This window comes from Micromonospora sp. NPDC050417, from assembly GCF_044458865.1.
Lineage (GTDB): Bacteria > Actinomycetota > Actinomycetes > Mycobacteriales > Micromonosporaceae > Micromonospora_G.
Genome location: NZ_JBITIH010000010.1, coordinates 1 through 56,713 on the forward strand (window position 1 = coordinate 1; position 56,713 = coordinate 56,713).

Consider the following 56,713-nt stretch of genomic DNA (forward strand, 5'->3'; position numbering starts at 1 on the left):
ACATGCCCATCGCCCGCGACGTCACCCCCACCCTCACCACCGTCCGCCTCCCCCTCGCCGAAATGGGCGCCCGCGCCATGACCCTCGCCCTCCAGGAAGCCGACCCGGCCAACCATCACCAGGTCGAGCACGTGCCGGCGGAACTCATCCGCCGGGAGAGCACCGCGCCACCCGGGCGGTAGCCGGGAGAACCACCGGGGCGAATCGGCCCGGCGGACTTGCGCCGACAGTCGAACATGTGTTCGGATCAGGGTCATGCGCTGGGAAAACCTTTCCTTCGCCGCGGTCGGGGCCGGGGCGACCGAAGCGTCGGAGCCGGCGGCACCACCCTTGCCGCTGGCGCTGCCGGACGCGGTCGCCCGGACCTTCGACACCCCTGGCTTCGCCGGGATGACCTTCTACGAGGTGCGCGCAAAGTCGATCATCAATCGGGTCCCCGGCGCCTCCCGCGTTCCGTTCGAATGGACGATCAACCCGTACCGGGGCTGCTCACACAGTTGCGTCTACTGCTTCGCCCGGAACACCCACACCTACCTCGACCTCGACGCGGGGCAGGACTTCGACCGCAAGGTGGTCGTGAAGGTCAACGCCGGCGAACTGGTCCGACGCGAGTTGGCCGCACCGAAGTGGCGCGGCGACCACCTGGCCATGGGCACCAACGTCGACTGCTACCAGCGGGCCGAGGGCAAATACCGGCTGATGCCGCAGATCCTGGCCGCGCTGCGCGACTTCGCCAACCCGTTCTCGATCCTCACCAAAGGCACCCTGCTCCTGCGGGATCTGCCCCTGCTGCGGCAGGCCGCGGCGGTGACCCGGGTCGGCATCTCGTACTCGGTCGGGTTCGTCCACGAGGAGCTGTGGCGCTCGGTCGAGCCGGGAACCCCCAGTCCACGGCGCCGGCTCGACGCGATCAGACAACTGACCGACGCCGGTTTCCCGGTCGGGGTGCTGATGGCCCCGATCCTGCCCGGCCTCACCGACACCGACGACTCGATCGAGGCGACCGTCTCGGCGCTCGCCTCGGCCGGGGCGGCGAGCGTGACGCCAATCCCGCTGCACCTGCGTCCCGGCGCCCGGGAGTGGTACGCGAGCTGGCTGGGCCGGGAGCACCCGGCCCTGCTACCCCGCTACCGCGAGCTGTACGGCAACGGTTCCTACCTGCCGCAGAGTTATCAGCGGGAGATCGTCGCCCGGGTACGGATGGCGGCCCGCCGGCACGGCCTGCTCCGCTCCGAACCGGGTGACACCCGACAGGTGCCGACGGCGACGGTCCCGGCACCGACCCCGGTCGAGCAGCTCACCCTGCTCTGAACGGCTCCCGGCGGAGCTAGAGTCGGCGGGTGCGAGATGCCCGACAGATCCTGGTCGACGCCAAGGTGATCGCCGTGGTCGGCGCCGCCCGCGATCCACGGAAGGCGGCCCACCAGGTGCCACTCCAGATGCAGCGGTACGGCTGGCGGATCATCCCGGTCAACCCGGTCGCCGACGAACTCTTCGGCGAGAAGGTCTACCGGTCACTGGCCGACATCCCGCACCCGGTCGACCTGGTCGACATCTTCCGTCCGGCCCGGGACGCGGTCGAGGTGGTGCGGGCGGCGATCGCGATCGGCGCCCCGGCGGTCTGGCTACAGCTCGGCATCGTCTCGGCCGAGGCGCGGCAACTCGCCGAGGAGGCCGGCATCGACTACGTCGAGGACCGCTGCCTGGTGATCGAGCGAGCGATCGGCAACCTGAACCAGCTCTCCTGATCCCGTACTCCGCACCGACGGCGGTCCGGGTCTCGGACACGAGGACCAGGGTGGATGTGTACGTAGTAAACTTGCCCGATGGTTGGCACCCGGCGGGAGAGCACGACCCACCGTGGGCTCGACCCCGACAAGATCGTGGCGAGCGCACTGGCCGTCGCCGACGCCGACGGACTGGGCGCGGTGACCATCCGACGCCTGGCCCAGCAGCACGACGTCACCCCGATGGCCCTCTACCGGCACTTCCGCGACAAGGACGAGCTGCTCGACGCGATCGCCGACCGGTTGCTCTCCGCCGTCGCGCTCCCGGAACCGGACAACCGGCCGTGGCACGAGCAGACCCGGGACGTGCTCTCCGCTTTTCTCGCCGCCCTGCGCCCCCACCCGAACGTCGCCCAGCTCACCCTCGCCCGGATCCTCACCTCGGCACCCGGGCTCGCCCTGGCCGAACGGACCCTGGCGCTGCTGCACGAGGCCGGATACCAGACCGACCACGCGGCCCGGCTCGGCCGCCAGGTCATCTGCTCGTTGATCACCCTGGTCAGCACGGAGCCGGGCGTCGGGCAGCACGGTAACGCCGAGGACCGGGAGGACGCCGTACGCGCGGAGACGGCCAAGCTCGCCGCGCTACCGCCGCGTCGCTATCCGCACGTCGTCGCCGCCGCTGGCGCGCTCACCTCCGTCGACCGCCAGGAGGACTACTACCGGCTCGGTCTCGATCTCGCCGTCGCCGGCCTGCGCGGGGTGTCGCCGGCCCACTGAGACGACGACCCGTCCTCTTCACCGGCCGGTCAGTCGACTCATCCGCCGTCCACGGCTTCCCTGGTCAAGTAGCGTCCGGGACGAGGAGGGCGACAGGTATGAGCTATCCACCACCAGGCGAAGACCCCGATCCCCACCAGCCACCACCGCAGTACGGCCAGCAAGAGCAGTACGGCCCACCCGAGCAGTACGGCCAGTACGGCCAGCAGCCGGGCCAGTACGGGTACTACGGCCAGCCTGGTCAGTACGGGCAGCCGGGCCTATACGGGCAACCGCCGCCCGGCGGTTATCCGCCCGGCTACGGACGGCCGGCCGGGACCAACGTACTGGCGATCCTGTCGCTGGTCTTTGCGTTCGTCTTCGCGCCGGCCGGCATCGTCCTCGGGCACATCGCCCGCCGGCAGATCAGGCAGAGTGGTGAGCAGGGCAACAGCCTGGCCACTGCCGGACTGGTACTCAGCTACCTCTTCACCGCGCTCTACTTCGTCTTCTGCTGCGGCTGGTTGGCGCTGGGAATCTGGGGCGGTGACGACTTCGGCGGCGGCTCCTACTGATCGGCGCCGAACCGGGCCGACCAACCGGCGCGCCGCCTACCGGAACTGTGCCTCCCGCACGCTGTTGCCACCGTCGACGACGAGCATCTGCCCGGTGATGTACGAGGCCGCCGGCGAGCAGAGGAAGGTGATCGCCGCGGCGACCTCGTCCGGGGTGCCCGGGCGACCGACCGGCGTACCCAGGCCCTGCTTGATTTCAGCCATGGTGGATGCTGCGGTGTAGATCGTGCCCGGCGCCACCGCGTTGACCGTGACGCCGTCGGCGACCATCTCCATCGCGAGCGCCCGGGTCAGCCCCACCACACCGGCCTTCGCCGCGGCGTAGGCCGCCTCGGTCGGCAACGCGTTCACCGGCCCGGCGGTCGCGGCCAGGTTCACGATCCGGCCCCAGCCCCGCTCGGCCATGCCACCGATGAAGGCGCGGCTGCACAGGAAGGCGGTGGTCAGGTTGCGCTCGATCTCACCGTGCCACTCGTCGTAGCTGAGCTGGGCCACCGGACGCAGCACCTCCGGGCTCGCCCGGCTGGCCAGGCCGGCATTGTTGACCAGCACCTCGACCTCGCCGAGTTGCTCGGCGATGGCATCCGCGAGCGCCCCCACCTCGGCCTCGTCGGTCAGGTCGGCGACGAACCCGGTCGCCCCCAGTTCGGTAGCCCGCTCGTGGATCCGGCGGGTGGTCGACACGATCGCCACCCGCGCGCCCAGGTCGCGCAACCGGCGAGCGGTGGCGTACCCGATGCCGTCCGGACTGCCCGCACCGGTGACCAACGCGACCCGGCCGTCGAGCCGGAGCGTGATCGGTTCGGCATCGGGCAGGGAGGTCGGCTCGTCGGAGTCGTCGGCCGGGCCGGCGCCCGGCGGGAGAGTCCGGGAGCGGCGAGCCAGTGCGGAACGCGAGGCGTCCCGCCGAGGTCGGCTGCCGGCACGTTCACCGGCGCGCGCGTCGAATGCCATGCCGCGATCCTGCCCGGTCCCGTCAATCCGGGCAACGCGGCACCCCCTGCGACACGGGGCGGATGTCAGTGGCGATCTCCGACTACCCTGGCGGCGCATCCCTGCGTAGACGGAGAGACCTGATGAGCGACCCCCAGCAGCCCGGCGGCTGGAACGCCCCACCCGGGAGCGGCCCCCAACCGGAGAGCCCCCAGACCCCGGCCCCCCAACCCCCGGCCGGCACGTCGGAGCCGACGGCGTACGTGCACCCGCCGGCGTACCCGGACCCGACCGCCTACCAGAATCCCGCCGTCTACCAGAACCCGACGGCGTACCAGGCTCCGACTGCGTACCAGGATCCGGCGAACCCGGGGGCGGTGGCGTACCAGTATCCGGCCGGCACGCCGGACCCGAACGCCTACCAGTACCCGACCGGTGCCACCGATCCGGCGGCCCAGCAGTACCAGCCGGGATACCCCGCACCGGGATACCCCGTCCCGGGCTACCCGCCGGGGTACGGCTACCCGGCGCAGCAGCAGCAGCAGAACGGGCTGGCGGTCGCGTCGCTGGTCGTCTCCATCGTCGGTGTGCTCGGGCTCTGCGGCTACGGCCTCGGCGGTTACCTGGGCATCGTCGGCGCGATCCTCGGCCACGTGGCCAAGCGGCAGATCCGCGAGCGGGGCGAGAGCGGTGGCGGTTTGGCGACCGCCGGCATCATCACCGGTTGGATCGCGGCCGGGATCGCCGTACTCGCCACCGCGGCGATCATCATCTTCTTCGCCGTCCTCGCGAACAACCCGGACGCCTTCGACTCCTCGTACACGTACTGAGCGGGACTGGCCGCGCGCCGATCCGACCGGCCGGTGGGAGCACCACCGGGCCGGCCGGTCGAGCGGTCAGCTCACTCCGGTCGCTCGAACACCGAGGTACGGCGCAGCCCGGCGGCCCGCCCCTTCGCGGCGACCACCAGCGCGAGCTTGCGTGACGCCTCGTCGATCATCTCGTTTCCGAGCATCACGGCACCGCGCTGTCCGCCCTCCGCCGAGGTGTAGTACTCGTACGCGTCGAGGATCAGCTCGGCGTGGTCGTAGTCCTGCTGCGAGGGTGCGTAGATCTCGTTCGCGGCCTCGATCTGGCCGGGATGCAGCACCCATTTGCCGTCGAAGCCGAGGACGGCCGAACGCCGGGCCGACTCGCGGAAGCCGTCGACGTCACGGATCTGCAGGAACGGCCCGTCGATCGCCTGCTTGTCGTAGGTACGCGCGGCCATCAGTAGTCGCATCAGGATGTAGTGGTACGGGTCACCGGGGTAACCCGGGATGAGCGCGCCGACCACCATCGACCTCATGTTGATCGAGGCCATGAAGTCCGCCGGCCCGAAGATGATCGTCTCGACCCGGGGCGAGGCAGCGGCGATGGCGTCGACGTTCACCAGCCCGGCGGCGTTCTCGATCTGCGCTTCGATGCCGATGCCGCCGACCGGCAGCCCGAGGGCACGTTCGATCTGGGTGAGCGTGAGGTCCAACCACTCCACGTGGCTGGCGCTCTGCACCTTCGGCAACATCAGGCAGTCCAGGTTGGCGCCCGCCCCCTCCACCACGTCGACCACGTCGCGGTACGTCCACGGCGTGGTCAGGTCGTTCACCCGTACGGCACGGATCTTGCCGGCCCAGTCCCCCTCGTTGAGGACGGCGACGACGTTCTTGCGCGCCGCCGGCTTGGCCAGTGGCGCGACCGCGTCCTCCAGGTCCAGGAACACCTGGTCGGCCGGGAGCCCCTGGGCCTTGCCGAGCATCTTGACGCTCGATCCGGGCACTGCGAGGCAGGACCGACGGGGACGGCCCGCTGTGCTCATCGAGTGGCTCCTTTTCCGCATCCGGCCCAGCTCTGGCCGGCTCAAACGATCACGACGGTCTTTGTGACCACACGGTAACCTCGCGCCATGACTGGCGATAACCGACCTGCGGAAGATGTTCCGGGTGTGACATCGCCCGCGCCGGCCACCTCCGGTCGCCGGTCCGGGCTCCGAGTGGTGGTCACCGGCGCCACCTCGGGCATCGGTCTGGCCGCCGCCACGGAGCTTGCCCTGCGGGGAGACGAGGTGGTCCTGGTCGGACGCGACCCGGCGCGCCTGGCCGCCGCCACCGACCAGGTGTACGACGCGAGCGGGCTGCGGCCGGCCAGTTTCCGGGCCGACTTCGCCGTACTCGACGACGTCCGGCGGCTCGCCGGTGAACTGCGGACGGCGTACGACCGGATCGACGTGTTGGCGAACAACGCTGGCGCGGCCAGTCTGCACCCGGTGACCACGGTGGACGGCTTCGAGCTGACCATGCAGGCGAACCACCTGGCGCCGTTCCTGCTGAACGTGCTGCTGCGGGACCGGCTGGACCGGATCGTGACCACCGCCTCCGGCGCGCACCGGTGGGGCGTACTCGATCCGGACGACCTCTCCGCCGCCCTGCGCGACTACCGCCCGGCCCGGGCGTACGGCACCAGCAAGCAGGCGAACATTCTGACGACCGCCGAGGCTGCCCGGCGGTGGCCGGCGCCGCACGCGGTCTCGTACCACCCGGGCATGGTGCGTACCCGGTTCGCCAACGACAGTCCGCTGGTGGCGTTCTGGATGAAACGGGCGTGGTTCATGCGTACGCCGGCCAAGGGCGCGGAGACCCTGGTGTGGCTCACCCACCTGGCTTCCGAAGCGTTGACGAACGGGGGCTACTACGTGGACCGCGAACTGCGCGAGCCCTTGCCGCGCGCCGCCGACCCGGTGTTGGCAGCCCGGCTGTGGCAGGCGAGCGAACGGGCGGTCGGACTGGGCTGAGCCGGCTCGACGCACGCACAACTGTCGCAAATTGACGGATTCAACTGTTTTGTCGGCAGTCACGGTGATGAATGCCGTTTTCTGTCCATAATCCGTCAGATTGGATATAGTGACCGGCACACTACGAAGAGTAGTATTCACGTAGAAGCAGCTAGCAGCTTCCGGGGCGGCAGGGCCCTCGATCATCGACCTTGTGGACCGACTCGAATCGTTGACTCGGCATTGTCGCCAGCAACCTGGGTGGGCTACTTAGTCAGGACGGGCAGCGCAGCCGCGCCGTGCGCCGCCCACCCCAAGGGCGAAGCTATGAACAACACCGATCTGCACCCATCGGGCGACCCCCACACACCACACGACTCCACCACCCGTGGCACCAGTCGTACCCGACTCATCGCCGCCACCAGCGCAGTCGGACTCGCCGCGATCGCCGGCACCGGGTACGCGATCATCGCAAACTCGACCGCGGATCCGCTGGTACTCCGGACGCCGAACACGGTCATCGCCGGCCAGACGTTCGACCGCCCGATCGAGATCGCCGCAGACAACGTCACCCTGCAACGGGTCACCATCCGCACCGGCGGCGCGGCGGCCATCCGAATCCGGTCCGGCGTATCCGGTGCCACCATCACCGACACCGACATCCACTGCACCGACGACAAGACCGACGGCATCGTCCCCGGTGACTACTCGGCGACCCGGGTGACCATCCACGGCTGCCGCCGAGCGTTCGTGCAGAACACCACCGCGCGGGCGACCATCGTGGACTCCGAGCAGAACGGCGAAGCGTACTCGCCCGACGTACCCGGCGGGGTGCTCGTCGCACCGACCCCACCCGACCTCGGCCCGGAAGGCCCGCTGCCGAGCCCGGCGCGCACACCGGCCGCGGCCCCACCCACCCCGATCACCTACTGGCCCGGCCCGACCAACACCGGCGTACCGGCCGGCACGGTCCTCACCAACTCGGGCTCGCTCGACCTGCGCAAGGCCGGCCAGGTGATCACCAACCTGAACATCGTCGGCTGCGTCACGGTTCGGGCCAGCAACGTCGTCATCCGCAAGTCGCGGATCACCTGCAACAGTCCGACCTACTCGATCCGGATCTACGACACGGCAACCAACCTGCTGGTCGAGGATGTCGAGATCAACGGCGGCGGACGGAACTCGGCCTCGGTCTGCTGCGGCAACTACACCCTGCGCCGGGCGAACATCTGGAACATGGTCGACGGCCCCCGGCTCAGCACCAAGAGCACCGTCGTCGACTCCTGGATCCACGACCTCGCCCGGGTACCGAACTCACACAACGACGCCCTACAGACCACCGGCGGCAGCAACATCATCGTCCGGCACAACCGGCTGGAGCCGTACAAGGCGAGCACCAACGACCCACACAACGCCTGCATCATGATCGGCTCGACCACCGCGGACGCGGTCCGCAACCTCACCTTCGAGGACAACTACTGCAACGGTGGCAACTACTCCATCGGCGTGCGGGACGATCTGGTCGCCTCGAACATCGTCTTCAAGAACAACAAGTTCGGCCGCAACTACCGGTACGGCATCATCGCCCGCCCCAACCAGACGGGCATCCTCTGGGACCGGGCGACAAACGTCTGGTTCGACAACGGTCTCCCGGTGGTCCGGTAACCGTCACCCGACCGGTCTGCCCCCACGACACCGCCCGGGACAGACCGATCAGGCTGTCCTGGCTGCGGCCCGGACATGCCGGGACTCGCTCGGGAAACGCCGCTCGTCGAAGAGCACCCACTCGGAGACCACCACCTCGTAGAGGCGACTCGGGGTCTCGTGCCGGGTGAGCCGGTCCGGATCGATCGCGACCTCGGCGCCCGGCCAGCGCTCCAGGAAGGCCCGCGCGGCAGCGGGTACACCGGCCGAGGGCACTGCGCGTACCGTGCCGGTGAAGGTCACCCCGCGCACCATACCGGCTCGCACGTCCGGCGGCACGGCGATGATGCTGCCACCGACCCGGCCATCATCCGGCCCCTCCGCGCCATGGCCACCGACCTGGTGCCCGTCACCACCACGCCAATGATCGTGCCGGGCGACGAAGCGGAGCAGGTCCGGGGCGAAGCACGGGTCGTACCAGACGTTGCCCACCATCGGCGAGCCGTCGGCCCGGACGGTCGCCAACTGCATCAACCGCCCGGCACGGACGTACTCCTCCAGCAACTCCCGGTCACCCGGCATCGCAGCGGCCCCCTTCGCCGGCCCGATCGGCAACGACCCGCAGGTACGCCACCGCCAGCACAACGTAACCGTGCCGGCCGCCACCGGCAGGAAAACGGTGGCCTGAACGGCGGCGCGCCGACTCACCGGCTCAGGTGCACCGGCACGCTGGTGATCACCACGCCGGGCACACCCCGCAGGGCCCGGCGCAGCCGCTGGTCGATCGGAGTGTGCAGCGGACGGTGCCAGAGGCGCCGGACCATCAGCTCCGGCACCACCACGGTGAGCACCACGTCCGGCCGGAGCGTGTGCAGCGCGTCGAGATACTGCACCAGCGGCGCGGTCACCGCCCGGTACGGCGAGATGATGGTCTCCAGCCGGAGATGGTCACCCCAGGTCCGCCACTCCTCCCGGAACCGTTCCGCCTCCTCCTGCTCCGGACTGAGGTGCACGGCGAAAACCGGTGGACCGAGCGACGCGGCGTACGCCAGCGCCCGCAGGGCGGCCAGGTTCAACCGGGCCACCGGCACCACCACCAGGTGCCGTACGTCCTGCGGGCTCTCCTCGCTCTCCTGGTCGTCGCCGCCGACCGCCCGGTCCCGGGGGCCGCCGGCCAGCGCCGGCCGATCCGCCTCCGGGGCCGGCACCGACGGCTGGCGCAACGCCAGTGCCTGGTGCATCCGGTCGTAGTGCCGGCGGACCCGCATCGCCAGCAGCACCAGCGACGGGATGGCGAGCACGGTCACCCAGGCACCCTCGCCGAACTTGGTGACCGCGGCGGTGACCAGCACGATCGCGCAGAGCACCGAACCGAGCCCGTTGAGCGCCGCCCGCCAGTGCCAGTGCCGGCCCCGGTGCCGCCGCCAGTGCACCACCATCCCTGCCTGGGAGAGGGTGAAGGCGAGGAAGACCCCAACCGCGTAGAGCGGGATCAGTGACTGGGTCAGCCCACCGAAGGCGAGGAAAATGATCGCCGCCGCCACCGAGAGCACGATGATGCCGTTGCTGAACGCGAGCCGGTCACCCATGTGCAGGAACCGCCGGGGTGCGTAGTCGTCCCGGGCCAGGAAGAAGAGCAACCGGGGAAAGTCCTGGTACGCCGTGTTCGCCGCCAACAGCAGGATCATCGCGGTCGCCGCCTGGATGATGCCGTACCACGGACCGGTGCGGAAGGTGTGGCGGGCGACCTGGGAGATCAGTGTCTCGTCGGCGCGTGGCACCACACCGGTGAGGTGGATCAGCAGGGTCAGCCCGGCGAAGAGCACCACCAGCAGGCTGACCATCCAGGTCAGCGTCGTACGGGCGTTGCGCCACTCGACCGGTCTGAAGACCGGCACCGCGTTCGAGACCGCCTCGATGCCGGTCATCGAGGTTGCCCCGGAGGCGAACGCCCGCAGCACGACCAGCAGGGTGAGCCCCTCGACCGCGGTCACCGGGGGCGGCGGCAGGGCCTCGAAGCCCCGCATCCCGGCCTGGGCGAAGCCCGCGACGAGGAGCAGCACCACGGCGACGATGAAGACGTACGTCGGCGCGGCGAAGATGTTGCCGGCGACCCGTACCCCGCGCAGGTTTCCGGCGAGCAGGACGGCGATCGCGAGCAGGCCGAAGGGTACGGCGAACGGCTCCAGTCCGGGCAGCGCGGAGGTGATCGCGCTGACCCCGGCCGCCACCGACACCGAGACAGTGAGCACGTAGTCGAGGATCAGGCCGGCTGCGGCGGCCAGCCCGAACCGGGGGCCGAGACTGTCGCTGGCCACCAGGTAGGACCCGGCGCCGTGCGGATAGGCCCGGACGGTCTGCCGGTACGACGTACCGACGACGATCATCAGGAGCACCAGCGCGCCGGCCAACGGCAGTGAGAGGCCGAGCGCGCCGCTGCCGGCCAGCACCAGGACGGCGAGCAGCGCCTCCGGCCCGTACGCCACCGAGGAGAGCAGGTCGGAGGAGAGGACCGGCAGGGCGATCAGCTTGCGCATCCGTTCCTGGAGCACGGCGGTGCTGGCCAGTGGCGGCCCGAGGATGGCGCGGCGTACGCGGGCGAGGCGCTGCCCGGCCCGGGTCTGCGGGACGGTCGCCGACTCGGTGGCGAGAAGTTGGCCGGGTTCGTCGGCCTTGAACATCTCGATCCGGGCCAGGCGCCCGAACCGGCTCGGGGTGGGCGGGTGCCGATACCGGTCCAGGGTGGGGTCCAACGGCAGATCGTCCCAGTCGGCCGGCCGGTCCCGCATCGCCGCCGACCAGCGCTGCCCCACCTCGCGCAGGACGGCCAGTTCGTCCTGGCCCAGTCCGGGGAATTCGGCCGACGGGCTGAGCGTGACGGTCGGCGGATCCGGCGAGGGTTCCCCCTCGTCCCGCTCCCCGCGCCGCGCCATCTCCACCGGCCCCTTCTCCGTACTGCCCTGTTCCGCACTTTCATCGAAAACGGGGCCGACGGCGGGCAAATCGCCACACTTGCTGAAAAAGTGCGCGTGATCCGTGGGTGGAGGTGGGAGTCAGTCCGCCAGCGGGGCGACTTCCGGCGGCACACCGAGGGGTTCGGCACGGCGGCTCGCCCGGGCCCCGCCGACCACCACGATCATCACCCCGACCAGGAGCAGGGCCAGGCCGGGCAGGGCGGCCATCCGGGGCAACTGCCCCAGCCAGACCCAGGCGATCAACGCCGCACCAGGGGCTTCGAGCAGGATCAGGACACTGATCGTGGTCGCCGAGAAGCGCTGCAACGCGTAGTTGAACATCGAGTGGCCGAGCAACTGGGCGCCGGCCACCAAGCCGAGTACGGCCAGCCAGGTCGTACCGGCGAAACCGGTCAGTTCGACCCCGCCGACCAGGCAGACGACAAGCAGCAACGCGGCGCAGACGCCGTAGCAGATCGTCGTGTACGTGGTGGTGCTGATCGTCGCGCGCGCCCGCTCCCCGAAGGCGGTGTAGATCGCCGCCGCGATGCCACCGACGACCGCGAGCAGGTCGCCCAGCACCGCCCGCGGGGAGTGCCCGAAGTCGGCACCGGTCGCCAGCACCGCCCCGACGACCGCCACGCCGATCCCGACCCAGGCGAGGGTGGGCAGTCGCCGGCCCTGCCCGAGCGCGATCAGCCCCTGCCAGACCGGCTGGGTGGCGCCGAGGGCGGTCGCCGCCGCCACCGTGGTCAGTTTGGCGCTCGGCATCCAGGTGGCGAAGTGCGCGGCCAGCGCCACCCCGGAGAGCACACAGAACCAGCCCTCGCGCCGACCGGCACCCCGGGTCAACGTACGGAGTTCGGCCCGCCGCCGGAGTAGCGTGACCGGGCTGAGCAGTCCGACCGAGATGGCGTTCCGCCAGAACGCGACCGCCAGCGCCGGCGCGGCGGCGTACGCGATCAGTGGTGCCGAGGAGGAGACGGCGGCGACCGCGAGTGCCAGCGCCCCGACGCTCGCCGGATGGACCGGACGGCGTCCGGGGGTCGGGACTGGCGGAGACGGCACGGAATGATCATCACACGCCCGCCGGATGCCGCTCGAAAGTTCCACAGTTCGCTCACTGGGGGCCACGAATCGATCAACCGTTCGTTACCATCAGCCCGGTCCGCGTTCGCTGATCCCCTCCCCCCGGAAGCTGGTCCACCATGCCCGCATACCGGGCGGTGCTCTTCGATTTCTTCAACACCCTGACCCGCCCGGCGAACCGGGGGCGTCGGCACACCCTCGTCGCCGACCAGCTCGGTTGCACCGCGCAGGAACTGCTCGACGTACTCGACCAGTCGTTCTACCTGCGGGCCAGTGGCGTGCTCGGCGACGCCGAGGAAACCCTGCGCTGGGTGTGCGAACGGATCGGCGTACGGCCGTCCGACTCGCGGATCCAGGCGGCGCTGACCGCCCGGTTGGAGGCGGTCCGGGCCGACATCCGGCTGCGCCCCGAGGCGGTCCCGACCCTGCGGGAGCTACGCCGGCTCGGAATAGCCACCGCCCTGGTCAGCGACTGCACCCACGAACTCCCGGTCCTCCTCGCCGAGCTACCGGTCGCACCGCTGCTCGACACGCAGGTCTACTCGGTCCAGGTCGGCTGCTGCAAGCCCGACCCGGCGATCTACCTGACCGCCTGCCAACGGCTCGGGGTGGACCCGGGCGACTGCCTCTACGTCGGCGACGGGGGCAGCCGGGAACTCACCGGCGCCGTCGGGACCGGGCTCGCCGCGGTCCGGCTGGTCGCCCCCGACCTCGGCAACCACCTGGTCTTCGACCCCGACACCGGGTTCACCGGGCCTGCCCTGACCTCGCTCCGCGAAGTGATCGGCCTGGTCGAACCGGCACTTGTCGGGACCGGCGGCCCGGTCGCGGGCCTGGGTCGACCAGCCCAGGGACGGCGGCGCCCCGCGCTGCGCACCCGCTGACCGGGAACCCGTACGGCGCCACCCGGTACGACGCGGGGCGCCCGGCCGAATGCCGGACGCCCCGCTCGAACCACAAACTGTCAGTACGACCCCTCGGTCAACACGACCGAACGGTCACAGACCGACGCACTGCCCCGCGACCGGACCACGCACCGTGTTGGCCAGGCCGTTGCCGACCGGAGCCGGTGTGTTGCCGGTGCAGGCGAGCGGCCCGCCGACCTCGGTCGCCGCGACGAGCGGACCCGAGTTGGCGGTGAGGGTCACCGGGCCGCCGATGGTGGCGCGCTCGATGCTCGCCTCGCCGGTGGTGCCGGTCAACGCGACCGGACCGCCGACCGTGACGCCGCGCAACACCACTGCCGACGCCCCGCTCGCCGCCACCGGGCCGTTGATCGCCCCGCCGTCGACGTAGAGCGCGGCACCGGCCTTCACCGTGACCGGGCCCTTGATCGTCGCCCCGCTCAGGCAGGTGACGCCGGAGGAGACGGTGAGGGGGCCGTTCCGGGTGCCGGTCACCGTCGAGGTGCACTCTGGCGACGGGTTCGCCAGCAGTTCGACCTCGGCGAGCGCCGCCGGAGCGGAGCCGGTCGTGGTCAGTCGGTAGTGGGCGTACCGGCCGGGACGCTCGATCGTGAACGCCCGGGTCTGCGCCCGCCACGGAAACTTCTCCCCCGCCCGGGTGTCGACGACCGTCCACCGCTGGCCGTCGTACGAGCCCTCCAGCTTCCAGCCCTGCGGGTCGGCCGGGTTCGCACTGGAGGTGAGGGTGTACTGGGTGACGCGTTCCGGCGTACCGGTGACCGCCCAGGTGACCGGGGCGGTGAGGGTGGCCTCGGTGCCGGAGGTGTTGTCACGCAACGCCGCCGGTCCTCCGCCGACGGTGATGTCGGTCAACGGCCGGGCCGGTGCACCGGGTGCGGTCAACGAGGTCGGCAGGTTCGCCGCGCCCGTACCCCACGCCGACGGCGAGGAGCCCATCCGGAAGTCCAGCACCGCACCGTCGGCAAGCACGCTGTGCGGGATCGAGTTCTTCCCGTACGACACACCGTCGACCTTCAGGCCCTGCACGTACACGTTGGTGGAGCTGTTCTCCGGGGCGTTGACGACGATGTTCCGGCCGTTCTCCAGGTGCACCGTCGCCTTGCGGAACAGCGGCGAACCGATCGCGTAATCCGCGCTACCCACCTGGAGCGGGTAGAGGCCCAGGGCACTGAAGAGGTACCAGGCCGACGTCTCGCCGTTGTCCTCGTCGCCCGCGTAACCCTGGCCGATGTCGCTGCCGAGGTACATCCGGGACAGCACCTCACGGACCTTGGCCTGCGTCTTCGCCGGCTGACCGGTGTAGTTGTACATCCACGGGATGTGGTGGGACACCTGGTTGCTGAAACCCCACATGCCCATCCGTACGTCGCGCGCCTCGATCATCTCGTGGATCGTGCCGTTGTACGAGCCGGGGAACTTGGCCGTCTCCTGGGTGGCGAAGAACTCGTCGAGCTTGTCGGCGAGGGCGTCGCGCCCGCCGTACAGGTTGGCCAGTCCCTGTCCGTCCTGCGGCACGTGGAACGCGAAGTTCCAGGCGTTGGTTTCGGTGTAGTCGTGCTCGTGGCCCCAGACCCTCGGGTCGAACTCCTCCGGGCTGGACTTCCAGTTGCCGGCCGCGTCACGACCCTGGAAGAACTCCACTCCCGGGTCGAACATGTGCACGTAGTTCTGCGCCCGGTTACGGAAGTAGACCGCGTCCGACCGGTAACCGGCCCGCTCGGCTTCGGGCGTCGCCGGATCCTCGGCGAGAACGGCGGCCATGTTCGCGATGCCGAAGTCGTTGATGTACCCCTCCAGGGCCCAGGAGACCCCTTCGGAGACCGCCGACGCCGTGTAGCCGTTGAAGATGGAGGTCTGGAGACCCTTCCGACCGACGCTGGTGTTGTTCGGGTTGCTACCCGGCGGCGCCACCGTCGCGTTCTTCACCGCCGCCTCGTACGCGGACTTCACGTCGAAGTTGCGTACGCCCTTGACGTACGCGTCGGCGAACGCGACGTCGGAACTGGTGCCGGTCATCAGGTTCGAGTAACCCGGCGACGACCAGCGCGACACCCAGCCGCCGTCCTTGTACTGCTGCACGAACCCGTCGACCAGTTCACCGGCCATGCCGGGGCTGAACAGCGTGTACGCCGACCAGGCGGTGCGGTACGTGTCCCAGAACCCGTTGTTGACGTACACCTTGCCGTCGACCACGTCGGCGCCGGTCTGCGTCGGCGTGGTGCCGGGCGGGTTGGTGGAGGAGGTGGAGGACTGCACCGCGTGCTTCCAGTGCGGTGCGGCGTTGGTGCCGACGTTCTCGTGCCCCGAGTTGGGGTAGAGGAAAAGCCGGTAGAGGTTGGAGTAGAGGGTGGTGAGCTGGTCCTCGCTGGCCCCCTCGACCTCGATCACGTCGAGGCTGTCGTCCCATTGGCGCTGGGCGCGCTCGCGGACGGTGTCGAAGGTGTCACCGGAGCTGATCTCGTTGGTCAGGTTCCGGCGGGCCTGCTCGACCGAGATCAGCGAGGTGGCGATCCGCAGGTGCACCTGCTTCGAGGCGCTGGTGTCGAAGGCCAGGTAGCCGGTGACGTTGGCGCCACCGCCGCCGGAGAGCCGGCCGCTGCCGACCACCGGCTTGTCCACCACGCCGTAGACGAACATCCGGGTGGCGCCGTTGGAGAGCCCGCTGCGTACGTCGGAGTAGCCGCTGATCTCGCCGCTGGTGTCGAGGGTGAGGCCACCGTTGTTGTTCACGTTGTCGAAGATCAGATTGCCCCGGTCTCCGGGGAAGGTGAACCGGAACATCGCCGCGTGGTCCGTGGGGGCGATCTCGGTGACGAGGCCGCTGTCGAACGTCACGCCGTAGTAGTGCGCGCGGGCGATCTCGTTCTCGTGCTGGAACGACAACGCCCGGCTGCCCCGGTTGGCGTTCGGCACCCCGGTCGCCGCCGACGGCATCACCTGGAACGTCTGCCGGTCACCCATCCAGGGGCTCGGCTGGTGGCTGACCGTGAACGCCTGCAACGTGGGCCGGTTGTCGGCGTTGTTGGCGCTCTGGTAGCTGTAGGGCCAGTCGAGCGCGCCGGCGTCGGTCATCGGGGTCCAGAAGTTGAACCCGTGCGGGACCGCCGTCGCCGGGAGGTTGTTGCCCCGGGAGAAGCCGCCGCTGGAGTTGGTGCCCCGGGTGGTCAGCACGTGGTCGGAGAGCCGATCGTGTGCCGGACGGGTCGGGTTCGGAGTGATCCGGATGTCGTCCAGCCAGCCGTTGAAGACGCCGGTGCCGGTGCCGCTGTCGTAACCGACGAGGACCCGTACGGCCCGCTTGCCGGCGGCGACCGCACCGATCCGGGACCGCTTCAGGTTCCACTGGTCGGCGTAGAGCGACTTCGAGACGCCCTGCCCCTTGGGGCTGAGGCCGAAGCCGTACTGGTCGAGGGCACCGAGGTCACTGAGGTAGGTGCCGTCGTCGAAGGCAAGGTCCACCGCGACGTACGTGCTCGGGTAGTCCAGATCCTGCGCGCTCAACTCCGGGAAGATCGCGTACGAGAGTTCGGTCTGCGCCGTGATCGGTACGTTCACGTCGAAGACCTTGTTGTACGCGTACCCCCGGCCGTCGACGGTCTGCCCGCCGGAGTACTGCAGGGCGTTGCGCCCGGTCCAGCCGACGTTCGGCTTCATCGTGGGTCCGTTGACCGGCCCGCCGCTGATGAAGCTGCGCATGTCGGTCGGGGGCGGCGGGGTGGTGTCCCCGTCGGAGAGCTGCAACTCGGCGAGCTGGACGATGTTGCCACTGCCCACCGCACTGATGTTCAGCCGGTAGTACGGGTACGCGGTGGCGTTCTCGATCCGGTATTCCTTGGTCTGGAACCGCTCGGTGAACGTCTGCCCGGTACGGGTGTCGAGGGTGGTCCAGTTCTGACCGTCGGTGGAGCCTTCGAGGGTCCAGTTCTTCGGGTCACGCTCGGGTGCGTCGTTCGCCGAGGTGAGCGCGTAGTGCACGATCGCGACCGGGGCGTCGAGGCGTACGCGTACCCAGCCGGTCGGCGCGAAGACCAGCCACTTGGTGCTGACGTTGTGGTCGACGACCCGCTGCGCGATCTCGTTCGGCGGGTTCTCGCCGCTGCCGGTCACCTCGATGGCCCGGTCGGTGACGTTGCCCGGGATTCCGGTCACCGGGCTGCCGGTGACCCCGGACATCTTCTTCCGCCCGGAGGAGTCGAGTTCGGCGGTGTTGGTCCAGGTCGGCTGCGGGTCGCCGGGCTCCAGGGAGGACTGGAACCCGGTCGGGTCCGCCGGTGCCGCTTGAGCCGGGAGCGGGACGGCGGGTATCGCCAGCCCCACTGCGGCTATCAGCGCCACCGGAAGGGCGCGTTTGGACAGAATCATGTGGATCTCCTATTGGGGGTTGGTCGGGCGTGGGGGCCACACCCGACGGAGATCACGCCAGCGTTTCGATCTTGAGACGACCCTGTCAAGAGTCTGGTCTTTTCAGGTGTCCGAACCGTGACCGCCGAGCGCCGGGCGTCTGCGGTGGTTACCTCCCTCACTCCCGCGCCTGTCGCGCCGGTTACCACCGGGTGTCGGCAGGGGGTGTTCGGCGACGCGCGGGCGGGGACTGGGGCAGGATGCAGGGGTGACTGAGTCAGATGGTGCGTCGACTCCCGCGACGGCGGAGGTCAGGACATCGCCACTCGTCGACGAGGCGATGAAGAAAGCCTCGATCGCCTGGGTGTCGGTCGACGGCGGGCCGGGCCTGGCGCTGTGGTGTTTACCACTGGAGGGCGGGCTCTACCTGGTGAGTGGTCCGGGCGAGCAGTCTGCCCCCGGGCTCGCTGACGCGGCCACCGCTGCCGTGACGCTCCGTGGTGACCACGGTGGGCGGATCGTCACCTGGCCGGCCGAGGTGACCCGACTCCTCCCCGGCAGCGAGCAGTGGGAGACAAACGCACCGCTGGTGGCCGCGAAACGGCTGAACGCCCCGGGCACGGCCACGGAGCTTGTCGAGCGCTGGGCTTCGGAGGGGTGCGCGCTCAACAGGCTGGCCCCGGCGGGTGTGCCGTTGGCCGAGGGTGGTTCGCTGCCGGATGCCTCGGATGCGGCGGTGCCGAGAGAGTCGCCGGCCGTACGCCAGACCCGCAAGCCGTTCCGCCTGCACCGGGTCCGCCGCCGCTGACCTGGCGCCCTCCCTCGCCTGCCCGACCCGTTCCCTGGCGTGTCCGTGCGCTGGCTCGGGCGGGTTCCCGGCGCGACTCCAAGGCGTATAGAACGCAGATCTCCTACACGGGAGAACGTGTAGCTACACGTTCTCCCGTGTAGGAACTCGACGGATTATGTGGTCGGTTTGGTTCAGTGCTGTTTGGCCAGGCCGACGAACGCGCGCCACGCGTCCGGGCTGAAGGTCAGGGTGCCGCCGTCGCGGTCCTTGGTGTCACGGACGAACACCCGGCCGGTGAGGTTGTCGGCGACCTCGACACAGTTGCCGCCGTTGGGGGTGCTCCGGGTGCTCTTGCGCCACTGGGCGCCGGTCAGATCCATGTCTCTGCCACTTCCCTGATCAACTCGACGGTCTGCTGGTGTGGCAACGCCTCGCTCCGGACGGACTCCCAGATCCGCTGGAGGGTTTCCAGGTCGCCGGCCTTCTCGATCACCTGGCCCTCCAGGTGGTCGTCCAGGTAACTGAGGCCCTGCCCGCCCGGCAGCGTGGCGAGGACAAGCGGGCCGGCGAGGCCAGGATACGCGCCGACCGCCCACGGCACGACGTGCAATCTGACCCGGGGCGACTCGGCCATCGCGAGCAGGTGCAGGAGTTGCTCCCGCATCACCGCCCGGCCGCCGACCGGGCGTCGGAGCACGGACTCGTCGAACACGGCGGTGAACATCGGCGGGTTCTCCCCGGCGAGCAGCGCCTGCCGCTCCAACCGGAGTTCGACCCGCTCCTCGACCTCGTCGTCGGTGAGCAAGGCTCCGCCCCGGAAGAGCGCGGTGGCGTAGGCCCTGGTCTGTAGCAGGCCCGGCACGATGTTCATCTCGAACGAACGGAGCGAGGTCGCCTCCCGTTCGTTCTCGACCCACGGCCGGAACCAGATCGGCCCCCGCCGCATCAGGGTCTCGGGCCAGAGTTCGCCCACCTCGCGGCCGAGGATCTGGGCGACGGCGGCCCGGGTGCCCGGGTGCGGAACCGACCCACGCGAGACCCATCTGGCGGCGGACTTGGGATCGACTCCCACCTTCGCCGCCAGCGAGTCGGCGGTTTCTCCGACCTGCACCATTGCCACCCGCAGGACGTCATTCACGCGTTACTCCTTTTCCAAAACGTTCAGGGACGTTCTTGGGTCGTTGCCATTGACATGGATGGAGTTGTTGATGAATGGAAAGCGTATCGATGACGGGGTTCGAGGTCGACCTGTTGGGCAGTCCATTGTGGCGGAAAGTTCAAGCGGGAACCGTTTCTAACGGACAGGAAAGGAGACGGGTCGATCAATAACGCAGGCTGGACCTGGACGGCAGCAGAGAGCGCAGCACCAGAAACCGTGAAACTCGACCACGGGCCGTCGTGGCCGTATCCCCGTCACCGGGCGCGGACAGCGAAGTTTCGGTCGATCTTCTCCATCAACACGACCCCTCGGCGCCCCAGCCCCATTCGCCGAGTCCACCGGTCGAGGATGCCGAGAAAGGCGACCAGGTCGTGACGTACACCTGCCAACAGGACAGGCAGCAGAGGTCGAGGAATATCGACAAAGGATGCTGCCCGACGGCCGTGCTGTGGATTCGGCCGGCCGTCCTGCCACACCCGAAACCCGTCGTCGAGAAATCCGACCTCAGAGCCCGAGACGGAACCTCGACGACCGCCTGAAGACTGACCATCGCCTACATGGAGACCGGTCAGCCGAGGAAGGGTGGGACGGCGATCTGGCCGGTGGCGATCGGCACCACCTGACCGGCGACCGTGGCGCCAAGCGCCACCCCGCCAGCCGCGGTGACCGTGCATTCGAGCAGACACGGCCGCGCGATCTCCGCGCCCTGCCGCACGGTGTACGACGACTTCCCGTCCCCGGGCAGCAGCCCACTGGTGACCAACCACACACCGAGACCCAGCGCGGCCGAACCGGTGCCCGGATCCTCCGGCACCCCGACACCGGGCGCGAAAACCCGGGCGTACGCGGTCCGCTCCTCCGGATGCCAGGCGAAGACACTGAGGTGCTCGACCCCGGCCCGTACCGCCGCCGGCGCGTTGAGCACCACCCGGGCCAGCGCATCCGGCCGGACCGAGAGGTAGGGGAACTCCAGCCCGCAGCCGGCCACTCGGGGCGCCGGGCCGACGAAATCGGTGGCGGTCAACCCGACCATCGCGAGCAGCGGCTCCACGTCCAACTCGGGGCCAAGGGTTGGTGCCGCACCGGTCACCATGGCCCGGTCACCGCTCACCTCGATCGGCAGCAGTCCCGCCCCGCACTCCTGGATCACCTGACCGGAGGCGTACCAGCCCCGCCGACCGGCGGTCACCGCGGCGCCGATACTCGGGTGCCCGGCGAAGGGCAGTTCCCGCTCGGTGGTGAAGATCCGTGCCCGGTACGTCGCCGTGGCCGCGCTCGACGGCAGCACGAAGACCGTCTCGGAAAGGTTGAACTCCCTGGCGATGAGCTGCATCTGCTCGGTCGCGAGGTGCTGCGCGTCGAAGACGACCGCGAGCGGGTTGCCGGCGAACGGACGGTCGGTGAAGACGTCCACGATCTCGTAGGCCAAGGTCGACATGTTGATAAACCCTAGGCGCATAGGCTGGATCACGTGACCACGCCGACCCGGGTGTACATCGCCCGTCTTGCCGGACTGGCTGTCTATGACCCTAACGGAGATCAGGTCGGCCGGATTCGGGATGCGGTCGCCCGACTTCGGACCACCACCCGGAACCCTCAGGTCGTCGGGCTGGTGGCGGAGCTGGCGATGCGTCGGCGCATCTTCCTCTCGATCAACTGGATCACCACGATCGACGCCGAGTCGGTGCTGTTGGCCAGCGGCACGCTCAACCTGCGCCGATTCGAGAAACGCCCGAACGAGCTGCTGGTGCTGGAAGACCTGCTTGACCGGCGGGTGACGATCGAACCGTCCAGCCGGCCCGGCATCGTGGTCGACGTGGCGATGGAGTCCAACCGCCAGGGCGAGTGGTCACTGACCCGAGTCGCGGTACGAGAGCAGACCAGCCGGCTCAGCCGTCGCGGGCACCTGCACCAGCTCGACTGGGAACGGGCGGGCGGCCTGCTCGGGCTGCCCGAGACCCGGGGTACCGCCAACCTGCTCTCGGTGCTGGAGAACATGCGCCCGGCCGACCTCGCCAACGCGTTGCAGGACCTGCCGGACGCCCGCCGCAACGAGGTGGCTGCCGCACTCGACGACGCGCGCCTGGCCGACGTACTCGGCGAACTGCCCGAACACGACCAGGTGGAGATCCTGGCAGGGCTGGACCGGGAGCGGGCCGCCGACGTGCTGGAGGAGATGGATCCGGACGACGCCGCCGACCTGCTCAACGAGCTGCCACCGCCGGAGCAGGACATGCTGCTGGACATGATGGAGCCGGACGAGGCCGACCCGGTCCGTCAGCTCCTGAAATACCAACCCGGTACGGCCGGCAGCCTGATGACCTCCGAACCGGTGATCATGCCGCCGGACGCCACCGTCGCCGAGGCACTGGCCCGCATCCGCGATCCGCACCTCTCTCCGGCGATCGCCGCCCAGATCTTCGTCGTACGCCCGCCGATGGCGACGCCGACCGGCCGCTACCTCGGTATGGTGCACTTCCAACGACTGCTCCGTGAACCCCCGGCGGCGCTGGTCGGCAACATGCTGATCAACGACATCGACCCCTTGCAGCCGACCACTCCGATGCCCGAGGTCACCCGCCGGATGGCCACCTACGACCTGGTCGCCTTTCCCGTGATCGACGCGGCGAGTCGGCTGGTCGGGGCGGTCACCGTGGACGACGTACTCGATCATTCGCTGCCGACCGACTGGCGCGAGCGGGAGCCGACGGCGAGTACGGCCGGCCCGACCGGACGGGCCGCCGGCGGCGGCAACGGAAGCAGGGACACGAACAGGATCGGCGGGGGCGCAGGCGGGGGCGGCGGCAACGGCGGCGGGGCGGGTCACGGCCGAGCCAACGGGCGCGGATCGGGCGGCGACGATGAGTGAACCCCGCCGGATGGAGCGGCTCGACCAGCCGCGCGAGCCCCGTCGGCTGCGCCTGCCCCGATTCGACCCGGAGGCGTTCGGCCGCTGGTCCGAGGGGATCGCGCGGTACATGGGTACGGCGAACTTCATCGTCTACATGACCGTGGTGATCGCGATCTGGCTCGCCTGGAACACGCTCGCCCCCCGGGAACTGCGCTTCGACCCGTACACCTTCACGTTCCTGACCCTGCTGTTGTCGTTGCAGGCGTCGTACGCCGCGCCGTTGATCCTGCTGGCGCAGAACCGGCAGGCGGCCCGGGACCGGCTCGCCGCCGAGGAGGACCGGCGGCGCGCGGCTCTACAGAAGGCGGACACCGAGTATCTGGCACGGGAGATCGCCGCCCTGCGGATCGCCCTGGGCGAGGTGGCGACCCGCGACTTCCTCCGCTCGGAGCTGAGCCGGTTGGCCGAGGAGCTGGACGAACACGCGCACCGCCGGCAGCGGTTGGAGCAGCGGCAGTACCGCAAGGACCGGCAGCAGGTCTCGGGTCGGCCGATGCCGGCAGAACGGATCGAGGAGCCGCTCGACGAACTCGACGCGGAATAAACCCGGAACGGCGACGCGTACGGGACCGGAACGGCGACCGTGAACAGGCCGGAAAAGGGGCCGCGCGCCTCAAGGGGCTAGGCGCGCGGCGTACCTCGTCGATGGTTACACCCGGACCGCCAGGTCGTCCACCCTCAAATCCGCGCACCCGTGTCCCTCGGCCGGACCGGCCCGCCCTGTCTGCCCGTTAGGAAGGGCCCCCTCCTATACAAAAAGCGATAACAAGGGACCCTTCCTTACACCTCGTCGGGGCGGACGCTGCGCGACGTACCATGGCGGTCATGTCAGCACCAGTCAGCACCGTCGAGGAAGCGGTTCAGGCCGCCCTGGCCACCGTCGACGACCCGGAGATCCGCCGGCCCATCACGGAGCTCGGCATGGTGCGCTCCGCCGTGGTCGGCCCGGACGGTCTCGTACGCGTCGAGCTTCTGCTCACCGTGGCCGGCTGTCCGCTGAGGGACAAGCTTCGTACGGACATCACCGCCGCCGTCGGCGCGGTTCCCGGCGTGACCGGGGTGGAGATCGACTTCGGGGTGATGACCCCGGAACAGCGGCAGTCGCTCCAGCAGCGACTGCGTGGCGGCGGTCCCGCCGCCGAGGAGCCGGTGATCCCGTTCGCCCAGGCCGGGAGCCGGACCCGGGTGTACGCGGTGGCGAGCGGCAAGGGTGGGGTGGGCAAGTCGAGCGTCACGGTGAACCTGGCCGCCGCGCTCGCCGCCAAGGGTCTGAACGTGGGTGTGGTCGACGCCGACATCTACGGCCACTCGGTGCCCCGGATGCTCGGTACGGAGGCCCGCCCGACCCGGGTCGAAGACATGATCATGCCGCCCCAGTCGCACGGGGTGAAGATCATCTCGATCGGCATGTTCACCGACGGCAACGCCGCAGTGGTCTGGCGGGGGCCGATGCTGCACCGGGCGTTGCAGCAGTTCCTGGTCGACGTCTACTGGGGCGACCTGGACGTGCTCCTGCTCGACCTGCCGCCGGGCACCGGCGATGTGGCCATCTCCCTGGCCCAGTTGCTGCCCAATGCCGAGATCCTGGTGGTCACCACGCCGCAGACCGCCGCCGCCGAGGTGGCGGAGCGGGCCGGGGCGATCGCCCTCCAGACGCATCAGCGCCTGGTCGGCGTGGTCGAGAACATGTCCTGGCTGGAACTGCCCGACGGGTCGCGGATGGAGGTCTTCGGCGCCGGCGGTGGCACCGCCGTGGCCGAGTCCCTGACCCGGGTGGTCGGCGCGCAGGTGCCGCTGCTGGGTCAGATCCCGCTCGACACCCGGGTCCGCGAGGCCGGTGACCGGGGTACGCCGATCGTGCTCGCCGAGCCGACCGCACCCGCCGCGGTGGCCCTGAACGCGGTCGCCGACCGGCTTGCGGTCCGCCGGGAGTCCCTGCTCGGCAAGCCGCTGGGCCTGCGTCCCGCCGGTCGCTGAGCGGCTCCGCGATGGTCTAGGGGGCTCGGTGCCGCGCGCCACCAGCGGGCCTACCGGCGAGTCCCACCGATACGAGAAGGTCCCGTCCACCGGCATCCGGTGGGCGGGACCTTTGTGTGCCGGGGCGGAAGTCCGGGTCAGGTGGCGTCGTCGTACGAGCGCGCCTGCGGGGCGGCGGCCGTGGTGGTGCCGTTGACCGCCGAGGGGGCGGTGTCGGCGCCGTTCACGCCCGAGGCGCGGGAGCCGGAGCGCAGGTCCGTGGCGGCGGCCACGTCCTTCAGATCGTCGTGTACGCCGCTGATGTCGGACTTGACCGAGTCGTAGAGCCCCTGTAGCGGCTTGCGGAGCGCCGCCTCGTCGTCCTCGCTGAGCAGGTGCTTACGGATGAACGCCTTCGGGTGCAGATCCTCAAGCTGGATGTCGGTGCCCAGCTCACGGCTCAGGTCACCGGTGGCGTTGCTCGCCATCTGGCGCAGGTTGCGCAGCATCCGCAGGCCATCGTTGATCACGTTGGGCAGCTTGTCACCGAAGATCAGCAGCGCCAGGAGCAACAGCGCGCCGATCTCCCACCAGTTCAGGTTGTCGAACACCCCGCCGCCTCCTCGTACCGGTCCAGGGCAAGACTACGCACGCGAGGGGCGGATCCGGCAGGGGGTGCGGAAGACCTACTTGGCATCTGCGGCGAGAGTCACTGAGGCCTTCTGCCGATCGGTGCCGCGCCGGTACTCGACGGTCACCACCGCTCCCGGTGGGTATTTGCGCACCAAAGCGATCAAATCAGTTGGTTCTTCCAGCACCCGCCCGTCCAACCGGAACAGCACGTCACCGGTTCGCAGACCAGCCCCGGCCGCCGGCCCCGCCGGGTCGACCATGGCGATGCGTACGCCGCCCTCCTGACCGACCCCCACCCCACTGACCTGGGCACCGATCACCGTACGGCGCGCCTTGCCGGTGTCGATCAACTCCTGGGCAACCCGCTTCGCCTGGTTGATCGGGATGGCGAAGGCGAGCCCGATGTTGCCGGCCGCCGACTCGTCCACCGCCAACGACTTGATCACCGAGTTCACGCCGATCACCCGCCCCGCGCCGTCCACCAGTGGCCCACCGGAATTGCCCTGGTTGACCGCCGCGTCGGTCTGGATCGCCGCGTAGTACCGCACCTGCCCACCCGGCTCACCCGCGCTGATCGTACGGTCGAGGGCGCTCACGATCCCCGCCGTCACGGTGTTGGCGAGCGCCAGCGGCGTGCCGAACGCCAACACCGGGTCGCCGACCGCAATCGACTCCGAGTCACCGAACTCGACCGGCGTCAGCCCCGACCGGGACACCTTGATCACCGCGAGGTCCGACTCCGGATCCTTGCCCACCAGCGTCGCGGACTCGGTCGACCCGTCGTTGAAGACCACCGTCGCCCGGCCGGTGCTCGCCTCGACCACATGATCGTTGGTGATCACGTAACCGTCGGCGGTCACCACGAAACCCGAGCCGACGCTCGAACCACCACCACCGTTCACCCGTACCGTGACCACGCTCGGCGCCAGCCGCTGGGCGACCCCGGCCAACGTGTCCGGCCTACGCTGCACCACGGCCGGCGCCTCACCGCCCTGGCTGCCGAGCACCGTGCTGCTGCCGCCAGCCCCGTTCCGGGCCGCGAAGGCGAACCCGAGCGCGCCCCCGAGCGCCCCGGCGAGCAGCGCGGTGACGAGGGTGACCACGAAGACCGGAGCCGTCGCCCGGCGGCGCGGGGCGTCCGGGTCGGTGACCGGCTCAGGCAGCATCGCCACGCCGAGAGGTGGCGCCTGGACCACGACCGCGGTCGGCGTCTGCGGATTCCGCCACGGATCGTGCAGGGCGTCGGACCACCAGGCGGAGGGCGCCGGGCCTCCGACACCACCAGGTCCCGCTGACGAGCCCGCCGACGGACCCGCGTGCGGCGGCACATTCGCCGTCGTCGGGGTCCCGTCGGGCTGGCGCCAGTTCCAGCCGTCGGTCACGTTCGGTGCCCTCCCAGTCCGTCCCGGAAATCGGGTGGCCGACATGACGGCGTGGGCCGTCCTCCGGTCGGGCGCGCGGATTTCCGCCTCCAGGATTGCACGGATAGCCGGGGTGCAGTCAGTGGTTGGGTCCGTCGTGGACTCCGAACCGGTGGGACGCTGTCGGTCGGGGACCGCCGCCCTTAGGCTCATACCGCAACCGCCCCTGTCCACCCTCGCCGCTTCGCGGAGGTGCCCCATCGCCATGGTCGATCGGTCAGTCACCACGATGACCGCCCAGGCACTCGGATTCACCGAGGCGTACGTGGCCGAGGACCTCGTCCTCCAAACCGCCCGCAGTCTGGCCCGAGAGGTCGGTCTGCCCGCGATCACACCCGGCGCGGGCGCCGCTCTCCGGCTCCTGGCCGCCGCCGGCAGCGCCCGTTCGGTGGTGGAGATAGGCACCGGCACCGGGGTCAGCGGGCTCTGGCTGCTGCGCGGGATGCGCCCTGACGGCGTACTCACCACGATCGACGTCGAGGTCGAACACCAGCGCATCGCCCGACGCATCTTCCAGGAGGCGGGTTTTCCGGCCGGGCGTACCCGGATCATCACCGGCCGGGCACTCGACGTGCTGCCGCGGCTGGCCGACGGCGTATACGACCTGATCTTCGCCGACACCGACGCGACCGAGTACAGCGCCTGTGTCGAAGCGGCGCTGCGGCTGCTCCGCCCCGGCGGCGCGCTGGTGCTGCACGGTGCGCTGGCCGGTGGTCGAATCAGCGATCCGGCCGCCCGTGACCTGACCACCGTCACCGTCCGCGAGATCGTCAAGGCCGTACGTGAGTCCGAGGACTGGATTCCCGCCCTGCTTCCCGCCGGGGAGGGTCTGCTCGCCGCGATCAAGCGAGGATGACCGGCCAGGGCTACTCCTTCACCGCCCTGGCGGAATCCCAGAGAACACCCTTGTTCACCCGGTCGGGATAACGCGCCAGCATCGCCTCGTACAGGTCGAGGGCGCTGTTCGTCCGCGCCACCTCGGCCTCGAAATCCTGGATGTAGGTCCGGGTCTCCTCGATGATCTCGGGTCCGTCTCCGGCACCGTCCCGCTTGTGCCCGGCGACCACGTTGACCGGGTGGAGCGACTCGACGGTGTCCAGCGCGTCGAGCCAGGCCCGGCCGCGACCGCCCCCGGATTCACCGAGATGAAGGTGTACGTCGTTGTAGACGGCGTCACCGGCGACGACGAGCCCGATGGTGGGGACATAGAGGGCGGTGGTGTCGTCGGTGTCGCTGTGGCCCAGCTCGACCGCGACCAGCCGCTCACCCTCCAGCAGGAGCGCGTGGTCCGACATCGGCTCGGCCATCACCAGCCGCTCGGGAAGCTGGCCCGGGAAGCGGCTCCGCCAGTAGTCGATCTGCTGCTGGCCGCAGAGCCGCCGCAACCGCTCGACCACCCGGACGGTGGCGACCAACCTCGCCTCCGGAAAACGGTCCAGCAGCACCGACGCGCCGAAGAAGTGGTCCCCGTGGCCGTGCGTGATGTAGATCGTGGTGAGGTTCCTGCCCGTGGCCGCCACAAAGTCGGCGAGGTGCCGCCCCTCCTCGGCCGTCATCAGCGCATCCACCAGGACCGCGTCCCGGTCGCCATAGATCAACGTGGCAGTGGTGGGAGACCATTTCCGCTCCGTCTCGCCCGGCGGTGGGCTGTCGGAGACGACCGGTTTGGGCGGCGCGATGAAGGTGGAGTATTCGAGCGAAGCCATCTTGTCCCCCGGGTTGTCCCGCCACTGCGGCGCCGAAGCCGACCCACCACCCCCACATAACCACCCGGGGGACGTTCCTCGTGGGGCAACCCGATCACACCGCCCGATCGATCGGTACGGCGGCGGGACAACAGGGGACTACTCCAGCCCGCCCAACCAGCGCAGCAGCGTACGCACGCCGTAGCCGGTGGCGCCCTTGGCGAGCACACCGTCGTTGCCCTCGGCCCAGGAGGGCGCGGACATGTCGACGTGCACCCAGCGGTCCCGCAGTGGGCCGGTGAACTCGCGCAGGAAGAGCGCGGCGGTCACCGAGCCGGCGCCGGCGGCCGGGGCGCTGTAGAGGTCGGCGATGTCGCTGCCGAGGTACTCGACGTAGTCGTTCGGCAGCGGCATCCGCCAGGCCAGCTCACCGGCCTCGCGGCCCGCGTCGATCAGCGCCTGCGCCAGCTCGTCGTTCTCGCTGTAGAGCGCGCTGTGCCGCTTGCCGAGCGCGACCGCGTTGGCACCGGTGAGGGTGGCGATGTCGACGAGCAGGTCCGGGGCGAGCTGGTCGACCGCGTACGCGAGCGCGTCGGCGAGCACCAGCCGCCCCTCCGCGTCGGAGTTGGTCGTCTCGCTGGTGAGGCCGCCGTAGTGGCGGACCACGTCGCCGGGGCGGAACGCCGAACCGCTGACCATGTTCTCGGCGAGCGGGGCGAGGGCGGTGATCCGTACCGGCAGCCGGAGCGCGGCGGCGCCGATGGTGGCCGCGAGGATGGCGGCGGCACCGGCCATGTCCTTGCGCATCAGCTTCATCGCGTCCCGGGGCTTGATCGAGATGCCGCCGGTGTCGAAGGTGATGCCCTTGCCGACCAGGACCACGTGGGTCCGGGCATCCGCCGGCTGCCAGCCGAGTTCCACCATCCGGGGGCCGGTGGCGGAGCCGCCGCCGACGGCCAGGATGCCGCCGAAACCCTCCTCAGCGAGCTGCTCCGGGTCGCGGACCCGGACGCGCAGTTCGGGATACTCGGCAGCGGCGGCGACGATCTGGTCGGCGAGCCACTCGGGGGACTTCACCGAGGACGGGGTGTTGGTCAGGTCGCGGGCCAGCCGGGTGGTCCGGGCGGTCACCCGAGCCAGGTGCAGAGCCGCCTGGTGGGCGTCCGGATCGGCGACCGCGACCAGCACCTCGTCGAGTTCTGCGCCGCGGTCGGCGGCCTCCTCCCGCTCCGGCAGACGGAACCGGTACGAGGCGAGCCAGAGCCCTTCGGCGAGACCGCGTACGGCTTCCGTCCCGGCATCGGACGGCATCGCTATAGTGATCGAAGTCTCACGCCCGGCGGTACGCGCGATCGCCGCCCCGGCCGCCCGCCAACCGGCCTCGTCCCCGGCGCCGACCCCGACGAGCAGGAGCCGGCCGGGTTCACGCAACGCCCGGACCGTCAGGTGGCTCGCACCGGCGGCGCCGGTCAGCTCGACCAGTGGCAGCAACGCGTTCGCTTCGGCCAACAGGTCGGCCGGCACGGCGAGCGAGGTCGGTGGCACCTCCGCGACCGGGGTGGCCCCGGAGCCCGACTCGGGAGTGTCCGGATTCGCACTGTCGGGCCGGGAGTCGTCAACGGGCCGGGGGTCGTCGACGGACGGGGTGACCGGTCGTACCGGCAGGACAAGGACGTCGAACCCGGTGGGATCGGCGACGAGACGGATGCTGAGCACGCCGACCGTACCTCCAGTAGATCTTCGATTGGTGCGGCCGGCGCGCTGCTGGGAGCGCGCTGAGGCCGGTGTAACGGGTCGGGCCACCGGCGCCGCCGGTGGCCCAGATGGAAGGAGGCCCGGGCACGCGGCGCGCCCGGGCCTCCTTCATCACTCAGCCCGCGGCGGCCTTCAGCGCGTCACCGAGCGCGTTGGCCTCGTCTGGAGTCATCTCGACGACGAGCCGGCCACCACCCTCCAGCGGAACCCGCATGACGATGCCCCGGCCCTCCTTGGTGACTTCCAGCGGACCGTCGCCCGTCCGCGGCTTCATCGCCGCCATGTTGTCTCCCCTCAGACCTTCACCAGGGTCGGTGGGTTGCCCCACATCCACTTCGTCGACATCACCGCGCTCACGGCCCGCGGTGCCGACCTACGATTTTCCCTGATGAACACCGCCGGACCCAAACTGAACCAGCAAGGCTGTAACAGCGTCTAGCATATCTTGCGAGAGGCTGTCACAATGTGCGGTCATGCAGGCACGGTCGGCACTCTTCGACCTGTACGGCGACTATCTGCGCGCCCGAGGTGGCCGCGCACCGGTCGCCGCCCTGGTCAAGCTTCTCGCACCGCTCGGGATCGCGCCACCGGCGGTACGGACGGCAGTCTCCCGCATGGTCCGTCAGGGCTGGCTCTATCCGGCCCGGCTGAACTCCGGCCCCGGTTATCTGCTGAGCCCCAAGGCCAACCGGCGGTTGGACGAGGCCGCCAGTCGAATCTACCGCACCGGCAAGATCGGCTGGGACGGACGGTTCGATCTGATCGTCCTGCGACCGCCACCGGCCCGCCGGGACCGCCAGCGGCTCGACACCAGCCTGGCCTTTCTCGGCTACGGCATGCTCGACGAGCAGACCTGGGTCGCCCCCCGTCCCGGCGAGGAGGTGGACACGATGCTCACCGAGGCCGGTGTCCACTACGAGCGCTTCTCCGCCGCCCACGCCGCCGGTACGCCGGGCGCGATGGGGCTGGTCCGCCGCGCCTGGGACCTTGACGAGATCGGCCGGGCGTACGAGGGATTCATTGCCGAACAGCGGGCGTCGCTCGGCGCGGTGACCGTACGCAGCGACGACGAGGCCGCGTACGCTGCCCGCTTCCGCCTCGTGCACGCCTGGCGTACCTTCCTCTTTCGGGACCCGCAGCTACCCCCGGCGCTCCTGCCGGAACGGTGGCCCGGCACCAGCGCGGCCGTCTTCTTCGACCGGCACGCCGCCCGCCTGCGTCCCGCCGCCGACCGCTACGTCGAGCACTGCCTCGACGCCAGCGGCAAGGTTCTCCGACAGAAGGGCCCGTAGAAATCGTGACCGAGCCGTTGCTCATCGAGCGCGCCGACGCCGTCGTCACCCTGACCCTCAACCGCCCCGAGGCGATGAACGCGCTCAACAACCCTCTCAAGGAGGCGTTGCGCGACACGCTGGCGATGCTGGAGACCGACCGCAGCTGTCGCGCGGTGGTGCTGGCGGGCGCGGGGCGTGCCTTCTGCGCCGGTCAGGACCTGCGGGAACACGTCGAGACGCTGCGTACCGGCCGGACTGACCCGCTGAGCACCGTACGGGCCCACTACAACCCGATCGCCGCCCGGCTGGGCAACCTGCCCAAACCGGTGGTGGCCGCCGTACGCGGCAATGCCGCCGGCGCGGGTGCCTCGCTTGCCTTCCTCGCCGACTTCCGGGTCGGTGGCCCCAGCACCAGCTTCCTGATGGCCTTCGCCAAGGTCGGGCTCGCCGCCGACACCGGCGCCTCCTGGTCACTGCCCCGCCTCGTCGGGCACGCCAAGGCGGTCGAGCTGCTGATGCTCGCCGAACCGGTGACGGCGGCCGAGGCGGACCGACTGGGCCTGCTCACCAAGCTGGTCGACGACGACGAGAACGTGCTGCCCGCCGCTCAGGAACTCGCCGCCCGGCTGGCCGCCGGACCGACCGTGGCGTACGGGGCGATCAAGCGGCAGCTCTCCGTCGGCGACGCCGGCACACTCTCCGAGGCGCTCGCCGCCGAGGCCCAGGCGCAGTCGATCTGCGGCGCGACCGAGGACCACCGCTCGGCCACGGACGCCTTCGTCAACAAGCAGCGACCGGTCTTCGTCGGTCGCTGAACCCGTCCGCGCGGCGGGCCGGTCGTCTCGCCCGCCCGCCGCCGGTCGTCGCCGACTGCCCCGTGGACCGGATCAGTCGTCGTCCTCTTCCGGATCCTGGTTCGCCTCGGCACCGAGCACGAACGCCTGCATGGCCAGTTCGTTGCCGGCGGGTGAGACGAACGCGGGCAGTTCCTGTGGTCCCAGCTCCCGCACGTACGACCAGAAGAGCGCGACCGCCTCGGCGGGCGTGGCCGCCTCGATCGGCAGGTCCAGGCTGACCAGCCAGGTACTGCGGGCGGGCGCCGGCCCCATCCGGTCGGCCAGCGTCCGGTAGGTCTCCTGGTCGACCGGGGTCAGCGGTCCGGCGAGGCTGAGCCCGTCGACCTCAGCCGGGCTGTCGAAGACCCGCCGGGTGTACGTCACCGTGAGCGACCCGGCATCGTCCGCCGCCAACGGATCGTCCGGGTCCTGTGCCGGGCCGCCCCCGGACGGACCGATCCGCCCCAGCGCCACCAGAAGCGGGTCGTCACCGTCCCGCAGCACCAGCACCGGGTCGCCGCTGAGTGGTCGGTGTCGCCCGTCGAGTCCGCTGAACTCCAGCGTGTCGTGGTGGAAGAGCCGCTCGGACTCGTACCGCTCGTCGCTGATGACCACCGCCCAGGCGCTCATGCCCTCGCCTCGTTCCACTGCCCCATGGCTCCTATCCCATCACGGTCTGTCCGGCGGCTCGGAACGACCGGGCATGGCAACCGACGAGGTGGTCGTCGACCATGCCGGTGGCCTGCATCAACGCGTACGCCGTGGTCGGTCCGACGAACCGGAAGCCGCGCTTCTTGAGCGCCTTCGCCAGGGCGGTGGACTCGGGGGTGTGCGCCGGCACCTCGACGAAGGAGCGTGGGCCGGCCGGGCGGACCGGACCGGCAAAGCTCCAGAGCAGCGCGCTGAGCCCGTCGGGGAGGTCGAGCGCGGCACGGGCGTTGTTGACGGCCGCCTCGATCTTGCTGCGATTACGGACAATTCCGGCGTCTCCCAGTAGCCGTAGGACGTCCGACTCGTCGTAACCAGCCACGGTTTCCAGGTGGAACCGGTCGAACGCGGCCCGGAACGCCTCCCGCTTGCGGAGAATGGTCAGCCAGGAGAGCCCGGACTGGAACGCCTCCAGGGTGAGCCGCTCGAACAGGGCGTCGTCGCCGCGCAGCGGGCGTCCCCACTCCCGGTCGTGGTACGTCGCGTAGTCGGGCGTGCTCGCGCCCCAGCCGCACCGGGCCAGCCCGTCCGCACCGATCACCAGATCCGTCACGGTCACTACCGTAGGGCAGCGCGACAGCTTGGCGCCAACGCCGTGATCAGGGCAACTGCCCGCTCTCGACCAGCCGGGCGAACCGCTTCAGAGCCTGGCCGAGACTGAACTTCGAGCCGGGCCAGAGCAGCGGCCAGGCCCACCGGCCCGCCGTACCGCCGGGAAGGTGGAACCACTCGTGCCAGACCACCTGGGTCCGGTTGCGCTCCATCGGAGTGCAGCGCAACACGCCGGGGCCACGAAGCAGAAGCCCACAGTGGACCACTCGCAGCTCGTACGGGGCATCGACCCGGACCACCCGCATCTCGTCGCGCAGCACCGCCGGACCGACGGTGGTCACCGCCTCGACGAGACTTCCTTCGCCCCCGTCGCCCCGCACTACCCGGACCCGGGTGAACGGAATCCAGTCGGACTGCCGCTCCCAGGCGATGAAACCGGCAAAAACCGTCGCCGCCGGGGCCCGTACGATCACCGTAGCGGTGACCTCGCCGGCACCCGGTTGCGCGACATCCTCGCAGCCGTCCGGTGTCTCCGGCCCGGTCACCCGCGCTCCGTCCGCAGCGCCGGGCCGCCGCTGTCGGCCGGTACCGAAGCCGGCGCCTCCTCCGTGTCGGTCTCCCCGGCCAGGTCGGCCTCCCCGGTCTTCGCGGTCTCCCCGGTCTTCGCGGTCTCCCCGGTCTTCGCGGCCGGCTCCGATGACGTCTTCAGGTCTCGGCCCGTGGACGCGGGTGCGGGAGGTGTCGGGTCCGACGCCGGTACGGGAGGTGTCGGGTCCGACGCCGGTGTGGCCGGGCCGGAGGCCGTCGGCGACACCGAGGCGGCGGCGACACCGGCATCGCCGGTTGCGGGCGGCTCGGATGCGTCGCCGGCGGTGCCGACAGTGGCCGGAGCGAGCGCGGCCACCCGGGCCTGACGCAGGGCGTCGGCGTCCGCGTTACGACCCTCGCGCAACGCCTCCACCTCCGCCTCCAGTACGCCGATCAGCTCGTCCTTGTAGCCGATGTCGTAGGCCGCCCGCTGGAACGCCTGGTCGACCTGGCTCATCCGGTACCCGCGCAGCGCGGTGTCGAACCGCAGCTCACTCACATCGGACTCCGCCAATGGACGACTGGTCGGCAGAGGCACCGCGCGGCCGTCCGGTTCGGCCTGCACCATGCCGGGATCGCCCCCGGTGAGCAGCACGGTTACCCCGAAAACGACCGCTGCGGCGGTCAACGCCACCACCAGGAGGAGGAGAAACTGGCCCATAGTAAGGATCGTGTCACGACCGGACCGGGCGGGCGACCCCGCCACCCCGCCCTACTCCCGTCGCACCCCGGTCCGCCACATCCGGCTAGCGTCGTGGCGATCGGCGACCGGACGAGAGGGAGGTTCTGCGATGGAGCGGACGCTACGGCTGGGCGGGCAGGTCTTCCCCCCGGGTGACCTGGTCGTCATGGCGATCGTGAACCGTACGCCCGACTCGTTCTTCGACCGGGGGGCGACCTTCGCCGCGGACGCCGCACTGCGGGCGGTCGAGCAGGCGGTGTCCGAGGGGGCAAGGATCATCGACATCGGCGGGGTGAAGGCGGGCCCCGGGGCGGAGGTCGGGGTCGCCGAGGAGATCCGCCGTACGGTGGCCACCATCGCCGCCGTACGGGCCGCCTTCCCCGACGTGGTGATCTCGATCGACACCTGGCGGGCGGAGGTGGCGATCGAGGCCGTCGCCGCCGGCGCGGACCTGCTCAACGACACCTGGTCCGGGGCCGACCCGACGCTCGCCCAGGTCGCCGCCGACACCGGTACGGGACTGGTCTGCTCGCACGCCGGTGGGCTCAGCCCTCGTACCCGGCCGCACCGGGCGGCCTTCGACGACGTGGTGGACGACGTCGTCTCGACTGTCACCCGGCTCGCCGACCGCGCAGTCGCCCTCGGCGTGCGCCCGGACGGGATCCTGATCGACCCGGCGCACGACTTCGGCAAGAACACCCGTCATTCGCTGGAGGTGACCCGGCGGCTCGGGGAGATGACCGCGACCGGCTGGCCGGTGCTGGTAGCCCTGTCGAACAAGGATTTCATCGGCGAGACCCTGGACCTGCCGGTCGACGAACGGCTGGAGGGGACGCTCGCGGCGACCGCCGTCTCGGCCTGGCTCGGGGCCCGGGTGTTCCGGGCCCATCAGGTACGTCAGACCCGTCGGGCCCTCGACATGGTCGCCTCGATCCGAGGCGACCGTCCGCCGACCGTCTCCCGCCGCGGCCTCGCCTGACACCTCGCCCACCCCGCACTCGCCCCGCGCCGCCGCGCTGCGCCCCGCACTCGCCCCGCCCCGCCGCGCCGCGTCGCGTCGCGCCGCGTCGCGTCGCGCGCCCGTCGAGGATGTTAGGAGGGGGCCCTTCCTCTACCGAAAGCGATAACAAGGGGCCCTTCCTTACCCCTCAGTCGCTCCAGCGGAGGATGTTCTTGCGCCAGGCGTAGAGGATGCCGAGCGCCAGCACCGCGACGAAGATCGCCATTTCGACCACCGTCACCAGGCCGAAACCGGGCCGGTCGAAGACGACCGCCCAGGGGAAGAGGAAGACCGCCTCCACTGCGAAGAGCACGTAGAGGTAGGCGTAGACGTAGTAACGGATCTGGACCTGGGCCCAGCCGCTGCCGACCGGGTCGACACCGCTCTCGTAGGTCGTCCGCTTTCCGGGCGGGTCCGCGGGGTGCGCGGGTCGGAGCAGCCGGTTTGCCGAGAACGCGCCGACGAAGACCAGGACGCTGGCGAGCAACAGGAGCCCGAGCGTCGCGTACGACCCGAGGTAGCCGCTCATGGGCGGGAGCCTACCCGTACCACCGGGCTGGCGCGGTTCGCCCGCGTCTCATGCGCCGGCACGCAGCAGCCGGCGCCGGGTGCCGTACCTGCGTCGCACCTCCCGGGTGCTGACGCCGAGGGCCGTCGCGATCTGTGCCCACTCCAGGCCGGCGTTGCGGGCCCGTCGCACCTGGAGGGCCTCGGCCCGCTCGGCGTCCCGGCGAAGGTCTCCGGCGGCACGCAACGCGCGCCTCGGGTCGTCGGCGGAGTCCTGTGCGACCACAGCCATATGGATCACCTTTCCATCGTCGTCAACATACGTTGACGATATCCCCGAGCGTCAACACACGCTGACGCGCGCCACACGCTCGTTACGCATTTGTTCCGCGTTGGGAGTGGCGTACCGGGACCAGAGACGTCGAATAATGAATCCACCAGGGGCTGAGCACCGGAGGATCGATGGCTCGTGTCGAGTTCGGACGGCCTACTCGCACGCTCTGGACCGGCCGCCGCCGCGCCGCTGGCCGCCACCGGGCGCACGGAGCACTGGCCGCCGTCGCACTCACCCTGCTCACCGCCACCGGAATCATCGTGATCGCGGTGGCCGGCGCCGACCGCTCCGCCGCCTCGGCGGCGACGCTGGTGGCCACGACGGAGGTGCCCGGCAGCGGCGGGACGGACCCGGACCGGACGAACCCCGACCCGGACCCGGACCCCGAACCGAGCACACCGCCGGCGACCGAACCGCCGACGAACACGCCCGAGCCGACCACGCCGACGGAAAGCCCGACACCGAGTACGGAGCCGAGCGACGAGCCCAGCCACAGCCCGTCCCCGCCGGTCGACCCGCCGCCGACGACCAGCCCTGGTCAGTCGAGCCCACCGCCCACCACCATCCCGAGGCCACCGGATCCCGGCCAACCCCGTCTCGGCGTACTGGTCAGCACCGGTGACATCAGCCTGACCAGCGCCTACTGGGGCGCCCGGAGCACCACGACCGAGCTACAGGTGACGATCCGCAACACCGGCGAGACGACGCAGCTCGTACGGCTGCGCTACGCACTGCCGCCCGGGTTGACCGACGCCGGCACACCCGGCTGCGCGCCGGTGACGGGCGGGACGTACCGGTGCGGCGCCTGGCGGACGGCCGCGGGTGCCCAGTTCAGCACGCGGATCAGGGTGGTCGTCGACCCGAGTGCCTGGCTACACATGCCGTTGGCCGGATCCGTGCAGGTCACCGCCGTCGACCCGGCCCGGCCCGATGCCGGGTCGGTGACTGACGACGAGGGCTTCGCGGTGCTGTTCCCGCCGGGCCCACCGGCGGCCGGGGTGACCCTCGCCGCCGACGAGGTCAGCTTCGACGCCACCGGGCAGCCGACCACGCTGGTGGTCCGGCTCGGCAACACCGGTGTGACCGAGGCGGGCGGGACGGTCGAGGTGATCCTGCCGGACGGCGTGACGGTGCCGACCCTTCCGCCCGGCTGCCGCTCCACCGCGCCCACCCCGGACGATCCGGCCCCGGCGAACCCGGATCAGACCGGCACGTCCCGGTTCGGTTGCGACCTTGGCCGGATCGCTGCCGGCCAGACCGCGACCGCCCGGTTCACCGTCGCGGCCACCCCGGCCGCACAGCGGATGGCACCCCTCTCCGGTGCCCTGATCGGCACGGTCATCCCGAGCCAGGGCCGCACCGGCCGGATGCAGATGAGTTTCCGGATCACGGCTGCGGCGGCCAGCGTTCCGGTCGAAGGGGTCGGCGCGATGCCGACCGGTTCCCAGGGCCTGCTGCCGATGGTGCGACCGGTGTCGCAGCCGGACAGCGGGGTCCAGCGGACGGCGATCGGCCTGATCGTCGTCTCTGGGCTGTTGGTGGTCCTCGCGCTGACCCTCGCGGCCGTGACGCTGCGTCGACACACGCCCTGACCCACCGGTGACCGGGTGCGGATCTCCGACCTCCTCCAGCCGGCGGATTCACCGGTGGGGGCCCTGGATCGCGAGCGATGATGGACGGGGAAGCGGACAGAAAACCCCCGTGATCTGAGTTACGGCGATCGAGTTTGACCCATCAAATACTGGCAAATGCCCTTTCTTGCCCTTCCCATCCGGCGGACCTGGGGCAAGGTTTACCTAACGGTCCGACGTAGGCTCTCGGTTGAGAGACAGGCGGGGATGGACCATCGGTGTACGGAGCCCGCCGCCGGCAACAGGAGGTCACGTGACCAAGCAGGTCCGTCAACTGGATCGGGTGGTGATCCGGTTCGCCGGCGACTCCGGCGACGGGATGCAGCTCACCGGCGACCGGTTCACCTCGGAGACCGCGCAGCTCGGCAACGACATCTCCACGTTGCCGAACTTCCCGGCCGAGATCCGGGCGCCCGCCGGCACCCTGCCCGGGGTGTCGAGCTTCCAGGTGCACTTCGCCGACTACGACATCCTCACCCCGGGCGACGCGCCGAACGTGCTGGTCGCGATGAACCCGGCCGCCCTCAAGGCAAACCTGGTCGACCTGCCTCGGGGCGCGGACATCATCGTCAACACCGACGAGTTCACCCGGCGGAACCTGGCCAAGGTCGGCTACACGGTGAGCCCGCTCGAAGACGGTTCGCTCGACGGCTACGCGCTTCACCCGGTCGCGCTGACCTCGATGACCATCGGCGCGCTCGCCGAGTTGAACGTCTCGAAGAAGGACGCCGAGCGAGCCAAGAACATGTTCGCCCTCGGCCTGCTCTCCTGGATGTACTCCCGGCCATACGCGTCCACGATCCGCTTCCTCGAAGCCAAGTTCGCCAAGCGGCCCGAGCTGATCGCGGCGAACACCGCCGCCTTCAAGGCCGGCTGGAACTTCGGCGAGACCACCGAGGACTTCGGCGTTCGATACGAGGTCAAGCCGGCCAAGATGAACCCCGGCACCTACCGGAACATCACCGGTAACGCCGCGCTCTCGCTCGGTCTGGTCGCCGCCGGCGTCCGCGCCAAGCTCCCGGTCTTCCTCGGCGCCTACCCCATCACCCCGGCCTCGGACATCCTGCACGAGCTGAGCAAGCACAAGCGGTTCGGCGTCACGACCGTCCAGGCCGAGGACGAGATCGCGGCGATCGGCGCGGCGCTCGGCGCGTCGTACGGCGGCGCCCTCGGCGTCACCACCACCAGCGGCCCCGGCGTCGCCCTCAAGGGCGAGACGATCTCGCTCGCGGTGGCTCTGGAGCTGCCACTGGTGATCGTGGACGTGCAGCGGGCCGGGCCGTCGACCGGTCTGCCGACCAAGACCGAGCAGGCCGACCTGAACATGGCACTCTTCGGCCGACACGGCGAGGCACCGGTAGCGGTGATCGCCCCCCGGTCTCCGTCGGACTGCTTCCACGCCGCCATCGAGGCGGCCCGGATCGCGCTGACCTACCGCACGCCGGTGATCCTGCTGTCGGACAACTACGTCGCCAACGGCTCCGAGCCGTGGTTGCTGCCCGACGTCGACTCGCTCCCCGATCTCCAGGTGGAGTTCGCCACGAAACCCAACGGCGAGGACGGCACCACCTTCCTGCCGTACCTGCGCGACCCGGTGACCCTGGCCCGACCGTGGGCGATTCCCGGCACACCCGGCCTGGAGCACCGGATCGGTGGCCTGGAGAAGGCCGACAAGACCGGCGACATCTCGTACGACCCGGCCAACCACGACTTCATGGTCCGCACACGGGCGGCCCGGATCGAGGCCATTCCGGTGCCGGACCTGGAGGTGGAGGATCCGGACGGCGACGCACGGGTGCTCGTACTCGGGTGGGGCTCGACCTACGGCCCGATCGGTGCCGCCTGCCGCGGCCTGCGCCAGCGGGGACTCTCGGTGGCCCAGGCGCACCTGCGTCACCTCTCCCCGATGCCCGCCAACGTCGGCGAGGTGCTGCGCGCGTACGACCGGGTGGTCATCCCGGAGATGAACCTCGGCCAGCTCGCCCACGTGATCCGGGCCCGCTTCCTGGTCGACGCGATCAGCTACAACCAGGTCCGGGGCCTTCCGTTCACCGCCACCGAGCTGGAGACCATGCTGGAGGAGGTAGTCAAGAATGCCTGAGCCCGTCGCCCTCAAGCTCACCGCGAAGGACTTCAAGTCCGACCAGGAGGTGCGCTGGTGCCCCGGCTGCGGTGACTACGCGATCCTCGCCGCGGTGCAGTCGTTCATGCCCGAGCTGCAGATCCCGCGCGAGCGGACCGTTTTCGTCTCCGGTATCGGCTGCTCGTCGCGCTTCCCGTACTACATGAACACGTACGGCATGCACTCGATCCACGGTCGGGCGCCGGCGATCGCGACCGGCCTGTCGGTCTCCCGCCCGGACCTCTCGGTCTGGGTGGTGACCGGTGACGGCGACGCCCTCTCGATCGGTGGCAACCACCTGATCCACGCGCTGCGCCGCAACGTCAACCTGAAGATCCTGCTCTTCAACAACCGGATCTACGGCCTGACCAAGGGCCAGTACTCCCCCACCTCCGAGGTTGGCAAGATCACGAAGTCGACCCCGGTCGGTTCGGCGGACTCCCCGTTCAACCCGCTGTCGCTGGCGCTGGGCGCGGAGGCGACCTTCGTCGCCCGCACCATCGACTCCGACCGCAAGCACCTCCAGTCGGTGCTCCGCGCCGCGGCCGAGCACCAGGGCTCGGCGTTCGTGGAGATCTACCAGAACTGCAACATCTTCAACGACGGCGCGTTCGACCAGCTCAAGGAGCCGGAGACCCGGGACGACTACCTGATCCGGCTGGAGCACGGGCAGCCGATCACGTTCGGTGCACAGGGGCAGTTCTGCGTCGTACAGACGCCAGGCGGCTTCGGCCTGGAGGTACGCGAAACCGCCTCCGTACGCCCCGAGGAGATCGTCGTCCACGACACCCGGGTGAACGAGCCGGCGTACGCGTTCGCCCTCTCCCGGCTGCCCGGCTTCGACCTGCGCAACACTCCGATCGGGGTGCTCCGCAGCGTCTCCCGCCCCTCCTACGACAGCATCGTGCAGGAGCAGGTCCGGTCCGCCCAGGCCACGCAGACCGAGACACCCGAGCAGCAGCTCGCCGGGCTACTCAACAGCGGCGACACCTGGACCATCCTCTAGCCGCCGGCATCCGACACGACGATGGGCCGCACGGGTGACCGTGCGGCCCATCCTCTGTTCCGGGGCCTTCCACTGCTCTCCGGCCCACGGTCGGGCCGCTGCCTCAGGCAGGCGACGCCGCTGCCTCAGGCGGAGGACGCGGAGGAGGTCGAGCGGTCGTCGCGTACGTAGACGAGCATGTCTCCGGTTTCGATCTGGACGCCGGCCGGCTCCACGACAGAGACCACCTTGCCGCGCCGGATCAGCGCGATGACCAGCGCCTCCACCTCGCGGGGTGAGGTGCCGACCTCGTGCCGTTCGGCCGATCGCATGGCCAACGCCATGCCCTGCCCCGGGGTGAGCAGATCCTCAACCACGTCGATCAACGGCGGCGCGGAGGTGGAGAGGCCGAGGAGCCGGCCCGCCGTCGCCGACGAGACGATCACGTGGTGCGCGCCGCTCTGCTTCAACAGGGGGGCGTTCTCCGCTTCCCGTACCGCCGCGATGATGCGAACCTGACCGGCGGTGAGCTGACGCACGGTCAGGGCGACCAGCACCGAGGCGTCGTCGCTGTCGGTCGCGATGATCACCGCTTTGGCGTTCTTGACGTGCGCCTCGTTCAACACCGAGGAGCGGGTGGCAGAGCCCTCGATGGCGACCAGGCCGGCCGAGGTCGCCTGCCGTACGGCGGTCGCGCTCTTCTCGACCACCACGATCCTCGACTTGTCGAAGTCGGTCTCCAGCAGCGCGCTGATGGCACTGCGGCCCTTGGTGCCGTAGCCGCAGATGATGACGTGGTCCTTCACAGTTTTCCTCCACCGCGTCATGCGGAGGTTGGTGCGGTACTGCTCGGTCAGGACTTCCAGCGTGGTGCCGACGAGGATGATCAGGAAGAGAACCCGGGCCGGGGTGATCACCAGGACGTTCACCAGTCGGGCCGAGGGCGAGGTCGGAGTGATGTCGCCGTACCCGGTGGTGGAGAGGGTGACCACGGCGTAGTAGGCCGAGTCGAGCAGGGTGAGGTTGTCCTCGTTGACGTCCCGGTAGCCGTCCCGGTCCAGGTAGACCACAAAAACGATGATCAGCACGAGGCCGACGGCGGCGAGGACTCTCAGGCTGAGGGCGCGTAACGGCCCCTGCCGGACGGCGGGGAAATGGATCACCGCAGGCCCGGTACCGTCACCACGATCAGCTGCACGCCCACAACATAGCCGGTGCGACCCGTCCCGCGTGCACTGGCGGCCGGCACGCCGTACGCCACGGGCGGCGCGAGCGGATACGCCCTGGTTGGGCACAGCCCCTGCCCATGCACATTCGCCTGTTTCGGCGCATGTCGTTAAATATTCACGCCAGGTAGAGATCGACGTCCCACGATTACCCGAGACTGTGCTCAATCCGGTAACCCACCGGTAACAAGCCCCCGTTCCCCGATGCCCCTACCAGGGGCATCACTCGTCTCGGAGGTACCCCCCATGCCCCGTCGGATGACCACCCTGCTCGCCGCAGCCGCGTTCGCGCTGCTCGGTGTGCTCGGCGTCGCCTCGCCCGCAGCCGCGGTGACGCCGGCCGAAAAGCTCTCCGTGCTGACCAGTTGGACCCAGACGAGTGCCAGCAGCTACAACAGCTGGAACTCGGCCCGCAACAACAGGGCTCCCTGGGCCGAGTACAACTTCGACTGGTCGACCGACTACTGCTCGTCGAGCCCGGACAACCCCCTCGGGTTCAGCTTCCAGCTCTCCTGCTACCGGCACGACTTCGGCTACCGCAACTTCAAGGCGGTGGGCCAGTTTCCGGCGAACAAGTCCCGCTTGGACAGCGCCTTCTACGAGGACCTGAAGCGCGTCTGCGCCACGTACAACTCGGTCGTCCGTCCGGCCTGCACCAGCCTGGCCTGGACGTACTACCAGGCCGTACGCGCCTTCGGCAAGGTCGCCGTCAGCCAGGCGGACCTGGACCGGGCGGCGAAGATGAAGTCCGACGCCGAGCGGGCCGCCGGCCTCATCCACTGACCCGGACCGGCCGGACCAGCGGTGCCGTCCCGCCAAGCCCCCGTCGGCGGGACGGTGCCCCGGGCCGTCGTGCCCCGGGCCGTCGTGCCCGGCAGGGCCCGTCCACGACAGCGGACAGCGGACAGCGGACAGCGGAGGCTACGAGCCGGGATGCTCGTAGCGGTCGAGAGTCTCGCGCGGCGACTCCGCGTGGATCGACTCGCGTCCCGACCTCGACCGCTGGGCCGGCGGCTCCACCCCGGAAAACCGGATCGAACCTGCCGCCAGATCCGGGTGGTCGACCGCGAGCGCCACCGCAGCCGCCTCCTCCAGCGTCAACTCGGCCCCCTCCGCGTAGGCCGCGTCGAACGCCGCGTCTCCCAGCACGCCCCGGAGCCCGGCCTGCTCCTCCAGCCAGTACGGACCGAACATTCCCGCCGTGCTGCGCATCGCGGACCGGGTCGCCTGGGATGCCCCGAAAAGCCGGGCAGCCGTCACCGGGTCCCCACCCCAGGCACACCGCACCGCGATCGCGTTGATCGTGTCGCAGGCACGGCCGTGGAATCCGTGCGCCATCCGGGACCGGAGCGCCACCACCAGGTGGTCGTGCGCGGCGACCAGGTCACCCCGGGAGAGCGCGACCATGCCGAGCAGCATGTCGACCGACCGGCGGGCCCGCTCCACCGGACGAGCCGCCTCCACCGGACGGGCGGCACCGAGCAGTTCCGCCGCTTCGTCCAGGGCGCACCGACGCCAGAGCAACTCGGCCAGGCTGTAGACCGCGAAGAGCGCGTCGCCCGAGACGTCGTTCTGGTGCGCCCAGGCGATCACCTCGCGGCAGACCCGCTCGGCCTCGGCCAACTGTCCCATGTCGATCAGTGGCGCGGCCCGGCCGGCGAGTACCCGGGCCTGTAGGCCGGCGTCGCCAGCCTGCCGGGCAGCCGATTCGGCCCGCTGCGAGAACCGCAACTCCTCGGCGAACTCACCATCGGCCCCGGCGTGCAGCGAATGCATGTGGTACGCCGCCGCCAGTTCCGCCTCGGGTATCCGCTCGCCGGTCTCGGCGATCCGCCCGTAGAGCCGGAACAGCCAGAGCCTCCCCTCCCGGGCCAGCCCCCGCTCGCGCCACCACTGGTCGAGTCCGCTGGCGAGTTGCAGGCCCTGCCGGGCGCTCCCGCCGGTGGCGGTCCAGCGCAGCGCGGCGCGCATCTCGTCGGCGAGCGGGTCGAGGGCGTAGAGCGACAGGGTGACCGGTCGGTTGTCCGGGCCGAGGTGGGCGCGTTCCAATGCGTGCAGGGACCAGGCCACGTGCCGGTTCCGGGCGCCCTGCTCCTCGCCCGCGTCCACCAGTCGCCTGGCCGCGTACGCCCGGATCGGGTCGAGCATCCGGTAGGTGCTGCCGGAGACGTTCGGCTCCACCTGGATCATCGACTTGTCCGCGAGTACGGAGAGCGGGTCGAGCGGATCGTCGTCGAGCAGCCACTCCACGGTGGCCAGATCGACCGGGCCGGAGAAGACCGCCAGCCAGCGCAGCAGTCGCGCGGCCCGGGGCCCGAGCGTCCGGTACGACCAGGTGACGGTCGCCTGCATGGTGACGTGCCGCTGGGTCGCGGACCGTTGGGCGGCTCGGGCCGCGGCAACCGGCGCCACGTCCAGCGCGGCGGCGGCCAGGTCGACGGTGTCGTGTTGGTTGGCGATCCAGCGGGGCACTGCCGGGGTCGGCTGTTCCGGCTCGTCCCGCCCGGCGTCGAGCGCGCCGAGCACGTCGTCGAGCCGCCCGGCGAGTTGGCTGGCCGAGAGGACCCGGAGGCGGGCGGCGGCGAGTTCGATCGCGAGCGGCAACCCGTCCAACCGGGCCACCACCCGTTCCAGATCAGCCGCCTCGGCGGGACTGGAACGCCGGCCGCCGCGCGCGGCGACGGTACGGTCGAGCAGCAGTGCGATCGCGTCGCTGGGGCCACCGTTCGGTCCCGGGTCGACCGAGAGCGGCGGTATCCGCCACACCACCTCGCCCGGCAGGCCGAGTGATTCCCGGCTGGTGGCCAAGACGCGTACACCGCTGCCGCCGGTGAGCAGTCGGGCGATGACCTCGGCGCAGGCGGCCGGCTGGGCGTCACAGGTGTCGAGCAGGACCAGCATCCGCCGCGAGGCGGCGTACTCGACAAGGGTCTCGGCCATCGGCCGGCCCGGTTCGGGACGGAGGCCGAGCACTGCGGCGATCGCGAAGGCGACCAGGCCCGGGTCGGTCACCGCGGCGATGTCGACGAACCAGATCCCGTCCGGGTACGTCTCCACGTCCGCCCCGGCGACCTCGACCGCGAGCCGGGTCTTGCCGGCGCCGCCCGCCCCGACCACGGTCACCAGTCGGTGCTCGTTGACCAATCGGTCGAGTTCGGCCCGCTCCGCCTTGCGGCCGACGAAGGAGGTGACCTGCGTGGGCAGGTTGTGCGGGACGGCATCGGCGGTACGGGGTCGCGGGAACTGCCGTTCCAGGCCCGGGGCGACCAGTTGGAAGAGGCGTTCCCGGTCGTCGAAACCACGCAGCCGGTGCAGTCCGAGGTCGAGCAGGGAGGCGCCGGGCGGTAACGGCGCCGCGTGCCGGGCGGTGGCACCGGAGCAGAGGACCTGTCCACCGTGTGCCGCCGCCGCGATCCGGGCCGCCCGGTGCACCTCGGCGCTGGCGTACTCACCGGCGAGCGGCTCGGCGTGGCCGGTGTGCAGTCCCATCCGGACCCTCGGCGCGGCCTCCGGGGTCGGCCACTCGTGGCTGGCCAGGGCGCGTTGCGCGGTCAGGCAGGCGTCCAGCGCCGCGGCGGCGTCGGCGAACGCGATGAAGAACGAGTCTCCCTCGGTGAACAACTCGGTGCCGTCGCTCGCGGCCAGCGTGGAGCGGAGCAGCCGTCGATGCTCGCTGAGCACCGGGCGATAGCCCGAACCGAGCATCTGGGCCAACCGGGTTGACCCCTCGATGTCGGTGAACATGAAAGTCACCAGCCCACTCGGCAGGTGGATCCGTACCGACATGCGTGGAACCTCCGCCCCCTGGAAGTCGCGTTTATGCTGCCGCATTTCGACGTCACAGCGCATCGTAGGAACGGACGGGGCGAGACGACCCCAAGGTGCTAACCCGCTACGTGACCATGGAACAACGACTTAACACATGCTTCCAAAGCATTTTGGACGATCACGACAGACGGGTTAATGATCGCAGATCCGGCAGCGGACCTCTACCGGCAGTAAGCGGGAGGCGGCTCAGCAGCCGCAGGCACCGCCGCAGCAGCCCCCGCCGGCCGGGCCGGCGCCGACCGCACCACCGGCCACGGATCCACCTCGACCGGTGACCGACACTGCGGAGAGCAGCTTCACCGTGTCGTCGTGACCCTGCGGGCAGGCCGCGGGCGCGGACGCCTCGGCCATCGGTCGATTGATCTCGAACGTGTCACCGCAGGCGCGGCAGCGAAACTCGTACCGGGGCATGGCAACAGGGTACGACCGCACCTGACGATTTTCCCCGGATGGGTAATACTCGACGCGTGGCGGACCGAGAGGGGGGCGTGGTGGACGGCGCGGACAGTACGGCGGCTCGGCAGCTCCGACCGGCTGCACCGACACTCGACGGGCCGCTGGCCAGTTCCGGGGCTGCCCCTGAGCCGGGCACCTCGACACCCGCCGTCCCGACGCAGCGCACCCCCGGCCCCGGCACACCCGGTGCCCCGAAGGGCGCCGACGACAAACCCGTCGACACGAAACAGGCAGACGCCGAGGCCGAGGCCGACAAGACAAACGCGAAGCAGGCCGACGACCGCCCCGTCGACGTGAAGACCACCGACGCGGAAAAGCCAGCCGACGCCCCGAAGAGCGACGCGGCGCAGAACGATCTGCCGAAGGCCGACGCGACCGAGAGCGACGCGGAGAAGGCGGGCACGGCGTCGGATGACGCCGCAGGCACCACATCCGACGCGTCCGTGTCGGGCGAGCCGACCCGCGTCGCCTCTGGTCGCCGGACCCGGGTCCCGTTCGCGCACGCCCTGCGCCGGGTTCCACCAGCCCGCCACATGCCTGCCGCCACGGCGCGGGCCGTCGGGCGCTGGGCCAAGGGCGGCAGCGGTCGGCTCGTCCTGCCCGCGCTGTTCATCCTCACCCTGGTCGCCGCCGCCGGACTGGCGGGTGGGGTGCTGATCCCGGCGACCGCCCACACGCCGCCCTCGCGGGACAGCGCCCACGGCTCGCAGACTGATCCGGGTGCACCGGTGGCGGGCCAGCCGTCCGGCCCCGCGCCGACCGCTGGCGCCGGCCTACCGGGAACCGGCCTGCCCGGGACCGGGCTGCCGGGCGTGCCGCCGACCGCTCGGCCCGCGGACGTCCTCGCCGGCTGGGCGGCACAGACCTCGGCCCGGACCGGGGTGACCCCGATCGCCATGCAGGCGTACGGCTACGCCGAACTGGTGTTGGCGCAGACCACACCGTCGTGCAAGCTGAGCTGGACCACATTGGCCGCGATCGGCTTCATCGAGTCGGGACACGGCACTGCGAACAGCAACAAGGTCGACGCCAAGGGCGCATCGACGCCCGGTGTCATCGGACTTCCGCTCGACGGAACCGAGAACCGAATGCGGATCATGGACACGGACCGGGGTGTCCTCGACGGAGACGCCATCTACGACCGGGCCGTCGGACCCATGCAGTTCATCCCCACCACGTGGCAGGAAAGCGGCGTCGACGCCGACAACGACGGCGTGAAAAACCCTCAGGACATCGATGACGCAGCCCTCGCAGCCGGTAACTATCTGTGCAAGGGCAACCGGAACCTGTCGGTCGCCGAGGACTGGTGGAACGCCATCCTTTCCTACAACGACGTGCGAATTTACGCTCAGGACGTGTTCAACAAGGCCAACGAGTACGGTGCCAACAGCCGGGCGTAGTCTGGACGTAGCGTAATGGTCCACGTACATTGAAGAATTGGCCACTTTCGCCAGACTGCGGTTAGCGGCAAGCTGTACTGGTGATGGTGCGCGAGTGGGATCCCAGGACCGCGTCGTCCGCCGAGATCGAGTCGTTGCTGGACACTGTCAACGCGGCCTTCGCGGCGGACCTTCCGGCTGACCCCCAATGGCAGAACAGCTCACTTCGCGAGTATCTCGCCGAGGTGATGCCGGGCGAGCGGCGGATCTCCTGGATCGCCCAGGAAGAGGCGACCGACACCACGCCCGGGCGGATCATCGGACACATCCACGTGCTTCTGCTCGGCGACATCGGTGTGATCGACGTACTCGTCCATCCGGAGGAACGACGGCGTGGGCTGGGGCGGAAGTTGATCGCCAAGGCCGCCCGACGGACGTACCAGGAGGGTTTCTCCCTGATCGGCGTCGAGGTCATCGGGGACACCCCGGCGATCCACTTCTTCGAGGCGCTCGGCTTCGCCCGGGAGTACGTGGAGACCCGCAGCGTGCTGCGCCTTTCCACGGTGGACTGGGTGACCCTGGAGGAAATGGCGCGCGGCATCAGCTCCGGCTACCGCCTGGAGTTCTACCCCGGCGGCCCGCCGGACGCGATGCTCGACGCGTACGCCCGTGCCAAGGCGGAGATCCGCGACATCGACGACGGCGATCTTGACCTCCGGCCGAGTTCGTACGATCCGCAGCGACTACGGGACAGCCTCGGCTGCCTGCACCGGCGGGGCATGAAGCCGTACATCGTGCTCGCCGTGCACGAGCGGACCGGCGAGGTGGCGGGCCTGACCGAGGTCGTCGTGCCGGCCCAGCACCCGACCCGGGCCGACCAGTACGACACGATCGTGGTGCAGGACCACCGTGGTTACGGCATCGACCGCGCCATGAAGGCGCGGATGCTCTTCGAACTCCGGGCCGCCGAACCCGAGCTGGCCGAGGTGCAGACCTGGAACGCGCAGGCCAACGAGCCGATGCTCAAGGTCAACGCGGAGCTGGGTTTCCGGGCCGAGCGGGACTGGTGCGAGTACGGCGTGAACGTGGCCGAACTGGTGCACCGACTCGACGCCACCGGCGTCACCACCCCGTGATGACGCCGGTCGGCGGTAGCGAGGGTCAGTAGCTCTCGCGCAGCATCGTGGCCGCCTCGACGGCCCAGTAGGTGAGGATGATCTGCGCCCCGGCCCGCCGGACCGAGGTGAGCGTCTCCATGATCGCTCGTTCCCGATCCACCCAGCCGTTCGCGGCAGCGGCCTCGACCATCGCGTACTCGCCCGACACCTGGTAGGCGGCGACCGGAACGTCAACGGTGGCGCGGACCGCCGCGAGCACGTCCAGGTAGGGCAGCGCCGGCTTGACCATCACCAGGTCGGCGCCCTCGGCGATGTCCAGCTCGACCTCGCGCAGGGACTCCCGCAGGTTCGCCGGGTCCTGCTGGTAGCCCTTCCGGTCGCCCTGGAGCGCCGACTCGACGGCGTCCCGGAACGGCCCGAAGAACGCCGACGCGTACTTCACCGCGTACGCGAGGATCGAGGTGTCGGCGTAGCCGGCGGCGTCGAGCGCCTTGCGGATCACGCCGACCTGGCCGTCCATCATCCCGGACGGCCCGACCATGTGCGCCCCGGCGGCGGCCTGGGCCACGCCCATCTCGGCGTACGCGGCGAGCGTCGCGTCGTTGTCCACGCTGCCGTCGGGTGCGAGCAGACCGCAGTGCCCGTGCGAGGTGAACTCGTCCAGGCAGAGGTCGCTCATCAGCACCGTGCTGTCGCCGAGTTCGGCAGCGAGATCCCGCAGCGCCACGTTCAGGATCCCGTTCGGGTCGGTCCCGCCGGAGCCCCGCTCGTCCCGGGTCTCCGGCACGCCGAAGAGCATGATCCCGCCGACCCCGGCCTGCACCGCCTCCACCGCCGCCTTACGCAGCGAGTCCCGGGAGTGTTGAAACACTCCCGGCAGGGTGGCGATCGGCCGGGGTTCGGTCAGCCCTTCCTTGACGAACATCGGCAGCACCAGCTCGGCCGGCGCCATCCGGGTCTCGGTCACCAGCCGCCGGATCGCCGGGGTACGCCGCAGCCGGCGCGGCCGGACGTCGGGGTACGACATGGTTCCTCCCACGACCCGTGGGTCACGGGTCAACCATTCCAGGCTACGACTGCCACCCGGATCTCTTCAGTTGGTCGACGAGACCGCGATGGGTCAGCGGAACCGCAGCGCGGTCGGCCCCTGCACCTTCGAGCCACGGCGCTGCTTCGCCGGCATCGCCATCAGCTTCTCGCGCAGTTCGACGGCGTACGAGGCGAGCGCCTCCACCAGGTCCGGGACGGAGGCGTTGGTCGGCTGGGCGTCGACCCGCAGACCGAACTCGGTTGCCGTCTCGGCCGTCTTCGGCCCGATCACCGCCACCACCGTACGAGTGTGTGGCTTGCCGGCGATACCCACCAGGTTGCGCACGGTCGAGGAGGAGGTGAAGAGGACGGCGTCGAAGCCACCGGACTTGATCGCGTCCCGGATCTCGGCCGGCGGCGGCGCCGCGCGGACGGTCCGGTACGCGGTCACGTCGTCGACCTCCCAGCCCCGCTCGGTCAGCCCGGCGGCGAGGGTCTCGGTCGCGATGTCGGCGCGCGGCAGCAGCACCCGGCCGACCGGGTCGAGGATCTCGTCGTGCGGGGAGAACTCGGCGAGCAGCCCTTCCGAGGACTGGTCACCGGCGGGGATCAGCTCGGGCTGGATACCGAAGTCGCGCACCGCGTCGGCGGTCGCCTCACCGATACAGGCGATCTTGACGCCACCGAAGTGGCGAGCGTCCAGGCCGTGCTCGGCGAACTTCTCCCAGACCGCGCGTACGGCGTTCACCGAGGTGAAGATCACCCAGGCGTACCTGCCGTCGACCAGGCCCTTCACCGCCCGCTCCATCTGGGCGGGGGTACGCGGCGGTTCGACCGCGATGGTCGGCACCTCGCACGGGATGGCCCCGTACGCGCGCAGCCGAGCGCTCATCACGCCAGCCTGCTCCTTGGTCCGCGGGACCAGCACCTTCCAGCCGTACAGCGGGCGGTTCTCCCACCAGCTCAGCTTGTCCCGCTGGCTGACTCCGGCGCCGAGGGTGAGTACCACCCGGCCGGTGAAGCCGAGCGCGGCGGCGACGAAGCTGTCCACGGTCGACGAGGTGGTGTACTGCGTCTCGCCGGTGCCGTCGCCGGTCACCCCGACCGGGGTGGTGCCGTCGACGCCGACCGCGAGCAACCCGTCCCGGACCGCCGCGAGGTCACCGGCGTCCACCGCGAGCGCGAGCGAGCCCCGGTTGACCGCACCGGCGAGCGCCTCGAAGTCCAGCGCGGTGACGTCGTCGACGTCGGCCGCCGTGCGTACGCCGGGCAGCGGAACCCCGGCGTAGCTGGCCACGCCCTCGGCCTGGCCGATACCGGGCACCACCTCGAAGTGCACCGCGGTACGGACGACCGCCTGGACCTCCTTGACCACCGAGTCGTGACCGAACGGGTCACCGGCGACCAGGTGTACCGCCGACAGGCCCGAACGGGCGGCGGAGATCAACACCTTGGCGACATCGCCCGGGGCGCCCTCGGCGGGGCTGAACTGGGCGTCCTCCTTGGCCTCGGCGCGCAGCGCGTCGAGCAGTGACTCGGGGACACTCCGGTCGAAGATGACCTGGTCAGCATCGACCAGCGCGTCGTGCGCCCGGCGGGTCAGCAGACCTGGGTCGCCGGGGCCGGCCCCGACGAACGCGATGTGGCCTGCGGGCTTACGGGTGCGGATCATGGCTGTGCTCCAAAATGCTGGGTCCTCGCGCCGGGGTGCGTAGGCGTTCCGAGGATCGAGTCGGCGCCGAGTTCGAGGAGTTCGGCGGCGAGTGCCTTACCGATCTCCGCCGCCTCGGCGGGCGTACCGGTGCGGGACAGCCGGAGGTCACGGGACCCGTCCGGACTGATCACCGCCCCGCGCAGGTAGATCTCATCGCCGTCGTCGCCCTCGGCGAGTTCCGCGAATGCGGCGACCGGTGCGCTACAGCCGGCCTCCAGGGTGGCCAGCAACGCCCGTTCCGCGGTGATCGCGGCTCGGGTCGGCGCGTGGTCCAGTACGGCGAGCAACTCGATCAGATCCGGGTCGTCCGCCCGGCATTCCACCGCGAGGGCACCCTGGGCGGGTGCCGGCAACATCAGCATCGGATCGAGTGTCTCGGTGATCTCGGCGGTGCGGCCGAGCCGGGTCAGACCGGCCCGGGCGAGCACCACCGCGTCGAGATCCGCGTCTGGGCCGAGCACCCGCGCGACGCGGGTGTCGACGTTGCCACGGATCGGGGTGACGGCCAACTGCAGGCCGAGCGCGTGTAGCTGGGCGATCCGGCGCAGTGCGCCGGTGCCCACGGTCGAGCCGGCGGGCAGCTCGGCCAGGGTTCGGCCGTCGCGGGCGATCAGCGCGTCGCGTGGATCCTCGCGCTCGGGGACCGCGGCGATGTGCAGCCCGCTCGCGCTCGCGGTGGGTAGGTCCTTGTACGAGTGGACCGCGAAGTCGATCTCCCCGGCGGTGAGTGCGTCCCGCAGTGCGGAGACGAAGACGCCGACTCCGAGCCGGTGCACCGGGGCGGTCGACCGGTCGCCAGCGGTGACCACCTCGACCAGTTCGACCTCTCGGCCGGTCGCGGCCCTTACCGCGTCGGCGATCTGGCCGGACTGGGCCAGCGCCAGTGCGCTGCCCCGGGTGCCCAGGCGTAGTGCGGTCATCGCTCACCTCCTGGAGCGGGATGCGACACGCGCGGAGCGATGTCGGGGACGGTGTCGACCTGCGAGGTGCTCGGCACTTCCAGGTCGAAGAGTTCGCGCAGCAGCGCGGTGTACTGGTCGCCGCCGGGCTCTGCGGCGAGTTGGCGGACCCGTACCGTCGGCGAATGCAGCAGTCGTTGCACGACCCGGTGCACGGTGTGCGCCACGTCGGCCCGCTGGTCGTCGGTGAGGTCCGGGCGGCGCTGGGCGAGTCGGCGCAGCTCCGCGGTGACCACCTCGTCGGCCCGGGCCCGCAGGGCGGCCACGGTCGGGAGCACGTCGGCGCCGCGCAGCCAGGTGAGGAAGCTCGCGACCTCGCTGCCGACGATCTCGGCGACCGCGGCGGCGTCGGTGGCGGCGGGTCCGTCGGCGAGTTCGGCGGCGAGCCGGTCGATGTCGATCACGAGTACGCCGGGCAACTCGGCGACCTCGGCGTCGACGTCCCGGGGGACGGCGAGGTCGAGCAGGACCAGTGGGGTGTCCGGCCGGCTGGTGGCCCGAAGGGCCAGAGCGGCGGCGACGGTCTCGCGGGTGAGCACCGGCTCGATGGCCGCGGTGGCGGTGACTACGATGTCCACAGTGGACAGGGCTACGGTAAGATCATTGAAGGGTACGGCGGTGGCGCCGTACGCCTCGGCCAGCCTTGTCGCCCGGTCCGCACCACGGTTGGTCACCGCCACCGGACCGACCCCGGTCCGGCTCAGCGTCGCCACCGCGAGCGCACCCATCGCCCCCGCACCGATCACCAGCGCCGGCCGACCAGCCAGCGAACCGTCGAACCGGCTCGCGGCGACCTCCAGCCCGGCCGTGACCACACTCTGTCCCGCCTGGTCGATACCGGTCTCGGCGTGAGCCCGCTTGCCGACCCGCAGCGCCTGCTGCATCAACTCGTGCAACTGGCGGCCGGTGGCGTCCGCCTCGGTCGCCACGTGGTACGCGTCCCGGAGCTGGCCGAGGATCTGCGCCTCGCCCACGACCATCGAGTCCAGCCCGGTGGCGACCCGGAACACGTGCTCGACCGCGGCTTCGTCGTAGTGCACGTAGAGGTGGTTCGCCAGCTCGGCGGGAGGACATCCGGCCTCGTCACCGAGGACCGCGCAGATGTCACCGAGACCGCCGTGGAAGCCGGACACCGCCGCGTAGACCTCGACCCGGTTGCAGGTCGAGACCACTACCGCCTCGCCGACGTAGGTCTGGGCGAGCAGCCGTTCAAGGGTGCGCGGCAGGTCGGCCGTGGAGACCGAGAGGCGCTCCAGCATGGCAACCGGGGCGGTGCGGTGGGACGCGCCGACAACGAGCAGGTTCACGAGCCGACCACCTCCGTACGGGTCGGGCGGGTTCGGCCCGGCGCGGCGGGCTCGACCGAAGCGGAGGCGACGGTGTCGTCGGTGCCGGTGGCGGCAAGGTTCGGATCGGCCTCGTCGCGGCCACCGGGGAGCGCGGTCAGCGACGCCTTGCGGTGCTCGTGGAAGGAGAGGATCTGCAACTCGATGGCGAGGTCGACCTTGCGTACGTCCACCCCCTCCGGCACGGCGAGCACGCAGGGCGCGAAGTTGAGGATGCTGGTCACCCCGGCCGCCACCAACAGGTCGGTGACGCGTTGCGCGGCCGAGGCGGGAGTGGCGATCACGCCGATCGCGATGTGCTCCTCGGCCGCGGTCTGCAGCAGGTCGTCGATGTGCCGGACGGTCAGCCCGTTGATCTCCTCGCCCACCCGGGTCGGGTCGGCGTCGAAGAGAGCGGCGATCCGGAAGCCCCGGCTGGCGAAACCGGCGTAACCGGCCAGCGCGTGACCGAGGTTACCCACTCCGACCAGCGCGACCGCGCGACGATGGGTGAGCCCGAGGACGTACTCGATCTGGTGGATCAGCAGGGCGACGTCGTAGCCGACGCCACGGGTGCCGTACGAGCCCAGGTGGGAGAGGTCCTTGCGGAGCTTGGCCGAGTTGACCCCGGCCGCGGCGGCCAGACCCTCACTGGAGACGGTATCGTCGCCTGCCTCGGCGAGGTTGTGCAGTGCGCGCAGGTATTCGGGGAGCCGGGCGACCGTCGCCTCAGGGAGATCCGGAAGCGCCGGAACGGCACCGGCGCGCCCGGACGCGCCTGCGGGGCGGTGCTGACTCATGTGACTCCGTGCGGTGCGATCCTCGACCAGCCGGAGCGGCGGGTCATTCCAGGGCTCCCGCTTGCGACCGCTGTGACCGGCTGTGCTAGCAGGGCTCGTCGGAGTAACAGAGTAGGCGCTTGTGAAGACGTGCACAAATCGCGATCTTGAAGCGTCGCGACACGGCCTCACCAGCCACTCCATTCACAAGATCGGTTTCGTTGCGGGGATCGGCCCGCCTGGCGATTATTACTCAATTCCGACTATTCTTGCCAACTTGACAAGCTATCGTGGGTCCTCGCCGACCGTCCGAGTCCTGCTCGCCGGGCCTCCGGGTGAGGCCAGCCCTACCGGAAATAGGCAGGCCGACGGGATATGGAACCACCCATCGGGTTGCCTAGCGTGGAAGACATGACCACCGTCACCGCCCGCGCCGAACCGGCGCAAGCGACAATTCTGCGCCAGCTCGGCGTCGATTCGGCGTACGTACTGCTGGGCTTCCCACTCGCACTGGCGAGTTTCGTCATATTGATCGTCGGCTTGGCACTCGGCGTGGGGCTCATGGTGACGGTGATCGGCCTACCGATCCTGGCCGGCACTCTCTACCTGGCACGGGGTTGGGCCGACATCGAACGACTGCGCATCCCGGCCGTACTGCACCAGCCCCGGGTCCGTCCGGAATACCGCACCGCCGAGACCGGAGCGAGCGCCTGGCGGCGGATCTTCGTACCGATCGCCGACGGCCAGTCCTGGCTCGACCTGGCACACGGCCTGGGCAAGCTGTTCGTGGCGGTGGTCACCTTCGGCGTCACCGTGACCTGGTGGATCGGCACGATCGGCGGCTCCCTCTACTGGGCGTACGACTGGACCCTGCCGCAGGGCGAAGGAAACGAAGGGCTGAACGAGCTGCTCGGGCTCGGCGACTCCGCCGGCGCTCGGATCGGCCTGAACAGCGCCATCGGCCTCTTCTTCCTGATCACCCTCCCGATCGTGGTCCGCGGCTGCGCGCTGCTCCAGGCCAGCTTCGGCCGTGCCCTGCTGACCGGGGTCGCCGAGATGCGCAACCGGATCACCGTGCTGGAGGAGCAGAAACGAGCCGCCGTCTCGGCCGAGGCAAGCGCCCTGCGCCGACTCGAACGCGACATCCACGACGGCCCACAGCAGCGTCTCGTCCGGCTCGCCATGGACATCAGCCGGGCCCAGCACCAGCTCGCCACCGACCCGGACGCGGCCCGGCGCACCCTCGACGAGGCGCTCACCCAAACCCGGGACACCCTCGCCGAACTGCGCGCCCTCTCCCGGGGCATCGCGCCGCCGATCCTGGTCGACCGAGGGTTGCCCAGCGCCCTCGCGGCCCTCGCCGGCCGTGGGCTGATCCCGGTCGACCTCACCGTCGACCCCGAACTCGGTACGCCCGCCGGCCGGCTCGACCCGGCGGTGGAGAACGCCGCCTACTTCGTGGTCGCCGAAGCCCTGACCAACGTGGCGAAACACAGCCGGGCGACCGAGTGCTGGCTCACCGTCACCCGCGCCGAACGGAAACTGAGCATCGCGGTGGTCGACGACGGCGAGGGCGGTGCCCACCTCTCCAAGGGACACGGCCTCGCCGGCATCGCC

General features: G+C 70.5%; 51 protein-coding genes and 1 pseudogene (1 of these 52 cut by a window edge). 24 read left to right on the top strand and 28 right to left on the bottom strand.

The window, feature by feature from the left end:
* From ACIBF5_RS14660 to ACIBF5_RS14680, 5 genes are all read left to right on the top strand, one after another.
* Nucleotides 1-182 (top strand): substrate-binding domain-containing protein (locus ACIBF5_RS14660; protein WP_396811709.1); only part of this gene is annotated, 182 nt, incomplete at its 5' end.
* Nucleotides 183-255: 73 nt separating this feature from the next.
* Entirely contained in the window at nt 256-1,311 is a 1,056-nt protein-coding gene (locus tag ACIBF5_RS14665; protein WP_396811711.1) for an Rv2578c family radical SAM protein, read from the top strand.
* Nucleotides 1,312-1,340: 29 nt separating this feature from the next.
* Complete coding sequence (locus tag ACIBF5_RS14670; protein ID WP_396811713.1) at nt 1,341-1,748, top strand: CoA-binding protein; 408 nt, start codon at nt 1,341-1,343, stop codon at nt 1,746-1,748.
* 78 nt (nt 1,749-1,826) lie between these two features.
* Nucleotides 1,827-2,507, top strand: coding sequence for a TetR/AcrR family transcriptional regulator (locus ACIBF5_RS14675; protein WP_396811715.1), 681 nt, complete (start codon nt 1,827-1,829; stop codon nt 2,505-2,507).
* Between the two features lie 98 nt (nt 2,508-2,605).
* The gene (locus ACIBF5_RS14680; RefSeq protein WP_396811717.1) at nt 2,606-3,061 is read left to right on the top strand and encodes a DUF4190 domain-containing protein; all 456 of its coding nucleotides are present in this window, start codon (nt 2,606-2,608) and stop codon (nt 3,059-3,061) included.
* 36 nt (nt 3,062-3,097) lie between these two features.
* Here the strand turns inward: ACIBF5_RS14680 and ACIBF5_RS14685 are convergent, their stop codons facing one another.
* On the bottom strand, nt 3,098-3,946 hold the full coding sequence (locus ACIBF5_RS14685; RefSeq protein ID WP_396812074.1) for an SDR family NAD(P)-dependent oxidoreductase: 849 nt from the start codon (nt 3,944-3,946) through the stop codon (nt 3,098-3,100).
* A 191-nt stretch (nt 3,947-4,137) separates the two neighbouring features.
* Here ACIBF5_RS14685 and ACIBF5_RS14690 point away from each other — a divergent pair, with 191 nt between their 5' ends.
* Nucleotides 4,138-4,824, top strand: coding sequence for a DUF4190 domain-containing protein (locus ACIBF5_RS14690; RefSeq protein WP_396811719.1), 687 nt, complete (start codon nt 4,138-4,140; stop codon nt 4,822-4,824).
* 71 nt (nt 4,825-4,895) lie between these two features.
* Here ACIBF5_RS14690 and ACIBF5_RS14695 read toward each other — a convergent pair whose 3' ends face one another.
* Nucleotides 4,896-5,849: an HpcH/HpaI aldolase/citrate lyase family protein gene (locus tag ACIBF5_RS14695; RefSeq protein WP_396811720.1), complete on the bottom strand. Its 954-nt coding sequence runs from the start codon at nt 5,847-5,849 to the stop codon at nt 4,896-4,898.
* 174 nt (nt 5,850-6,023) lie between these two features.
* On the opposite strand from ACIBF5_RS14695, the gene ACIBF5_RS14700 reads away from it, so the two are divergent.
* Both ACIBF5_RS14700 and ACIBF5_RS14705 read left to right on the top strand, forming a co-directional pair.
* Entirely contained in the window at nt 6,024-6,821 is a 798-nt protein-coding gene (locus ACIBF5_RS14700; RefSeq protein ID WP_396812076.1) for an SDR family NAD(P)-dependent oxidoreductase, read from the top strand.
* A gap of 306 nt (nt 6,822-7,127) precedes the next feature.
* Entirely contained in the window at nt 7,128-8,465 is a 1,338-nt protein-coding gene (locus tag ACIBF5_RS14705; protein ID WP_396811721.1) for a hypothetical protein, read from the top strand.
* A gap of 48 nt (nt 8,466-8,513) precedes the next feature.
* Here the strand turns inward: ACIBF5_RS14705 and ACIBF5_RS14710 are convergent, their stop codons facing one another.
* The 3 genes from ACIBF5_RS14710 to ACIBF5_RS14720 all read right to left on the bottom strand — a co-directional run bounded on the left by ACIBF5_RS14710 (nt 8,514) and on the right by ACIBF5_RS14720 (nt 12,466).
* Nucleotides 8,514-9,152 carry a pyridoxamine 5'-phosphate oxidase family protein gene (locus ACIBF5_RS14710; protein WP_396811723.1) on the bottom strand — a complete coding sequence of 213 codons (639 nt, stop codon included), beginning with the start codon at nt 9,150-9,152 and terminating at the stop codon, nt 8,514-8,516.
* Nucleotides 9,149-11,377 (bottom strand): amino acid permease, encoded by a 2,229-nt coding sequence (locus ACIBF5_RS14715; protein ID WP_396812078.1) that lies wholly within the window; start codon nt 11,375-11,377, stop codon nt 9,149-9,151. The genes ACIBF5_RS14710 and ACIBF5_RS14715 overlap by 4 nt, the downstream gene beginning before the upstream one ends.
* Before the next feature lie 120 nt (nt 11,378-11,497).
* Nucleotides 11,498-12,466 (bottom strand): DMT family transporter, encoded by a 969-nt coding sequence (locus ACIBF5_RS14720; RefSeq protein WP_396811725.1) that lies wholly within the window; start codon nt 12,464-12,466, stop codon nt 11,498-11,500.
* A gap of 140 nt (nt 12,467-12,606) precedes the next feature.
* Between ACIBF5_RS14720 and ACIBF5_RS14725 the strand changes: the two genes are divergently transcribed.
* On the top strand, nt 12,607-13,371 hold the full coding sequence (locus ACIBF5_RS14725; RefSeq protein WP_396811727.1) for an HAD family hydrolase: 765 nt from the start codon (nt 12,607-12,609) through the stop codon (nt 13,369-13,371).
* A 114-nt stretch (nt 13,372-13,485) separates the two neighbouring features.
* Here the strand turns inward: ACIBF5_RS14725 and ACIBF5_RS14730 are convergent, their stop codons facing one another.
* The gene (locus tag ACIBF5_RS14730) at nt 13,486-17,775 is read right to left on the bottom strand and encodes a GH92 family glycosyl hydrolase (protein ID WP_396811729.1); all 4,290 of its coding nucleotides are present in this window, start codon (nt 17,773-17,775) and stop codon (nt 13,486-13,488) included.
* 319 nt (nt 17,776-18,094) lie between these two features.
* On the opposite strand from ACIBF5_RS14730, the gene ACIBF5_RS14735 reads away from it, so the two are divergent.
* Nucleotides 18,095-18,562, top strand: a complete 468-nt coding sequence (locus ACIBF5_RS14735; protein WP_396812080.1) for a hypothetical protein — start codon at nt 18,095-18,097, stop codon at nt 18,560-18,562.
* A 173-nt stretch (nt 18,563-18,735) separates the two neighbouring features.
* On the opposite strand, the gene ACIBF5_RS14740 is transcribed toward ACIBF5_RS14735, so the two are convergent.
* The 3 genes from ACIBF5_RS14740 to ACIBF5_RS14750 all read right to left on the bottom strand — a co-directional run bounded on the left by ACIBF5_RS14740 (nt 18,736) and on the right by ACIBF5_RS14750 (nt 21,141).
* Complete coding sequence (locus ACIBF5_RS14740) at nt 18,736-18,924, bottom strand: DUF397 domain-containing protein (protein ID WP_396811731.1); 189 nt, start codon at nt 18,922-18,924, stop codon at nt 18,736-18,738.
* The gene (locus ACIBF5_RS14745) at nt 18,915-19,682 is read right to left on the bottom strand and encodes a DUF5753 domain-containing protein (protein WP_396811733.1); all 768 of its coding nucleotides are present in this window, start codon (nt 19,680-19,682) and stop codon (nt 18,915-18,917) included. The genes ACIBF5_RS14740 and ACIBF5_RS14745 overlap by 10 nt, the downstream gene beginning before the upstream one ends.
* A gap of 589 nt (nt 19,683-20,271) precedes the next feature.
* Nucleotides 20,272-21,141, bottom strand: coding sequence for a PhzF family phenazine biosynthesis protein (locus tag ACIBF5_RS14750; protein WP_396811735.1), 870 nt, complete (start codon nt 21,139-21,141; stop codon nt 20,272-20,274).
* 33 nt (nt 21,142-21,174) lie between these two features.
* Here ACIBF5_RS14750 and ACIBF5_RS14755 point away from each other — a divergent pair.
* The 3 genes and pseudogenes from ACIBF5_RS14755 to ACIBF5_RS14765 all read left to right on the top strand — a co-directional run.
* A pseudogene (locus ACIBF5_RS14755) lies at nt 21,175-22,461 on the top strand (magnesium transporter MgtE N-terminal domain-containing protein); the annotation flags it as partial.
* A 103-nt stretch (nt 22,462-22,564) separates the two neighbouring features.
* The gene (locus tag ACIBF5_RS14760) at nt 22,565-23,158 is read left to right on the top strand and encodes a DUF1003 domain-containing protein (RefSeq protein ID WP_396811736.1); all 594 of its coding nucleotides are present in this window, start codon (nt 22,565-22,567) and stop codon (nt 23,156-23,158) included.
* A 281-nt stretch (nt 23,159-23,439) separates the two neighbouring features.
* Nucleotides 23,440-24,591, top strand: a complete 1,152-nt coding sequence (locus tag ACIBF5_RS14765; protein ID WP_396811737.1) for an Mrp/NBP35 family ATP-binding protein — start codon at nt 23,440-23,442, stop codon at nt 24,589-24,591.
* 137 nt (nt 24,592-24,728) lie between these two features.
* Here the strand turns inward: ACIBF5_RS14765 and ACIBF5_RS14770 are convergent, their stop codons facing one another.
* Both ACIBF5_RS14770 and ACIBF5_RS14775 read right to left on the bottom strand, forming a co-directional pair.
* Complete coding sequence (locus ACIBF5_RS14770; protein WP_396811738.1) at nt 24,729-25,181, bottom strand: preprotein translocase subunit TatB; 453 nt, start codon at nt 25,179-25,181, stop codon at nt 24,729-24,731.
* Between the two features lie 75 nt (nt 25,182-25,256).
* Nucleotides 25,257-26,630, bottom strand: a complete 1,374-nt coding sequence (locus ACIBF5_RS14775) for a S1C family serine protease (RefSeq protein ID WP_396811740.1) — start codon at nt 26,628-26,630, stop codon at nt 25,257-25,259.
* Between the two features lie 259 nt (nt 26,631-26,889).
* On the opposite strand from ACIBF5_RS14775, the gene ACIBF5_RS14780 reads away from it, so the two are divergent.
* On the top strand, nt 26,890-27,480 hold the full coding sequence (locus ACIBF5_RS14780; RefSeq protein WP_396812082.1) for an O-methyltransferase: 591 nt from the start codon (nt 26,890-26,892) through the stop codon (nt 27,478-27,480).
* A 10-nt stretch (nt 27,481-27,490) separates the two neighbouring features.
* On the opposite strand, the gene ACIBF5_RS14785 is transcribed toward ACIBF5_RS14780, so the two are convergent.
* From ACIBF5_RS14785 to ACIBF5_RS14795, 3 genes are all read right to left on the bottom strand, one after another.
* Entirely contained in the window at nt 27,491-28,330 is an 840-nt protein-coding gene (locus ACIBF5_RS14785; RefSeq protein WP_396811742.1) for an MBL fold metallo-hydrolase, read from the bottom strand.
* A 138-nt stretch (nt 28,331-28,468) separates the two neighbouring features.
* Entirely contained in the window at nt 28,469-30,025 is a 1,557-nt protein-coding gene (locus ACIBF5_RS14790; RefSeq protein ID WP_396811744.1) for a leucyl aminopeptidase family protein, read from the bottom strand.
* A 154-nt stretch (nt 30,026-30,179) separates the two neighbouring features.
* Nucleotides 30,180-30,347, bottom strand: a complete 168-nt coding sequence (locus ACIBF5_RS14795; protein WP_007455245.1) for a DUF3117 domain-containing protein — start codon at nt 30,345-30,347, stop codon at nt 30,180-30,182.
* A 190-nt stretch (nt 30,348-30,537) separates the two neighbouring features.
* Here ACIBF5_RS14795 and ACIBF5_RS14800 point away from each other — a divergent pair, with 190 nt between their 5' ends.
* Together ACIBF5_RS14800 and ACIBF5_RS14805 are read left to right on the top strand one after the other, a co-directional pair.
* Nucleotides 30,538-31,356, top strand: coding sequence for a PaaX family transcriptional regulator C-terminal domain-containing protein (locus ACIBF5_RS14800; RefSeq protein WP_396811746.1), 819 nt, complete (start codon nt 30,538-30,540; stop codon nt 31,354-31,356).
* A gap of 5 nt (nt 31,357-31,361) precedes the next feature.
* A complete protein-coding gene (locus tag ACIBF5_RS14805) occupies nt 31,362-32,153 on the top strand; it encodes an enoyl-CoA hydratase-related protein (protein WP_396811748.1) in 792 nt (263 codons plus the stop codon).
* Nucleotides 32,154-32,225: 72 nt separating this feature from the next.
* Here ACIBF5_RS14805 and ACIBF5_RS14810 read toward each other — a convergent pair whose 3' ends face one another.
* The 4 genes from ACIBF5_RS14810 to ACIBF5_RS14825 are packed head-to-tail and all read right to left on the bottom strand — an operon-like array spanning nt 32,226 to nt 34,683.
* On the bottom strand, nt 32,226-32,804 hold the full coding sequence (locus ACIBF5_RS14810) for a hypothetical protein (protein WP_396811750.1): 579 nt from the start codon (nt 32,802-32,804) through the stop codon (nt 32,226-32,228).
* A 31-nt stretch (nt 32,805-32,835) separates the two neighbouring features.
* Nucleotides 32,836-33,435, bottom strand: a complete 600-nt coding sequence (locus ACIBF5_RS14815; protein WP_396811752.1) for a DNA-3-methyladenine glycosylase I — start codon at nt 33,433-33,435, stop codon at nt 32,836-32,838.
* A 46-nt stretch (nt 33,436-33,481) separates the two neighbouring features.
* Nucleotides 33,482-33,979 (bottom strand): SRPBCC family protein, encoded by a 498-nt coding sequence (locus tag ACIBF5_RS14820; protein WP_396811754.1) that lies wholly within the window; start codon nt 33,977-33,979, stop codon nt 33,482-33,484.
* Entirely contained in the window at nt 33,976-34,683 is a 708-nt protein-coding gene (locus tag ACIBF5_RS14825) for a DivIVA domain-containing protein (protein ID WP_396811756.1), read from the bottom strand. The genes ACIBF5_RS14820 and ACIBF5_RS14825 overlap by 4 nt, the downstream gene beginning before the upstream one ends.
* A gap of 130 nt (nt 34,684-34,813) precedes the next feature.
* Between ACIBF5_RS14825 and folP the strand changes: the two genes are divergently transcribed.
* Nucleotides 34,814-35,683, top strand: coding sequence for a dihydropteroate synthase (gene folP, locus ACIBF5_RS14830; RefSeq protein WP_396811758.1), 870 nt, complete (start codon nt 34,814-34,816; stop codon nt 35,681-35,683).
* A gap of 169 nt (nt 35,684-35,852) precedes the next feature.
* Here folP and ndhC read toward each other — a convergent pair whose 3' ends face one another.
* Together ndhC and ACIBF5_RS14840 are read right to left on the bottom strand one after the other, a co-directional pair.
* Nucleotides 35,853-36,233 carry an NADH-quinone oxidoreductase subunit A gene (ndhC, locus tag ACIBF5_RS14835; RefSeq protein ID WP_396811760.1) on the bottom strand — a complete coding sequence of 127 codons (381 nt, stop codon included), beginning with the start codon at nt 36,231-36,233 and terminating at the stop codon, nt 35,853-35,855.
* A 48-nt stretch (nt 36,234-36,281) separates the two neighbouring features.
* A complete protein-coding gene (locus ACIBF5_RS14840; protein WP_121162172.1) occupies nt 36,282-36,503 on the bottom strand; it encodes a hypothetical protein in 222 nt (73 codons plus the stop codon).
* A gap of 170 nt (nt 36,504-36,673) precedes the next feature.
* Here ACIBF5_RS14840 and ACIBF5_RS14845 point away from each other — a divergent pair, with 170 nt between their 5' ends.
* The 3 genes from ACIBF5_RS14845 (at nt 36,674) to ACIBF5_RS14855 (ending at nt 41,304) form a co-directional block, all read left to right on the top strand.
* A complete protein-coding gene (locus ACIBF5_RS14845; RefSeq protein ID WP_396811762.1) occupies nt 36,674-38,137 on the top strand; it encodes a hypothetical protein in 1,464 nt (487 codons plus the stop codon).
* A 292-nt stretch (nt 38,138-38,429) separates the two neighbouring features.
* Entirely contained in the window at nt 38,430-40,277 is a 1,848-nt protein-coding gene (locus ACIBF5_RS14850) for a 2-oxoacid:acceptor oxidoreductase subunit alpha (protein ID WP_396811764.1), read from the top strand.
* Nucleotides 40,270-41,304: a 2-oxoacid:ferredoxin oxidoreductase subunit beta gene (locus ACIBF5_RS14855; RefSeq protein ID WP_396811766.1), complete on the top strand. Its 1,035-nt coding sequence runs from the start codon at nt 40,270-40,272 to the stop codon at nt 41,302-41,304. Before ACIBF5_RS14850 ends, ACIBF5_RS14855 begins: the two co-directional genes overlap by 8 nt.
* A 125-nt stretch (nt 41,305-41,429) precedes the next feature.
* On the opposite strand, the gene ACIBF5_RS14860 is transcribed toward ACIBF5_RS14855, so the two are convergent.
* Nucleotides 41,430-42,446 (bottom strand): potassium channel family protein, encoded by a 1,017-nt coding sequence (locus ACIBF5_RS14860; RefSeq protein ID WP_396811768.1) that lies wholly within the window; start codon nt 42,444-42,446, stop codon nt 41,430-41,432.
* A 309-nt stretch (nt 42,447-42,755) separates the two neighbouring features.
* Between ACIBF5_RS14860 and ACIBF5_RS14865 the strand changes: the two genes are divergently transcribed.
* Nucleotides 42,756-43,292: a phospholipase gene (locus tag ACIBF5_RS14865; protein ID WP_396811770.1), complete on the top strand. Its 537-nt coding sequence runs from the start codon at nt 42,756-42,758 to the stop codon at nt 43,290-43,292.
* Nucleotides 43,293-43,430: 138 nt separating this feature from the next.
* Here ACIBF5_RS14865 and ACIBF5_RS14870 read toward each other — a convergent pair whose 3' ends face one another.
* Together ACIBF5_RS14870 and ACIBF5_RS14875 are read right to left on the bottom strand one after the other, a co-directional pair.
* Nucleotides 43,431-46,295: an NB-ARC domain-containing protein gene (locus ACIBF5_RS14870; protein WP_396811772.1), complete on the bottom strand. Its 2,865-nt coding sequence runs from the start codon at nt 46,293-46,295 to the stop codon at nt 43,431-43,433.
* Between the two features lie 228 nt (nt 46,296-46,523).
* Nucleotides 46,524-46,748 (bottom strand): zinc ribbon domain-containing protein, encoded by a 225-nt coding sequence (locus ACIBF5_RS14875; RefSeq protein WP_396811774.1) that lies wholly within the window; start codon nt 46,746-46,748, stop codon nt 46,524-46,526.
* A gap of 77 nt (nt 46,749-46,825) precedes the next feature.
* Between ACIBF5_RS14875 and ACIBF5_RS14880 the strand changes: the two genes are divergently transcribed.
* Nucleotides 46,826-48,193 carry a lytic murein transglycosylase gene (locus ACIBF5_RS14880; protein ID WP_396812084.1) on the top strand — a complete coding sequence of 456 codons (1,368 nt, stop codon included), beginning with the start codon at nt 46,826-46,828 and terminating at the stop codon, nt 48,191-48,193.
* Between the two features lie 83 nt (nt 48,194-48,276).
* Nucleotides 48,277-49,308, top strand: coding sequence for a GNAT family N-acetyltransferase (locus ACIBF5_RS14885; protein WP_396812086.1), 1,032 nt, complete (start codon nt 48,277-48,279; stop codon nt 49,306-49,308).
* A 25-nt stretch (nt 49,309-49,333) separates the two neighbouring features.
* Here ACIBF5_RS14885 and hemB read toward each other — a convergent pair whose 3' ends face one another.
* The 5 genes from hemB to ACIBF5_RS14910 form a co-directional block, all read right to left on the bottom strand.
* On the bottom strand, nt 49,334-50,317 hold the full coding sequence (gene hemB / locus ACIBF5_RS14890; protein WP_396811776.1) for a porphobilinogen synthase: 984 nt from the start codon (nt 50,315-50,317) through the stop codon (nt 49,334-49,336).
* A 93-nt stretch (nt 50,318-50,410) separates the two neighbouring features.
* Nucleotides 50,411-51,991 carry a uroporphyrinogen-III synthase gene (locus ACIBF5_RS14895; RefSeq protein ID WP_396811778.1) on the bottom strand — a complete coding sequence of 527 codons (1,581 nt, stop codon included), beginning with the start codon at nt 51,989-51,991 and terminating at the stop codon, nt 50,411-50,413.
* Complete coding sequence (hemC, locus tag ACIBF5_RS14900; RefSeq protein ID WP_396811780.1) at nt 51,988-52,953, bottom strand: hydroxymethylbilane synthase; 966 nt, start codon at nt 52,951-52,953, stop codon at nt 51,988-51,990. Before hemC ends, ACIBF5_RS14895 begins: the two co-directional genes overlap by 4 nt.
* On the bottom strand, nt 52,950-54,299 hold the full coding sequence (locus ACIBF5_RS14905; protein WP_396811782.1) for a glutamyl-tRNA reductase: 1,350 nt from the start codon (nt 54,297-54,299) through the stop codon (nt 52,950-52,952). The genes hemC and ACIBF5_RS14905 overlap by 4 nt, the downstream gene beginning before the upstream one ends.
* The gene (locus tag ACIBF5_RS14910; protein ID WP_396811784.1) at nt 54,296-55,117 is read right to left on the bottom strand and encodes a redox-sensing transcriptional repressor Rex; all 822 of its coding nucleotides are present in this window, start codon (nt 55,115-55,117) and stop codon (nt 54,296-54,298) included. Before ACIBF5_RS14910 ends, ACIBF5_RS14905 begins: the two co-directional genes overlap by 4 nt.
* Before the next feature lie 390 nt (nt 55,118-55,507).
* Between ACIBF5_RS14910 and ACIBF5_RS14915 the strand changes: the two genes are divergently transcribed.
* Nucleotides 55,508-56,713 carry the 5' portion of a sensor histidine kinase gene (locus ACIBF5_RS14915; RefSeq protein WP_396811786.1) on the top strand. It continues 87 nt past the right edge of the window, so 1,206 of the gene's 1,293 nt are visible here — the first part of the coding sequence; it begins with the start codon at nt 55,508-55,510; the stop codon falls past the right edge of the window.

Excerpts from the sequence above, each read along its gene's own strand:
- ACIBF5_RS14665 (WP_396811711.1), top strand. The coding sequence starts at position 256 with ATGCGCTGGGAAAACCTTTCCTTCGCCGCGGTCGGGGCCGGGGCGACC.
- ACIBF5_RS14675 (WP_396811715.1), top strand. The coding sequence starts at position 1,827 with ATGGTTGGCACCCGGCGGGAGAGCACGACCCACCGTGGGCTCGACCCC.
- ACIBF5_RS14680 (WP_396811717.1), top strand. The coding sequence starts at position 2,606 with ATGAGCTATCCACCACCAGGCGAAGACCCCGATCCCCACCAGCCACCA.
- ACIBF5_RS14690 (WP_396811719.1), top strand. The coding sequence starts at position 4,138 with ATGAGCGACCCCCAGCAGCCCGGCGGCTGGAACGCCCCACCCGGGAGC.
- ACIBF5_RS14695 (WP_396811720.1), bottom strand. The coding sequence starts at position 5,849 with ATGAGCACAGCGGGCCGTCCCCGTCGGTCCTGCCTCGCAGTGCCCGGA.
- ACIBF5_RS14705 (WP_396811721.1), top strand. The coding sequence starts at position 7,128 with ATGAACAACACCGATCTGCACCCATCGGGCGACCCCCACACACCACAC.
- ACIBF5_RS14715 (WP_396812078.1), bottom strand. The coding sequence starts at position 11,377 with ATGGCGCGGCGCGGGGAGCGGGACGAGGGGGAACCCTCGCCGGATCCG.
- ACIBF5_RS14725 (WP_396811727.1), top strand. The coding sequence starts at position 12,607 with ATGCCCGCATACCGGGCGGTGCTCTTCGATTTCTTCAACACCCTGACC.
- ACIBF5_RS14730 (WP_396811729.1), bottom strand. The coding sequence starts at position 17,775 with ATGATTCTGTCCAAACGCGCCCTTCCGGTGGCGCTGATAGCCGCAGTG.
- ACIBF5_RS14735 (WP_396812080.1), top strand. The coding sequence starts at position 18,095 with ATGAAGAAAGCCTCGATCGCCTGGGTGTCGGTCGACGGCGGGCCGGGC.
- ACIBF5_RS14740 (WP_396811731.1), bottom strand. The coding sequence starts at position 18,924 with ATGGATCTGACCGGCGCCCAGTGGCGCAAGAGCACCCGGAGCACCCCC.
- ACIBF5_RS14750 (WP_396811735.1), bottom strand. The coding sequence starts at position 21,141 with ATGTCGACCTTGGCCTACGAGATCGTGGACGTCTTCACCGACCGTCCG.
- ACIBF5_RS14760 (WP_396811736.1), top strand. The coding sequence starts at position 22,565 with ATGAGTGAACCCCGCCGGATGGAGCGGCTCGACCAGCCGCGCGAGCCC.
- ACIBF5_RS14765 (WP_396811737.1), top strand. The coding sequence starts at position 23,440 with ATGTCAGCACCAGTCAGCACCGTCGAGGAAGCGGTTCAGGCCGCCCTG.
- ACIBF5_RS14775 (WP_396811740.1), bottom strand. The coding sequence starts at position 26,630 with ATGTCGGCCACCCGATTTCCGGGACGGACTGGGAGGGCACCGAACGTG.
- ACIBF5_RS14785 (WP_396811742.1), bottom strand. The coding sequence starts at position 28,330 with ATGGCTTCGCTCGAATACTCCACCTTCATCGCGCCGCCCAAACCGGTC.
- ACIBF5_RS14795 (WP_007455245.1), bottom strand. The coding sequence starts at position 30,347 with ATGGCGGCGATGAAGCCGCGGACGGGCGACGGTCCGCTGGAAGTCACC.
- ACIBF5_RS14800 (WP_396811746.1), top strand. The coding sequence starts at position 30,538 with ATGCAGGCACGGTCGGCACTCTTCGACCTGTACGGCGACTATCTGCGC.
- ACIBF5_RS14810 (WP_396811750.1), bottom strand. The coding sequence starts at position 32,804 with ATGAGCGCCTGGGCGGTGGTCATCAGCGACGAGCGGTACGAGTCCGAG.
- ACIBF5_RS14825 (WP_396811756.1), bottom strand. The coding sequence starts at position 34,683 with ATGGGCCAGTTTCTCCTCCTCCTGGTGGTGGCGTTGACCGCCGCAGCG.
- folP (WP_396811758.1), top strand. The coding sequence starts at position 34,814 with ATGGAGCGGACGCTACGGCTGGGCGGGCAGGTCTTCCCCCCGGGTGAC.
- ndhC (WP_396811760.1), bottom strand. The coding sequence starts at position 36,233 with ATGAGCGGCTACCTCGGGTCGTACGCGACGCTCGGGCTCCTGTTGCTC.
- ACIBF5_RS14840 (WP_121162172.1), bottom strand. The coding sequence starts at position 36,503 with ATGGCTGTGGTCGCACAGGACTCCGCCGACGACCCGAGGCGCGCGTTG.
- ACIBF5_RS14845 (WP_396811762.1), top strand. The coding sequence starts at position 36,674 with ATGGCTCGTGTCGAGTTCGGACGGCCTACTCGCACGCTCTGGACCGGC.
- ACIBF5_RS14855 (WP_396811766.1), top strand. The coding sequence starts at position 40,270 with ATGCCTGAGCCCGTCGCCCTCAAGCTCACCGCGAAGGACTTCAAGTCC.
- ACIBF5_RS14865 (WP_396811770.1), top strand. The coding sequence starts at position 42,756 with ATGCCCCGTCGGATGACCACCCTGCTCGCCGCAGCCGCGTTCGCGCTG.
- ACIBF5_RS14870 (WP_396811772.1), bottom strand. The coding sequence starts at position 46,295 with ATGTCGGTACGGATCCACCTGCCGAGTGGGCTGGTGACTTTCATGTTC.
- ACIBF5_RS14875 (WP_396811774.1), bottom strand. The coding sequence starts at position 46,748 with ATGCCCCGGTACGAGTTTCGCTGCCGCGCCTGCGGTGACACGTTCGAG.
- ACIBF5_RS14885 (WP_396812086.1), top strand. The coding sequence starts at position 48,277 with ATGGTGCGCGAGTGGGATCCCAGGACCGCGTCGTCCGCCGAGATCGAG.
- hemB (WP_396811776.1), bottom strand. The coding sequence starts at position 50,317 with ATGTCGTACCCCGACGTCCGGCCGCGCCGGCTGCGGCGTACCCCGGCG.
- ACIBF5_RS14895 (WP_396811778.1), bottom strand. The coding sequence starts at position 51,991 with ATGATCCGCACCCGTAAGCCCGCAGGCCACATCGCGTTCGTCGGGGCC.
- hemC (WP_396811780.1), bottom strand. The coding sequence starts at position 52,953 with ATGACCGCACTACGCCTGGGCACCCGGGGCAGCGCACTGGCGCTGGCC.
- ACIBF5_RS14910 (WP_396811784.1), bottom strand. The coding sequence starts at position 55,117 with ATGAGTCAGCACCGCCCCGCAGGCGCGTCCGGGCGCGCCGGTGCCGTT.